The 56,628-nt window shown below is 61.4% G+C and carries 54 protein-coding genes and 1 pseudogene (2 of these 55 running past the window's edge); 20 read left to right on the top strand and 35 right to left on the bottom strand.

Annotation, left to right across the window (positions count from 1 at the left end; all coding sequences use genetic code 11):
* The 14 genes from lpxB to rpsB all read right to left on the bottom strand — a co-directional run.
* Positions 1–413, bottom strand: partial view of a lipid-A-disaccharide synthase gene (lpxB, locus tag JMN22_RS13725; protein ID WP_198796347.1) — the beginning only. Its footprint begins 718 nt before the window's first position; 413 of the gene's 1,131 nt are visible here — the first part of the coding sequence; its start codon is at positions 411–413; its stop codon lies beyond the left edge, outside the window.
* Positions 414–415: 2 nt separating this feature from the next.
* A complete protein-coding gene (lpxA, locus tag JMN22_RS13720) occupies positions 416–1,192 on the bottom strand; it encodes an acyl-ACP--UDP-N-acetylglucosamine O-acyltransferase (RefSeq protein WP_030139482.1) in 777 nt (258 codons plus the stop codon).
* A complete protein-coding gene (gene fabZ, locus JMN22_RS13715; RefSeq protein ID WP_003184897.1) occupies positions 1,189–1,629 on the bottom strand; it encodes a 3-hydroxyacyl-ACP dehydratase FabZ in 441 nt (146 codons plus the stop codon). The genes lpxA and fabZ overlap by 4 nt, the downstream gene beginning before the upstream one ends.
* Before the next feature lie 105 nt (positions 1,630–1,734).
* A complete protein-coding gene (lpxD, locus tag JMN22_RS13710; RefSeq protein WP_030139483.1) occupies positions 1,735–2,790 on the bottom strand; it encodes a UDP-3-O-(3-hydroxymyristoyl)glucosamine N-acyltransferase in 1,056 nt (351 codons plus the stop codon).
* 3 nt (positions 2,791–2,793) lie between these two features.
* Positions 2,794–3,297, bottom strand: coding sequence for an OmpH family outer membrane protein (locus JMN22_RS13705; RefSeq protein ID WP_003184901.1), 504 nt, complete (start codon positions 3,295–3,297; stop codon positions 2,794–2,796).
* A 45-nt stretch (positions 3,298–3,342) separates the two neighbouring features.
* On the bottom strand, positions 3,343–5,730 hold the full coding sequence (gene bamA, locus JMN22_RS13700) for an outer membrane protein assembly factor BamA (RefSeq protein ID WP_030139484.1): 2,388 nt from the start codon (positions 5,728–5,730) through the stop codon (positions 3,343–3,345).
* A 74-nt stretch (positions 5,731–5,804) separates the two neighbouring features.
* On the bottom strand, positions 5,805–7,157 hold the full coding sequence (gene rseP, locus JMN22_RS13695; protein ID WP_198796346.1) for an RIP metalloprotease RseP: 1,353 nt from the start codon (positions 7,155–7,157) through the stop codon (positions 5,805–5,807).
* Between the two features lie 52 nt (positions 7,158–7,209).
* Entirely contained in the window at positions 7,210–8,400 is a 1,191-nt protein-coding gene (ispC, locus tag JMN22_RS13690; RefSeq protein WP_198796345.1) for a 1-deoxy-D-xylulose-5-phosphate reductoisomerase, read from the bottom strand.
* Complete coding sequence (locus JMN22_RS13685) at positions 8,397–9,203, bottom strand: phosphatidate cytidylyltransferase (protein WP_030139487.1); 807 nt, start codon at positions 9,201–9,203, stop codon at positions 8,397–8,399. The genes ispC and JMN22_RS13685 overlap by 4 nt, the downstream gene beginning before the upstream one ends.
* Positions 9,203–9,958 carry a polyprenyl diphosphate synthase gene (uppS, locus tag JMN22_RS13680; protein ID WP_030139488.1) on the bottom strand — a complete coding sequence of 252 codons (756 nt, stop codon included), beginning with the start codon at positions 9,956–9,958 and terminating at the stop codon, positions 9,203–9,205. The genes JMN22_RS13685 and uppS overlap by 1 nt, the downstream gene beginning before the upstream one ends.
* Positions 9,959–9,971: 13 nt before the next feature.
* The gene (gene frr / locus JMN22_RS13675) at positions 9,972–10,529 is read right to left on the bottom strand and encodes a ribosome recycling factor (protein WP_030139489.1); all 558 of its coding nucleotides are present in this window, start codon (positions 10,527–10,529) and stop codon (positions 9,972–9,974) included.
* Positions 10,526–11,269, bottom strand: a complete 744-nt coding sequence (pyrH, locus tag JMN22_RS13670) for a UMP kinase (protein ID WP_003198235.1) — start codon at positions 11,267–11,269, stop codon at positions 10,526–10,528. Before pyrH ends, frr begins: the two co-directional genes overlap by 4 nt.
* A 214-nt stretch (positions 11,270–11,483) precedes the next feature.
* Positions 11,484–12,350: a translation elongation factor Ts gene (gene tsf, locus JMN22_RS13665; protein WP_198796344.1), complete on the bottom strand. Its 867-nt coding sequence runs from the start codon at positions 12,348–12,350 to the stop codon at positions 11,484–11,486.
* A 195-nt stretch (positions 12,351–12,545) separates the two neighbouring features.
* Positions 12,546–13,283 (bottom strand): 30S ribosomal protein S2, encoded by a 738-nt coding sequence (gene rpsB / locus JMN22_RS13660; RefSeq protein ID WP_003198231.1) that lies wholly within the window; start codon positions 13,281–13,283, stop codon positions 12,546–12,548.
* Between the two features lie 375 nt (positions 13,284–13,658).
* Here rpsB and map point away from each other — a divergent pair, with 375 nt between their 5' ends.
* From map to dapC, 3 genes are all read left to right on the top strand, one after another.
* Positions 13,659–14,441, top strand: a complete 783-nt coding sequence (map, locus tag JMN22_RS13655; RefSeq protein WP_030139491.1) for a type I methionyl aminopeptidase — start codon at positions 13,659–13,661, stop codon at positions 14,439–14,441.
* Between the two features lie 44 nt (positions 14,442–14,485).
* A complete protein-coding gene (locus tag JMN22_RS13650; RefSeq protein ID WP_030139492.1) occupies positions 14,486–17,188 on the top strand; it encodes a [protein-PII] uridylyltransferase in 2,703 nt (900 codons plus the stop codon).
* Between the two features lie 137 nt (positions 17,189–17,325).
* The gene (gene dapC, locus JMN22_RS13645; RefSeq protein ID WP_198796343.1) at positions 17,326–18,525 is read left to right on the top strand and encodes a succinyldiaminopimelate transaminase; all 1,200 of its coding nucleotides are present in this window, start codon (positions 17,326–17,328) and stop codon (positions 18,523–18,525) included.
* A gap of 250 nt (positions 18,526–18,775) precedes the next feature.
* Here dapC and JMN22_RS13640 read toward each other — a convergent pair whose 3' ends face one another.
* Positions 18,776–19,138, bottom strand: a complete 363-nt coding sequence (locus JMN22_RS13640; RefSeq protein WP_030139494.1) for a DUF6124 family protein — start codon at positions 19,136–19,138, stop codon at positions 18,776–18,778.
* Between the two features lie 457 nt (positions 19,139–19,595).
* On the opposite strand from JMN22_RS13640, the pseudogene JMN22_RS13635 reads away from it, so the two are divergent.
* A pseudogene (locus tag JMN22_RS13635) lies at positions 19,596–19,886 on the top strand (helix-turn-helix domain-containing protein); the annotation flags it as partial.
* Between the two features lie 21 nt (positions 19,887–19,907).
* Here JMN22_RS13635 and JMN22_RS13630 read toward each other — a convergent pair.
* A complete protein-coding gene (locus JMN22_RS13630; RefSeq protein ID WP_198796342.1) occupies positions 19,908–21,545 on the bottom strand; it encodes a Na+/H+ antiporter in 1,638 nt (545 codons plus the stop codon).
* 183 nt (positions 21,546–21,728) lie between these two features.
* The gene (locus tag JMN22_RS13625) at positions 21,729–23,081 is read right to left on the bottom strand and encodes a type III effector protein RopAA (RefSeq protein WP_198796341.1); all 1,353 of its coding nucleotides are present in this window, start codon (positions 23,079–23,081) and stop codon (positions 21,729–21,731) included.
* A 177-nt stretch (positions 23,082–23,258) separates the two neighbouring features.
* On the opposite strand from JMN22_RS13625, the gene JMN22_RS13620 reads away from it, so the two are divergent.
* The 4 genes from JMN22_RS13620 to JMN22_RS13605 all read left to right on the top strand — a co-directional run bounded on the left by JMN22_RS13620 (position 23,259) and on the right by JMN22_RS13605 (position 26,469).
* The gene (locus JMN22_RS13620) at positions 23,259–23,621 is read left to right on the top strand and encodes an ArsC family reductase (protein WP_198796340.1); all 363 of its coding nucleotides are present in this window, start codon (positions 23,259–23,261) and stop codon (positions 23,619–23,621) included.
* A gap of 32 nt (positions 23,622–23,653) precedes the next feature.
* Positions 23,654–24,688, top strand: a complete 1,035-nt coding sequence (dapD, locus tag JMN22_RS13615; protein ID WP_030139499.1) for a 2,3,4,5-tetrahydropyridine-2,6-dicarboxylate N-succinyltransferase — start codon at positions 23,654–23,656, stop codon at positions 24,686–24,688.
* 174 nt (positions 24,689–24,862) lie between these two features.
* Positions 24,863–26,068 (top strand): aminotransferase class V-fold PLP-dependent enzyme, encoded by a 1,206-nt coding sequence (locus JMN22_RS13610; protein ID WP_198796339.1) that lies wholly within the window; start codon positions 24,863–24,865, stop codon positions 26,066–26,068.
* Positions 26,065–26,469 carry a SufE family protein gene (locus JMN22_RS13605; RefSeq protein ID WP_198796338.1) on the top strand — a complete coding sequence of 135 codons (405 nt, stop codon included), beginning with the start codon at positions 26,065–26,067 and terminating at the stop codon, positions 26,467–26,469. Before JMN22_RS13610 ends, JMN22_RS13605 begins: the two co-directional genes overlap by 4 nt.
* 135 nt (positions 26,470–26,604) lie before the next feature.
* Here JMN22_RS13605 and tcdA read toward each other — a convergent pair whose 3' ends face one another.
* Positions 26,605–27,423 (bottom strand): tRNA cyclic N6-threonylcarbamoyladenosine(37) synthase TcdA, encoded by an 819-nt coding sequence (tcdA, locus tag JMN22_RS13600; protein ID WP_198796337.1) that lies wholly within the window; start codon positions 27,421–27,423, stop codon positions 26,605–26,607.
* 301 nt (positions 27,424–27,724) lie between these two features.
* On the opposite strand from tcdA, the gene dapE reads away from it, so the two are divergent.
* The 3 genes from dapE to JMN22_RS13585 all read left to right on the top strand — a co-directional run bounded on the left by dapE (position 27,725) and on the right by JMN22_RS13585 (position 30,141).
* Positions 27,725–28,876, top strand: a complete 1,152-nt coding sequence (dapE, locus tag JMN22_RS13595) for a succinyl-diaminopimelate desuccinylase (protein WP_198796336.1) — start codon at positions 27,725–27,727, stop codon at positions 28,874–28,876.
* Positions 28,876–29,685 (top strand): putative RNA methyltransferase, encoded by an 810-nt coding sequence (locus JMN22_RS13590; protein WP_198796335.1) that lies wholly within the window; start codon positions 28,876–28,878, stop codon positions 29,683–29,685. Before dapE ends, JMN22_RS13590 begins: the two co-directional genes overlap by 1 nt.
* Positions 29,686–29,763: 78 nt before the next feature.
* Entirely contained in the window at positions 29,764–30,141 is a 378-nt protein-coding gene (locus tag JMN22_RS13585; RefSeq protein WP_030139505.1) for a hypothetical protein, read from the top strand.
* 217 nt (positions 30,142–30,358) lie between these two features.
* Here the strand turns inward: JMN22_RS13585 and JMN22_RS13580 are convergent, their stop codons facing one another.
* Positions 30,359–30,568 (bottom strand): cold-shock protein, encoded by a 210-nt coding sequence (locus JMN22_RS13580; protein WP_003184959.1) that lies wholly within the window; start codon positions 30,566–30,568, stop codon positions 30,359–30,361.
* A gap of 223 nt (positions 30,569–30,791) precedes the next feature.
* Here JMN22_RS13580 and plsB point away from each other — a divergent pair, with 223 nt between their 5' ends.
* From plsB to JMN22_RS13560, 4 genes are all read left to right on the top strand, one after another.
* Positions 30,792–33,284 carry a glycerol-3-phosphate 1-O-acyltransferase PlsB gene (plsB, locus tag JMN22_RS13575; RefSeq protein ID WP_030139506.1) on the top strand — a complete coding sequence of 831 codons (2,493 nt, stop codon included), beginning with the start codon at positions 30,792–30,794 and terminating at the stop codon, positions 33,282–33,284.
* Positions 33,285–33,456: 172 nt separating this feature from the next.
* On the top strand, positions 33,457–33,801 hold the full coding sequence (locus JMN22_RS13570) for a hypothetical protein (RefSeq protein ID WP_030139507.1): 345 nt from the start codon (positions 33,457–33,459) through the stop codon (positions 33,799–33,801).
* 93 nt (positions 33,802–33,894) lie between these two features.
* The gene (locus tag JMN22_RS13565; RefSeq protein ID WP_030139508.1) at positions 33,895–34,299 is read left to right on the top strand and encodes a YbaY family lipoprotein; all 405 of its coding nucleotides are present in this window, start codon (positions 33,895–33,897) and stop codon (positions 34,297–34,299) included.
* Between the two features lie 29 nt (positions 34,300–34,328).
* A complete protein-coding gene (locus JMN22_RS13560) occupies positions 34,329–35,018 on the top strand; it encodes a DUF4197 domain-containing protein (protein WP_030139509.1) in 690 nt (229 codons plus the stop codon).
* Between the two features lie 136 nt (positions 35,019–35,154).
* Here JMN22_RS13560 and JMN22_RS13555 read toward each other — a convergent pair whose 3' ends face one another.
* Both JMN22_RS13555 and JMN22_RS13550 read right to left on the bottom strand, forming a co-directional pair.
* Entirely contained in the window at positions 35,155–38,220 is a 3,066-nt protein-coding gene (locus JMN22_RS13555; protein ID WP_198796334.1) for an efflux RND transporter permease subunit, read from the bottom strand.
* A 6-nt stretch (positions 38,221–38,226) separates the two neighbouring features.
* A complete protein-coding gene (locus JMN22_RS13550) occupies positions 38,227–39,327 on the bottom strand; it encodes an efflux RND transporter periplasmic adaptor subunit (protein ID WP_198796333.1) in 1,101 nt (366 codons plus the stop codon).
* Positions 39,328–39,421: 94 nt separating this feature from the next.
* Between JMN22_RS13550 and JMN22_RS13545 the strand changes: the two genes are divergently transcribed.
* Entirely contained in the window at positions 39,422–40,057 is a 636-nt protein-coding gene (locus JMN22_RS13545; protein ID WP_030139512.1) for a TetR/AcrR family transcriptional regulator, read from the top strand.
* A gap of 139 nt (positions 40,058–40,196) precedes the next feature.
* Here the strand turns inward: JMN22_RS13545 and JMN22_RS13540 are convergent, their stop codons facing one another.
* Positions 40,197–40,979 carry a class I SAM-dependent methyltransferase gene (locus JMN22_RS13540; protein ID WP_206768479.1) on the bottom strand — a complete coding sequence of 261 codons (783 nt, stop codon included), beginning with the start codon at positions 40,977–40,979 and terminating at the stop codon, positions 40,197–40,199.
* Positions 40,980–41,070: 91 nt separating this feature from the next.
* On the opposite strand from JMN22_RS13540, the gene JMN22_RS13535 reads away from it, so the two are divergent.
* On the top strand, positions 41,071–41,691 hold the full coding sequence (locus tag JMN22_RS13535) for a hypothetical protein (RefSeq protein WP_030139514.1): 621 nt from the start codon (positions 41,071–41,073) through the stop codon (positions 41,689–41,691).
* Positions 41,692–41,694: 3 nt separating this feature from the next.
* Here JMN22_RS13535 and JMN22_RS13530 read toward each other — a convergent pair whose 3' ends face one another.
* The 7 genes from JMN22_RS13530 to ppc form a co-directional block, all read right to left on the bottom strand.
* The gene (locus JMN22_RS13530; protein WP_030139515.1) at positions 41,695–42,393 is read right to left on the bottom strand and encodes an extensin-like domain-containing protein; all 699 of its coding nucleotides are present in this window, start codon (positions 42,391–42,393) and stop codon (positions 41,695–41,697) included.
* A gap of 16 nt (positions 42,394–42,409) precedes the next feature.
* Entirely contained in the window at positions 42,410–43,231 is an 822-nt protein-coding gene (locus JMN22_RS13525; protein ID WP_198796332.1) for an isocitrate lyase/PEP mutase family protein, read from the bottom strand.
* Positions 43,232–43,264: 33 nt separating this feature from the next.
* Complete coding sequence (locus JMN22_RS13520; RefSeq protein ID WP_198796331.1) at positions 43,265–44,125, bottom strand: DUF72 domain-containing protein; 861 nt, start codon at positions 44,123–44,125, stop codon at positions 43,265–43,267.
* Positions 44,125–44,433: a hypothetical protein gene (locus JMN22_RS13515; protein WP_030139518.1), complete on the bottom strand. Its 309-nt coding sequence runs from the start codon at positions 44,431–44,433 to the stop codon at positions 44,125–44,127. Before JMN22_RS13515 ends, JMN22_RS13520 begins: the two co-directional genes overlap by 1 nt.
* 341 nt (positions 44,434–44,774) lie before the next feature.
* A complete protein-coding gene (tsaB, locus tag JMN22_RS13510) occupies positions 44,775–45,452 on the bottom strand; it encodes a tRNA (adenosine(37)-N6)-threonylcarbamoyltransferase complex dimerization subunit type 1 TsaB (protein ID WP_198796330.1) in 678 nt (225 codons plus the stop codon).
* A 94-nt stretch (positions 45,453–45,546) separates the two neighbouring features.
* Positions 45,547–46,194, bottom strand: coding sequence for an adenylate kinase (gene adk, locus JMN22_RS13505; RefSeq protein WP_030139520.1), 648 nt, complete (start codon positions 46,192–46,194; stop codon positions 45,547–45,549).
* 291 nt (positions 46,195–46,485) lie between these two features.
* Complete coding sequence (ppc, locus tag JMN22_RS13500; protein ID WP_198796329.1) at positions 46,486–49,116, bottom strand: phosphoenolpyruvate carboxylase; 2,631 nt, start codon at positions 49,114–49,116, stop codon at positions 46,486–46,488.
* Between the two features lie 178 nt (positions 49,117–49,294).
* Here ppc and JMN22_RS13495 point away from each other — a divergent pair, with 178 nt between their 5' ends.
* The 3 genes from JMN22_RS13495 to JMN22_RS13485 all read left to right on the top strand — a co-directional run bounded on the left by JMN22_RS13495 (position 49,295) and on the right by JMN22_RS13485 (position 51,283).
* Positions 49,295–49,639 carry a hypothetical protein gene (locus tag JMN22_RS13495; RefSeq protein ID WP_030139522.1) on the top strand — a complete coding sequence of 115 codons (345 nt, stop codon included), beginning with the start codon at positions 49,295–49,297 and terminating at the stop codon, positions 49,637–49,639.
* Between the two features lie 390 nt (positions 49,640–50,029).
* Entirely contained in the window at positions 50,030–50,443 is a 414-nt protein-coding gene (locus tag JMN22_RS13490) for a DUF4398 domain-containing protein (protein ID WP_198796328.1), read from the top strand.
* Positions 50,444–50,491: 48 nt separating this feature from the next.
* On the top strand, positions 50,492–51,283 hold the full coding sequence (locus JMN22_RS13485) for an OmpA family protein (protein WP_198796327.1): 792 nt from the start codon (positions 50,492–50,494) through the stop codon (positions 51,281–51,283).
* A gap of 202 nt (positions 51,284–51,485) precedes the next feature.
* Here the strand turns inward: JMN22_RS13485 and JMN22_RS13480 are convergent, their stop codons facing one another.
* From JMN22_RS13480 to lysS, 6 genes are all read right to left on the bottom strand, one after another.
* On the bottom strand, positions 51,486–51,815 hold the full coding sequence (locus tag JMN22_RS13480; protein WP_030139524.1) for a hypothetical protein: 330 nt from the start codon (positions 51,813–51,815) through the stop codon (positions 51,486–51,488).
* On the bottom strand, positions 51,812–52,717 hold the full coding sequence (locus JMN22_RS13475; protein ID WP_030139525.1) for an alpha/beta hydrolase: 906 nt from the start codon (positions 52,715–52,717) through the stop codon (positions 51,812–51,814). The genes JMN22_RS13480 and JMN22_RS13475 overlap by 4 nt, the downstream gene beginning before the upstream one ends.
* Before the next feature lie 80 nt (positions 52,718–52,797).
* On the bottom strand, positions 52,798–54,075 hold the full coding sequence (locus JMN22_RS13470; protein WP_198796326.1) for a flavohemoglobin expression-modulating QEGLA motif protein: 1,278 nt from the start codon (positions 54,073–54,075) through the stop codon (positions 52,798–52,800).
* 36 nt (positions 54,076–54,111) lie between these two features.
* Positions 54,112–54,666, bottom strand: a complete 555-nt coding sequence (locus tag JMN22_RS13465) for a hypothetical protein (RefSeq protein ID WP_030139527.1) — start codon at positions 54,664–54,666, stop codon at positions 54,112–54,114.
* Between the two features lie 175 nt (positions 54,667–54,841).
* Positions 54,842–55,558 carry a TetR/AcrR family transcriptional regulator gene (locus JMN22_RS13460; RefSeq protein WP_030139528.1) on the bottom strand — a complete coding sequence of 239 codons (717 nt, stop codon included), beginning with the start codon at positions 55,556–55,558 and terminating at the stop codon, positions 54,842–54,844.
* Between the two features lie 101 nt (positions 55,559–55,659).
* A protein-coding gene (gene lysS, locus JMN22_RS13455; RefSeq protein WP_198796325.1) for a lysine--tRNA ligase crosses the window boundary here: on the bottom strand, positions 55,660–56,628 show its 3' portion. Its footprint extends 534 nt past the window's final position; the window shows 969 of its 1,503 coding nt (coding positions 535–1,503); the start codon falls outside the window, past its right edge; the stop codon is at positions 55,660–55,662.

Here is a 56,628-nt window from a genome sequence, read left to right as displayed (position 1 = left end):
TCGCAACCTTCGCGGATCTTCAACACGCGTTTCTGCCGCCAGGCCCAGACCGACGGGCTGACGTAATGCACGGTCTTGATACCCGCCTGGCGCAATTTGAGTTCGATATTGAGGGTGAAATCCGGCGCATCGATACCGATGAAGACGTCCGGTTTTTCTTCGATCAGCGTCTGGATCAGCTTCTTGCGCCGGGCCAGCAGCTCCCGCAAGCGACCGAGCACTTCCACCAGGCCCATGACTGACAGGCGCTCCATGGGGAAGTAGGACTCCAGCCCTTCGGCCTGCATCAATGGCCCACCAACCCCGATGAATTCGACTGCGGGATGCTGCGCCTTGAGCGCACGCATCAGACCGGCACCCAGAATGTCACCGGAAGCCTCCCCCGCCACCAGCGCGATACGCAGATTGGCCATGGTCAGCGCGTGATGCCGCGAGTCGATGACTGGATGGAATCACGGAATATCGCGACTTCCGGGAACTGCGTCGACGCTTCGGCCAGTTCGGCCAGCGCCTGCTCGACCGTCAGGCCCTGGCGATAGACAACCTTGTAGGCGCGGCGCAGCGCCGTAATCGCCTCTTCGCTGAAACCACGACGACGCATGCCCTCGAAGTTCATGCTGCGGGCTTCGGCCGGGTTACCGAACACGGTGACGTATGCGGGAACGTCCTTGCCGATGGCCGTGCCCATGCCGGAGAAGCTATGGGCGCCGATATGGCAATACTGGTGGACCAGGGTGAAGCCGGACAGGATCGCCCAGTCATCCACGTGCACATGGCCGGCCAACGCAGTGTTGTTGACCAGGATGCAATGGTTGCCGATGACGCTGTCGTGGCCGATGTGGGCATAGGCCATGATCAGGTTATGGTCGCCCAGTGTCGTTTCGGAACGGTCCTGGACGGTGCCACGGTGAATCGTCACGCCTTCGCGGATCACGTTGTGATCGCCAATGACCAGGCGGGTTTCTTCACCTTTGTATTTCAGATCGGGCGTGTCCTCGCCTACCGATGAAAACTGGTAGATACGATTGTGCCGGCCGATTCGGGTCGGCCCCTTGAGAATTACGTGGGGGCCGATCACCGTGCCCTCGCCGATTTCCACACCTGCGCCGATGATCGACCAAGGGCCAACCTCGACATCGGCGGCCAGCACGGCCGACGGATCGATGATTGCGCGAGGGTCAATCAAACTCATAGTTTGCGTTCCGCGCAGATGATTTCAGCGGAGCAGACCGGCTTGCCATCGACCGAGGCCTGGCATTCGAACTTCCAGATCTGGCGCTTGCAACTGATGAACTTGGCCTCGAGGATCAATTGATCGCCCGGGGTCACTGGCTGGCGAAAGCGCAGCTTGTCGGAGCCGACGAAGTAGTAGAGCGTGCCATCGGCAGGCTTCACGTCGAGCATTTTGAAACCAAGGATCCCGGCAGCCTGAGCCATCGCTTCGATGATCAACACGCCCGGCATGATTGGATGCGCGGGGAAGTGGCCATTGAAGAACGGTTCGTTGATGCTGACATTCTTGTAGGCGCGAATGCGCTTGCCTTCAACATCCAGGTCCACGACCCGATCCACCAGCAGGAACGGGTAACGGTGAGGCAGGTATTCGCGAATCTCGTTGATGTCCATCATTTCGGGGGGAAGCCTATGTAAAGATTGGGAGCGCACGAGTGACGCGCACTCCGCTAGCAAATCAAGATGCCCTAACGGCTGTGCACACTTGATATGGAAATGGTATCAGCCATCTGATGAAGCATTACCGCCAGGGGTCACGTCCCCTACACGCTTTTCCACCTGCTTGAGGCGCCGCGCGATGTCGTCGAGCTGGCGGATACGCGCCGCGCTCTTGCGCCATTCGGCTGCCGGCTGCATGGCCGTACCGGATGAATAGGCGCCCGGCTCGGTAATCGAGTGGGTGACCATGGTCATGCCGGTCAGGAAAACGTTGTCACAGATTTCGATGTGACCTACCAGCCCTACGCCACCGGCCAGCATGCAATGCCTGCCGATCTTGGTACTGCCGGAAATGCCCACGCAAGCGGCCATGGCGGTATGGTCACCGACCTGGACGTTGTGGGCGATCTGGATCTGGTTGTCGAGCTTGACGCCGTTACCGATGACGGTGTCGGCCAGCGCACCACGGTCGATCGCGGTATTGACGCCAATCTCCACATCATCGCCAACGGTCACGCCACCGATCTGGGCGATCTTCTGCCAGACGCCTTTCTCGTTGGCAAAACCAAACCCTTCACCGCCCAGCACCGCGCCAGACTGAATCACCACCCGCTTGCCGATGCGCACATCGTGATACAGGGTGACGCGCGGAGCCAGCCAGCCACCCTCGCCGATCTCGCTACGCGCGCCGACAAAGCAGTGGGCGCCCAGCGTCACGCCAGCGCCAATCCGGGCCGCGCTTTCGATGACGACAAAAGGCCCGATGCTGGCCGTGGGGTCGACGATCGCATCCGCCGCGATTACCGCGCTCGGATGAACGCCAGCAGGCGATTTGGGCTTGGGGTCGAACAGATGGGAAATCCGCGCATACGCCAGGTAAGGATCGGCCACGATCAGCGCATCGCCAGCAAACCCTTCGGCATCACCGGCCTTCAGCAACAGCGCTGCGGCCCGGCTGTCCGCCAGGTATTTGCGGTATTGGGGATTTGCCAGAAAGCTCAACTGAGCTGGGCCAGCCTCTTGCAAAGTGGCTAGCCCAGTAATTGCCTTCTCCGGGTCGCCACGCAGGGTGGCGCCGAGGAACTCAGCCAGTTGGCCGAGCTTGATAGTCGCTGTCATGGATTACTTCAGCTGATTCATGCGCTCGATGACCTGGCGCGTGATGTCGTATTGAGGTTTGACATCGATCACTGCGCCGCGCTCGAACACCAGGTCGAAACCACCTTTCTTGATGACTTCTTCCACGGCGCTGTCGAGTTTCGGCTTGAGCTGCTTGAGCATTTCGCGGTCCGCCACGGCTTTCGCTTCGTTCAGTTCCTTGGATTGGAACTGGAAGTCGCGGGCCTTCTGCTTGAATTCCAGCTCAAGACGCTCGCGCTCGCCCTGGGCCATCTTGTCGCCACCGGCGACCAGACGGTCCTGGATACCCTTGGCGCTGCTTTCCAGGCCCTTGAGCTTGGTCAGTTGCGGGCCGAATTTCTTCTCCGCGTCCACGGCATACTTCTTCGCCGCATCGGACTCCAGCAGGGCCATCTGATAATTCAGCACGGCGATCTTCATGTCGGCAAAAGCCGGACCTGCGACCAGTACGGTCGCCAGGAGAACCAATTGAGTCAACTTACGCACGATGTACTCCTACAAAATCCATTGTCGTTATCTTGGGCCGGACACTTAGAACGTCTGGCCGAGGGAAAATTGGAACACTTGGGTTTCAGCGTCATCCGGTTTCTTGATCGGCATCGCCAGCGCGAAACTCAACGGGCCCAGCGCGGTGACCCAGGTCACGCCCACGCCGACGGAACTGGCAAGGTTGCTGAGGCTGATGTCGTTGCATTCTGCATTGGATGACGTGCCATTGTTGTTGGTGGCGTTATCGCAACTGGAGTCGAATACGTTACCCACGTCCCAGAATACAGAGGTACGCAGGGAGCGCTGGTCCTTGACGAACGGCATCGGGAACAGCACTTCAACCCCGCCCTGAATCAGGACGTTACCACCGAATGGAAGCGGATCCTGGTCCGGATCCCGGATGGTCCCTTGGTTGCCAGTGACGGCTGCGCCACGGCTCGGCGTACTGCGAGGCCCCAGGGTGCTGTCCTTGAAGCCGCGTACCGAGTTGAAACCACCCGCGTAGTAGTTCTCGTAGAACGGCAGGCCGTCAGTCGAACCGTAGCCATCGCCATAACCCAGCTCGGTGTGCAGGCGCATGGTGTAGTTATCGGTCAGCGGCTGGAACAGTTGGCCGCGATAATCGAGCTTGAAGAACGACAGGTCGCTGCCCGGTACGGTCGATTCAAGCACCAGGCTCTGGGAGTGACCACGTGTCGCCAATACGCCCTTGTTCAGGGTCGACTCGGACCAACCAACAGACGCCTTGAAGTTCAGGTACTTGTCGCCTTCCTTCTCGACGAAATCGAAGATCTCGTCAACGGTATAGCGGCCGGTGCTGATCTCGTCCTGCTGGGCGGTGAGCCCGAACGTAAGACGCGAAGTCTCGCTGATTGGATAACCTACGTTGACGCCGGCACCCAGGCTGTCAACTGCATAGCTGGAGACATCGGAATCGAGTTCGTCGTAGTCAGTGGTGCGATAGAAGGCGTTGTAGCCCAGGCTCACGCCGTCGGCGGTCCAGTAGGGGTCCACGTAGCCGAAGTTGTAGCGGGTCTGGTATTCGCTACGGGTCAGGCCGATGCTGACCTTGTTACCGGTACCGAGGAAGTTGTTCTGGGTGATCGAACCGCCCAGGATCAAGCCTGCGCTCTGGGCGAAACCGACGCTCGCGGTGATCGAACCGGAAGCCTGTTCCTCGACACTGTAGTTCACGTCAACCTGGTCATCGACGCCCGGTACGGCCGGGGTCTCGACGTTGACTTCCTTGAAGAAGCCGAGGCGCTCCAGGCGGGTCTTGGATTGGTCGATCAGGTAGGTCGAAGCCCAGCCACCTTCCATCTGGCGCATTTCACGGCGCAGCACTTCGTCCTCGGACTTGGTGTTGCCACGGAAGTTGATGCGATTGACGTAGGCGCGCTTGCCCGGGTCCACGGCAAAGGTGATGTCGACGGTATGGTCTTCATCGTGTGGCTGTGGCACGCCGTTGACGTTGGCGAAGGTGTAGCCCTCGTTACCGAGGCGACGGGTGATCAGCTCGGACGTGGTGGTCATCAGCTTGCGCGAGAATACCTGGCCCTTCTGCACCAGCAGAAGCGACTTGACCTGGTCTTCAGGGACCTTCAGGTCGCCGCTGAGCTTGACGTCACGAACGGTGTATTTCTCGCCTTCGTTGACGTTGACGGTGATGTAGACGTGCTTCTTGTCCGGGGTAATGGACACCTGGGTCGAAGCAATGTCCATGTTGATGTAGCCACGGTCCAGGTAGTAGGAACGCAGGCGCTCCAGGTCACCGGAGAGTTTTTCACGGGCGTACTTGTCGTCGTTCTTGAAGAACGACAACCAGTTGGTGGTCTTGAGTTCGAACAGGTCGATCAGGTCTTCGTCTGGGAAAACCGTATTGCCTACCACGTTGATGTGCTGGATGGCGGCGACGGTGCCTTCGTTGATGTTCACCTTCAGGCCAACGCGGTTGCGCGGTTGCGGGACGACTTCGGTATCAACGGTGGCCGAGTAGCGGCCCTGGGCAACGTACTGGCGTTGCAACTCGTTACGAACGCCTTCGAGTGTCGCGCGCTGGAAGATCTCGCCTTCCGCCAGGCCCGATTGCTTCAGGCCTTTCATCAGGTCTTCGGTGGAGATCGCCTTGTTGCCCTCGATCTCGATACTGGCGACCGATGGGCGCTCGACTACCGTGATGACCAGGACATTGCCGTCGCGGCCCAGCTGGATATCTTGAAAGAACCCGGTCTTGAACAACGCACGAGTGGATTCCACCAGGCGCCGATCATCCGCCTGCTCGCCGACGTTCAGCGGCAAGGCACCAAAGACGCTACCCGCGGAAACCCGCTGGAGGCCGTTGACGCGAATATCAGAGATAGTGAAGGACTCGGCGTGAACTTCGGCGATCATCAATACGGTGAGAACCGCAGTTAGCAGCAGACGTTTCATGAAGTCCTTTCTTATTCCAACTGGCAATAAACAAACTGCCGCAAAATGCGGCAGATTCGCAATTCAGCGAAGCGTTACAGACGACCCAGATCGTTGACCAAGGCAAGCAACATCACCCCGACCACCAAGCTGATACCGATCTGTATCCCCCAACCTTGCACCCGATCCGACAAGGGACGACCACGCGCCCACTCGATCAGATAAAACAGCAGATGCCCCCCATCCAGTACCGGGATGGGCAGCAAATTCAGAACCCCCAGGCTAATGCTCAGATAAGCAAGGAAATTCAGGAAATCAGCAACGCCCGACTGGGCAGAAGCGCCCGCCACTTTAGCAATGGTTATCGGTCCACTCAAGTTTTTTACCGAGAGCTCGCCGAACAACATTTTCTTCAGCGAGTCGAGGGTCAGGACACTCATGGTCCAAGTACGCCGCACACCCTCACCGATTGCCGCGACAGGACCGAAGCTGACCTCCCGGATCATTTCCGGTGGCCAGTCGACCGCCTTGACGCCAGCCCCCAGGTAACCGGTCGGCGCCTTGCTCTCACCGCGGGCAGCCAAGGCGACAGGGACGTCGATTGAAGCACCATCGCGCTCGACACGCAGCATGATTTTGGTATCAGGGCGAACACGAACCGAGTCGACGACCTGCTGCCAGTCACTGACAGGCTGGCCGTCGAATGCCAGCAAACGGTCGCCCGTTTTCAGGCCAGCAGCGCTAGCCGGGCCTTTCGGATCGAGTTCGGCAAGCACGGGCGGCAGAGCGGGACGCCATGGGCGAATCCCCAGGGAACGGATCGGGTCGGGTTCATCGGCGCCCTTGAGCCAGTTGTCGAGGACCAGCTCCCGAGGCGAGTCCGCCGTCGAGCCCTGTTCACGCACCATCAATTGCAGCGAGCCGCTTTCACCCAGGCGACGTACCAACTGCAAGTTGACCGCAGCCCAACCCGATGTCGGCTCGCCGTCGATGGCAACGATTTCCTGGCCCGCGCCCAACCCGGCCCGCGCCGCAACGCTACCCGCCTCGACCGCGCCGATGACAGGCCGTACCTGCTCACTGCCCAGCATGGCCAGCGCCCAGAAAAACACCATGGCCAGCAGGAAGTTGGCAATCGGGCCCGCCGCGACGATAGCGATGCGCTGACGGACGGTCTTTCGATTGAAAGACTGATCAAGCTGATCGGCCGGGACTTCGCCTTCGCGCTCATCGAGCATCTTGACGTAGCCGCCCAATGGGATGGCTGCCACGACGAACTCGGTGCCTTTCTTGTCATGCCAGCGCAACAACGGCATGCCGAAACCGACGGAAAAGCGCAGAACCTTGACGCCACAGCGACGCGCGACCCAGAAATGGCCGAATTCGTGAAAAGTGACCAGCACCCCCAGTGCAACCAGGGTGCCGACAATCATATAGAGCGCGCTCATCTGTTTTCTCCACAATCCTGCCTGGGACAACCCTGGCTAACGTACCGCAGCCTTAGCGCCCGTGGCGCTGCAACCATCGGCCCGCCAGCTCGCGAGCCCTGGCATCCGCCGTGAATACCGCATCGAGGTCATCGAGCGAAACCACGGCTTCGAGATTCAAGACCTCCTCGATGATACTCGCGATCTCGAGGTAGCGGACACGCCCATCGAGAAACGCTGCAACTGCCACCTCGTTGGCGGCGTTAAGCATGGCCGGCGCGCTGTTGCCCGCCTCGGCCGCCTGTCGCGCCAGGCGCAGGCAGGGAAAACGTTGCTCATCGGGCGCCTGGAAGTCCAGCCGAGCAATGGCAAACAGGTCCAAGGGTGCGACACCTGAATCAATCCGCTCCGGCCAGGCCAAAGCATTGGCAATAGGTGTGCGCATGTCCGGATTACCCAACTGGGCCAGCACCGAGCCATCTACATAGTCCACAAGGGAGTGGATAACGCTTTGTGGATGGATGACCACCTCGACCTGGGCCGGCTTTGCATCGAACAGCCAGCAGGCCTCGATCAGTTCCAGCCCCTTGTTCATCATGCTGGCCGAATCCACGGAGATCTTGCGCCCCATGGACCAGTTCGGATGAGCGCAAGCCTGGTCGGGTGAAACATGCACCAATTCTTCCAGCGGTGTCTGCCGGAAGGGACCACCAGAGGCTGTCAGAAGAATCCTCCTGACACCGACCGCACCCAGGCCACGGGAAAAATCCCGGGGCATGCATTGAAAAATCGCGTTGTGTTCGCTGTCGATAGGCAGCAGCACCGAGCCACTCTTGCGCACCGCCTGCATGAACAGCGCACCCGACATCACCAGCGCTTCCTTGTTGGCCAGCAGGATTTTCTTGCCAGCCTCCACCGCCGCCAGCGTTGGACGCAAGCCCGCCGCGCCAACAATCGCTGCCATCACGGCATCGACTTCAGGATCGGAGGCCACCTGACACAAGCCCTCCTCCCCCACCAGTACGCGCGTCTGCAAGCCGGCCGCATTCAGGTCATCCTGCAATGCCCGAGCCACGCCGGCCTCGGGCACCACGGCAAACCGCGGCGCATGGCGAATGCACAGCGCCAGCAGCTCGTTGAGGCGAGTAAAGCCGCTGAGGGCGAATACCTGATAGCGCTCCGGGTGCCGGCCAATCACATCCAGCGTACTGAGACCTATCGAACCGGTGGCCCCCAGGACGGTAATCTGCTGGGGACGACTCACGATGCCGCCATCCACAACAGCACCGCGAAGATCGGGATCGCGGCGGTCAGGCTGTCGATGCGATCCAGCACGCCACCATGGCCAGGCAGCAGGTTACTGCTGTCCTTGATTCCGGATTGGCGCTTGAACATGCTTTCGGTCAGGTCACCGACCACGGACACGAACACGATCAGGGCGGCGCCAAACAGCCCCATCAGCAATTGCGCGACCGTCCAGTCCCGCACGAAGCCGACCACGGTGGTGATCACCAGGCTCAAGGCCAGGCCGCCATAGACGCCTTCCCAGCTTTTGCCTGGACTGACCTTTGGCGCGAGCTTGCGCTTGCCAAAAGCCCGACCGGAGAAGTAAGCCCCGACATCGGCGCCCCAGACCAACACCATCACCGCCATGATCTGCCAGTTGCCCAGCGCCCCCTGCTTGATCCAGATCAGCCCTTGCCAGGCCGGCAGCAGGATCAGCAGGCCGATCACCAGCTTGGTCGCCGCATTGGCCCAATGGTGCGTCGTCCGCGGGTAGGTCAGGACCAGGAAAGTCGCCATCGCCCACCACAGCACCGCAGCGCCCAGCACCCAAGGCGCAAGGCCAGGCACCACGTACATGATGAACAACATGGCCGCCACAGCCGCCGCGTAGGCCACGCGCGCCGACTGTGCAGGGAAACCCGCCAGCCGAGCCCATTCCCAAGCCCCCAAGGTCACGACCAGGCCGATGAACAGTGCAAAACTGCCACCCTCGAGCAGGAAAAAGCCGCCCAAGGCAATGGGCAGCAGGATCAGGGCAGTGATGATTCGTTGTTTGAGCATTAAACCCGGGCTCCAGCTTCGATCTGCTCGCTCGTTTTACCGAAACGACGCTGACGGGAAGCGAAATCGGCCAGTGCGGTGCGCATGGCTTCGTGTTTGAAGTCCGGCCAGAACAGGTCGGAGAAATACAGCTCGGCGTAAGCCAGCTGCCAGAGCAGGAAATTACTGATGCGGTGCTCGCCACCGGTGCGGATGCACAAGTCAGGCAACGGCAAGTCGCCGGTCGCCAGACAGGTTTGCAGCAGGTCGGGTGTAATGTCCTCGGGGCGCAGATGGCCCGCCTGGACTTCCCGCGCCAGTCGCTGGGCCGCCTGGGCGATGTCCCACTGCCCGCCATAGTTGGCGGCAATTTGCAGGACAAACCGATCAGCGCCCGCCGTGGCGGACTCGGCTTCACGCATGGCAGCTTGCAGCTCCGGATGAAAACGCGAACGATCACCAATGATCCGCAGGCTGATCTTGTTCTCATCCAGACGCTTGGCCTCACGCCGCAACGCCTTGAGGAACAGATCCATCAAGGCGCTGACCTCATCGGCCGGACGTTGCCAATTTTCACTGGAAAAGGCGAACAGGGTGAGCACCTCGACCCCTGCCTCCGCGCACACCTCGATGACAGCACGAACCGCATCAACCCCAGCCTTGTGCCCGGCGACACCGGGCATGAAGCGTTTCTTGGCCCAGCGGTTATTGCCGTCCATGATGATCGCCACGTGGCGCGGCACCGCGAACGGCACGGCCTGCTTGGTCTTATCCATTAAAGCGAGACCCTTATACGGCCATCAGGTCTTTTTCTTTCTCGTCCGTGGCCTTGGTGATCTGGGCCTCGGATTCCTTGGTCAACTTATCGATATCAGCGATGGCACGACGCTCTTCGTCTTCACTGATTGCCTTGTCCTTGATCAGCTTCTTCAGCTCACCCAACGCGTCGCGACGGATATTGCGCACGGCAACACGCGCGTCTTCCGCCGCGCTACGGGCCTGTTTGGTGAAGCCTTTGCGCGTTTCCTCGGTGAGGGCCGGCATCGGGATCAGCAGCAACTCACCCAGGTTGGTTGGGTTGAGGTTCAGACCGGCGCTCTGGATGGCCTTGTCTACAGCAGCGAGCATGTTGCGCTCGAAAGCCACGACCTGCAGGGTGCGCGAATCTTTCACGGTGACGTTGGCGACGCTGCTCAGCGGTGTGTCAGCGCCGTAGTAAGGCACCATGACGCTGCCGAGGATGCTCGGGTGAGCCTTGCCGGTACGAATCTGGCCGAATGCGTGGGCCAGAGACTCCAAGGACTTCTGCATGCGCTCTTGAGCGTCTTTCTTGATTTCGTTGATCATTGTTGAACTTCCTCGATCAGTGTTCCTTCGGCGCCGCCATGGACGATGTTCAGCAGGGCGCCAGGCTTGTTCATATTGAAAACGCGCAACGGCATCTTATGGTCGCGGCACAGGCAGATAGCCGTCAGGTCCATGACACCCAGCTTGCGATCCAGCACTTCATCGTAGGTCAGATGATCGAACTTCTCGGCATGCGGGTCTTTGAACGGGTCGGCGGTATACACACCATCCACCTTGGTTGCCTTGAGCACGACATCGGCATCGATCTCGATCGCTCGCAGGCAGGCTGCGGAATCCGTGGTGAAGAACGGATTACCGGTACCGGCGGCAAAAATCACCACTTCCTTGGAGTTGAGGTGGCGCATGGCTTTGCGGCGATCGTAGTGATCGGTCACGCCAACCATGGAAATGGCCGACATCACGATGGCCGAAATATTGGCACGCTCCAGTGCGTCGCGCATAGCCAGGGCGTTCATCACAGTGGCCAGCATGCCCATGTGGTCGCCCGTGACCCGATCCATGCCGGCCGCGCTCAGCGCTGCGCCACGGAACAGGTTGCCGCCGCCGATGACCAGCCCGACCTGAACGCCGATCCCGACCAACTGGCCTACTTCCAGGGCCATGCGATCCAGCACTTTCGGGTCGATCCCGAACTCCTCCGAGCCCATCAGGGCCTCGCCGCTAAGCTTGAGTAGAATGCGTTTATAGCGAGCCTGATAACCACTGCCCTGCTGAGCCATTGCGAATCTCTCCTGCGGCGTATTTTTTCAAAAAATTCTTAACGGACTGTTTGCAGCCTCGTTCACTCTAGCTTGACGCTGACACAGCGCCATCGGAACACGGCTTTGTAAGCCAGTTCCGACAGGAAACCAATAAAAATCGGCATCCCCATCCGAAAAGAGGCTGCGCGCGTTAAGCGGGCAGCCTCTTCTGGGCGACGTTATGGAAACCGTCTTATTGCTTGCTGGCAGCAGCTACCTGGGCAGCAACTTCTTCAGCGAAGTTGTCGACCGGCTTCTCGATGCCTTCGCCCACTTTGAAGTAGGTGAAGGAAACGATTTCAGCACCGGCTTTCTTCGCCAGGTCGCCGACCTTGATTTCCGGGTTCTTGACGAAAGCCTGCTCAACCAGGCTGGCTTCGGCCAGGAACTTGGAGATACGGCCGCTGACCATTTTCTCGGCGATTTCGGCAGGCTTGCCTTTCAGCTTCTCTTCGTTCAGCTGCAGGAAAACGCCCTTCTCGCGCTCGATCGCTTCAGCCGAAACGTCGGACGGCAGCAGGAACTCAGGGTTGGTTGCAGCTACGTGCATGGCGATGTCTTTCGCCAGCTCGGTATCGCCGCCCTTCAGGACAACTGCAACACCGATCTTGTTACCGTGCAGGTAGGTACCGACCACGTCACCTTCAACGCGAACCAGGCGACGGATGTTGACGTTCTCGCCGGTCTTGCCAACCAGGACCAGGCGCGCTTCTTCCTGAGTTTCGATCAGCGGAGCTGCGTCGGTCAGTTTGTCAGCGAAGGCTTTGTCGACGCTGGCAGCGACGAATGCCTTGAAGTCGTCCTGCAGAGCCAGGAAGTCGGTCTGGGAGTTGACTTCCAGCAGAACGGCGGCTTTACCGTCGTCCTTGATGGCGATGGCGCCTTCAGCGGCAACGTTGCCAGCTTTCTTGGCAGCCTTGATGGCGCCCGAAGCACGCATGTCATCAATGGCTTTCTCGATGTCGCCGCCAGCCTTGGTCAAGGCTTTCTTGCAGTCCATCATGCCTTCGCCGGTACGCTCGCGCAGTTCTTTGACCAACGCTGCAGTAATCTCTGCCATTTCAAAATCCTCTTGGATAGGTTTTCAACCATTCCACCCGACCGAACGGGCGATCAATTCTTCCTGGAAAACCACTGCTTATAGACCGCGACAAGTTACAAACAGGTAGCTGCGCTGGCGACAAGTGGTTTTCGAGGTGGCAAAAAGGGGGCCAAGCCCCCTTTTTGCTTACTGAGTCAACGCCAGGGGCGTCGATTACTCAGCGGCTGCTGCCGGAGCTTCTTCAGCGAAGACTTCGGTGCCGCCATTAACATTGTTGCGACCACGGATCACAGCGTCAGCCATCGAACCCATGTACAGCTGGATGGCGCGAATGGCGTCATCGTTGCCTGGGATGATGTAGTCAACGCCTTCCGGGCTGCTGTTGGTATCGACAACGCCGATGACCGGGATACCCAGCTTGTTGGCTTCGGTGATCGCGATGCGCTCGTGGTCAACATCGATCACGAACAGTGCGTCAGGCAGACCGCCCATGTCCTTGATACCGCCCAGGGAGCGGTCCAGCTTCTCAAGATCGCGAGTGCGCATCAGCGCTTCTTTCTTGGTCAGCTTGGCGAAAGTACCGTCTTCGGACTGGACTTCAAGATCACGCAGACGCTTGATGGAAGCGCGGATGGTCTTGAAGTTGGTCAGCATGCCGCCCAACCAGCGGTGATCGACGTACGGCGAACCGCAACGTGCTGCTTCTTCAGCAACGATCTTGCCAGCGGAACGCTTGGTGCCGACGAACAGAATCTTGTTTTTGCCCTGGGCCAGGCGCTCTACGAAGGTCAGTGCTTCGTTGAACATTGGCAGGGTTTTTTCAAGGTTGATGATGTGGATCTTGTTACGCGCGCCGAAAATGTACTTGCCCATTTTCGGGTTCCAGTAACGGGTCTGGTGACCGAAGTGCACACCGGCCTTCAGCATATCGCGCATGTTGACTTGGGACATGATAGTTCCTTGATAAGTCGGGTTTGGCCTCCACGTATCCCAATGACCAACCAGCGGCGGTATAAGCCGAAGGCACCCAGGTCATCGTGTCGACACGTGTGTGGATTTAAGCTTACGGGGTCATCCCCGGAAAGCGGCGCATTTTATACCACAGCAAGGGCGAAAACGGAACACGGATTCTGAAATCCCGGCAAAGCCCCTTTCCCACAGCCCTTTCATGGTTCATGGATGTACACCCATATAGAGAGAAGCGATGCATGTGGACGCGGATTTGCGCTGATCGTCTGTTAGAATCGCCTCTTTCAGGGCCACGCGAGTCATCATCCGCCGCCCATTTCGTTTTGAACAGCGCCGTCGGGCGCAGAGAGAGCCTGTATGACCGTCACCCTCAAGACTCCCGAAGACATCGCCAAAATGCGCGTCGCCGGCAAACTCGCCGCCGAAGTGCTGGAAATGATCGCCGACTACGTCAAGCCGGGCGTGACCACCGAAGAGCTGGACCGCATCTGCCACGACTACATCGTCAACGAGCAGAAGGCCATCCCCGCCCCGCTCAACTATAAAGGCTTCCCGAAGTCGATCTGCACCTCGATCAACCATGTGGTCTGCCATGGCATCCCCAACGAAAAACCGTTGAAGGACGGCGACACCTTGAACATCGACGTCACCGTCATCAAGGATGGCTACCACGGCGATACCAGCCGCATGTTTCACGTCGGCAATGTCCCGGAGTGGGCCGAGCGCCTGTCCAAGGTCACCCAGGAATGCATGTACATGGCCATCGAACTGGTGAAGCCGGGCTGCCGCCTGGGTGACATCGGCGAAGTGATCCAGAAGCACGCGCAGAAGAACGGCTTCTCGGTGGTGCGTGAATTCTGTGGCCACGGCATCGGCAAGGTGTTCCACGAAGAACCGCAGATCCTGCACTATGGCCGCGCCGGCACTGGCATGGAGCTGCAGGCGGGCATGACCTTCACCATCGAGCCGATGATCAACCAGGGCCGCGCCGACACCAAGGTGCTGGGTGACGGCTGGACCGCCATCACCAAGGATCGCAAGCTGTCGGCCCAATGGGAACACACCCTGCTGGTGACCGAGACGGGCTACGAGATCTTTACCCTGCGCAGCGATGACACCATCCCACGCGTTTCCGCCTGACCCGTAACCAGCCTATAGATATAGATAGAAAGGAAAGCCATTCGATGCCGCAGGTGGATCCCGAACTCTTCGACCGCGGCCAGTTCCAGGCTGAACTGGCCCTGAAGGCAAGCCCCATCTCGGCGTTCAAGAAAGCGATCCGCCAGGCCCACGAAGTGCTCGACCAGCGCTTTCGCAGCGGCCGCGATATCCGCCGGCTGATCGAGGACCGCGCCTGGTTCGTCGACAACATCCTGCAAAAGGCCTGGGAGCAGTTCAACTGGAGCGAGGACGCCGACATCGCCCTGGTGGCGGTGGGCGGCTACGGGCGCGGCGAACTGCACCCTTATTCCGACATCGACCTGCTGATCCTGCTGGACAGCGCCGATCATGAGATTTTCCGCGACTCCATCGAGCGCTTCCTGACGCTGTTGTGGGATATCGGCCTGGAAGTCGGCCAGAGCGTACGTTCGGTGCAGGAATGCGCCGACGAAGCCCGCGCCGACCTGACAGTGATCACCAACCTGATGGAAAGCCGCACCGTTGCCGGCCCCGAGCGACTGCGCCAGCGCATGCTCGACGTCACCAGCACGGCGCACATGTGGCCGAGCAAGGATTTTTTCCTGGCCAAGCGCGCCGAACAGAAGGCTCGCCACCACAAGTACAACGACACCGAGTACAACCTGGAACCCAACGTCAAGGGCTCGCCCGGCGGGCTGCGGGATATCCAGACGATCCTGTGGGTTGCCCGTCGGCAGTACGGCACGCTCAATCTGCGGGCCCTGGCCGGAGAAGGTTTCCTGGTGGAGAGCGAGAACGCCCTGCTCGCCTCGTCCCAGGAATTCCTGTGGAAGGTCCGCTACGCCCTGCACATGCTCGCCGGGCGAGCCGAGGATCGACTGCTGTTCGACCACCAGCGCTCAATCGCCGGCCTGCTGGGTTTCGAAGGCCAGGACGCCAAGCAGTCCATTGAAAACTTCATGCAGCAGTATTACCGCGTGGTGATGAGCATTGCCCAGCTCAGCGAGCTGATCATCCAGCACTTCGAAGAGGTCATTCTCGCCTCCGAGGATGAGGCGCCGCCGCAGCCGATCAATTCACGATTCCAACTGCACGACGGCTACATCGAGGCGCGCAACGCCAACGTGTTCCGCCGCACGCCGTTCGCCATGCTCGAGATTTTCGTGCTCATGGCCCAACAGCCGGAAATCAAGGGCGTGCGCGCCGACACCATTCGCCTGTTGCGGGAAAACCGGCACCTGATCGACGACGACTTCCGCAACGACATTCGCAACACCAGCCTGTTCATCGAGCTGTTCAAGTGCAAGATCGGCGTGCACCGCAACCTGCGCCGGATGAACCGCTACGGGATCCTCGGGCGCTACCTGCCGGAGTTCGGCCATATCGTCGGGCAGATGCAGCACGACCTGTTCCACATCTATACGGTCGACGCCCACACGCTGAACCTGATCAAGCACCTGCGCAAGCTGCAATACACCCAGGTTTCGGAGAAATTTCCGTTGGCCAGCAAACTCATGGCCAAGCTGCCCAAGCCCGAGCTGATCTACATGGCAGGGCTCTATCACGACATCGGCAAGGGTCGCCAGGGCGACCATTCCGAGATCGGCGCGGTCGATGCCGAGGCGTTCTGCCAGCGGCACCAACTGCCGGTATGGGACAGCCGGCTGATCGTCTGGCTGGTGCAAAACCACTTGATGATGTCGACCACCGCCCAGCGCAAGGACTTGTCCGATCCGCAGGTGATCCACGATTTCGCCCAGACCGTCGGCGATGAGACGCGCCTGGATTACCTCTACGTGCTGACCGTGGCCGACATCAACGCCACCAATCCGTCCCTGTGGAACTCCTGGCGCGCGAGCCTGCTGCGCCAGCTGTACACCGAGACCAAGCGAGCCTTGCGCCGCGGCCTGGAAAACCCGGTGGACCGCGAAGAACAGATCCGCCGCACCCAGAGCGCGGCTCTGGACATCCTGGTCCGCGGCGGCACCGATCCGGACGATGTCGAGCAGCTCTGGTCGCAATTGGGCGATGACTATTTCCTGCGCCACACCGCTGGCGACGTGGCCTGGCACAGCGACGCAATCCTGCAGCAGCCGGCCGACGGCGGACCGCTGGTGTTGATCAAGGAAACCACCCAACGCGAGTTCGAGGGCGGCACGCAGATATTCATCTACGCCCCGGACCAGCACGATTTCTTCGCCGTGACCGTGGCGGCGATGGACCAGCTCAACCTCAACATCCATGACGCCCGGGTCATTACGTCTACCAGCCAGTTCACCCTCGACACCTACATCGTGCTCGACACCGACGGCGATTCGATCGGTGACAACCCGGCGCGAATCAAGCAGATTCGCGATGGCCTCACCGAGGCCCTGCGCAACCCGGCGGACTACCCGACCATCATCCAGCGTCGGGTGCCGCGCCAGCTCAAGCATTTCGCCTTTGCGCCACAGGTGACGATCCACAACGACGCCCATCGCCAGGTCACCGTGCTGGAACTCAGCGCGCCGGACCGCCCGGGCCTGCTGGCGCGCGTCGGCCATATCTTCCTGGAATTCGACCTGTCGCTGCAGAACGCCAAGATCGCCACGCTCGGCGAACGGGTGGAAGACGTGTTCTTCATTACCGACGCCCATAATCATCCGCTTTCTGATCCGCAACTGTGCAGCCGCTTGCAGGAAGCGATCGTCCAGCATTTGAGCGTCAACCAGGAACCCGATGCTCATCTGACACGCATCAGCATCTGAATCAATAAATCCCCCTCTGTGGGAGCGAGCTTGCTCGCGATAGCGACGGAGCATCCAGCATTGATGCTGCCTGACTCACCGCCATCGCGAGCAAGCTCGCCCCCACAAGGACCGCGCCCACATTGAGGAGGCCTCCGATGAACAACGCTCTGAACCAGCTCCAACCCTACCCGTTCGAAAAACTCCGCGCCCTGCTCGGCAGCGTCACGCCCAACCCGGACAAGCGCCCGATCGCGCTGTCCATCGGCGAGCCCAAGCACCGTTCGCCGAGCTTCGTGGCTGAGGCCCTGGCCAGCAACCTGGAAAAAATGGCGGTGTACCCGACCACCCTCGGTATTCCGGAACTGCGTGAAGCCATCACTGGCTGGTGCGAGCGTCGCTTCAATGTGCCAAGCGGCTGGCTCGACCCGGCGCGCCACGTGCTGCCGGTCAATGGCACCCGTGAAGCGCTGTTCGCCTTCACCCAGACCGTGGTCAACCGGGGCGACGACGCCTTGGTGGTGAGCCCGAACCCGTTCTACCAGATCTACGAAGGCGCGGCGTTCCTGGCCGGGGCCAAGCCGCACTACCTGCCTTGCCTCGATGCCAACGGCTTCAATCCGGATTTCGATGCCGTCTCGCCGGATATCTGGAAACGCTGCCAGATCCTGTTCCTGTGCTCCCCCGGCAACCCGACCGGCGCCTTGATCCCGGTGGATGTGCTGAAGAAACTCATCGCCCTGGCTGACGAATATGACTTCGTGATCGCCTCGGACGAGTGCTACAGCGAACTCTACTTCGACGAACAAACTCCGCCTCCGGGCCTGCTCACCGCTTGCGTCGAACTGGGCCGCAAGGACTTCAAGCGCTGCGTGGTGTTCCACAGCCTCTCCAAGCGCTCCAACCTGCCGGGCCTGCGCTCCGGTTTCGTGGCCGGCGACGCCGACATCCTCAAGGGCTTCCTGCTGTACCGCACCTACCACGGCTGCGCGATGCCGGTTCAGACCCAACTGGCAAGCATCGCCGCGTGGAACGACGAAGTGCACGTGCGGGCCAACCGTGCGCTGTACCGGGAGAAGTTCGACGCGGTGCTGGAAATCCTCAGTCCGGTGCTGGACGTGCAACGCCCCGACGGCAGCTTCTACCTGTGGCCGAACGTGGCGGGCGATGACGCAGCCTTCTGCCGTGACCTGTTCGAACAGGAACACGTGACCGTCGTGCCGGGCTCGTACCTGTCCCGCGACGTGGACGGCGTCAACCCAGGCGCCGGCCGCGTGCGCATGGCCCTGGTTGCGCCATTGGCGGAGTGCGTGGAAGCGGCGGAGCGGATTCGCGCGTTTATCCAACGTCGGGGTTGATGGCTATATCGCGCTGAAGCGGACCGCTGTCGTGGCGAGGGAGCTTGCTCCCGCTGGGCTGCGCAGCAGCCCCCGAAGCAGTCGACTCAATCTGCCTGACATACCGCGTTGTCCGGTTTCAGGGCCGCTTCGCAGCCCAGCGGGAGCAAGCTCCCTCGCCACAGGGGGCTGGTGTCGCCCCCATATCTGCGAACACCACAAATACCCTGTGGGAGCGAGCTTGCTCGCGATGAGGCCGGTACTTATTACATCAAGTCCGAAGCTCTACCCGATCCAGGCACTTGTTCGCCAACAACATCCCCAACTCAATCATCTGGGCCACTCCCAATGCTACATGCCGTCGCGAGCCGTCCTGATCGAAAGCAAGGTCATTGAGTATTGCATTGGCCGAAGCCAGGGTTTCGCTGAGGTTGGCCAGCAACACTTCGGTGTCGATACCATCAGCCACAGTGAATAGCTGTACCGAGGGCTTGGGTTCTGATTTGCTGTCGTCAGGTTTAAGGTAATGATCCAGCGCACGATCAGCGGCTTCTTGCAGCTTTTCGGGTGCGTAATCGCCGTAAGGGAAAGTGGATGCGGGCTTTGGGGCGTTTTGAGTCTCTTTCTTGTCCATCAAAATTGCTACCTAGAGCTGAAGTATGTAAAGCCCCGCGTCTGGATAGCGCAGAAGCCCGTGCTCCTAGAGGTGTTGTTCGGATTCTCACGTCCGGTCGCTGAATTGGCAGCGACACCTAGAGGCTAGAGCCCCCGCTTCCGACGGGCAACCTTAAAAACTTGTCGGAAACTTCGGTGCGTCTGACAGACCACGATCGCTTGCTCAGACAAAAAAAGAAATAAAACGAGCCTCCATAGAACAACCCATTGATTTTATTGGTTTAGAAGCTCAACAGATCTCATGCAGCCCTGTTTCAAGAATCAAGCTGGCTTGAATTCGTTATTACCGACAGCCATGATCGCCCCGTCACCAGCGAACGCTGGCAGAAGTCTGGGTCCCTCTCCGGGTTGACCCAGCCACGCAGACGGGGCAAAGCAACCTCAGCTGCGTGTCGATTGGAAATGGAGTAATCACCATGAACATTCGCCCAATCCGCACCGACGAAGAATACCGGGTAGCTCTCAAAGAGATCTCTCCCCTGTTTGAGAATGAACCTGAACTTGGCACCCCGGAAGGCGTTGCTTTTGAAGTCATGGTCACTCTGATCGAGGCCTACGAAACCAAGAACTTCCCGGTTGATCTGCCTGACCCAATTGAAGCCATCAAGTTTCGCATGGAGCAATCCGGACTCACCGCAGCCGATCTGGCTCCCGCTATCGGAAAAACGAACCGCGTATACGAGGTGCTCAACCGTAAACGCTCGCTATTCGGGCGATGAGACGGATATTTATTTCCCCAACCCCAAATTCGCCTCCGCCAAATCCAGCTCCCCCAGCACCTCCCGCAACACATCGTCGCCAATCTGGTGATGCCGGCTAAGCCGATACAGCTCCAGTCGCTGCGCCCGATAGGCCTTCAAGCGCAGCCGACGCTCCAGCAAATCCATCTCGAACGCCAGCGCCTGGGCTTCGGCTGAGTCGTTGAACACCTCGAGCTGATGGCGATACTCGGACATCAACCGCGCCTTGACCTCCGTCGCCAGCGCAGCCTGGGCCGCGTCCGGTACAACGCTTGGTTCTTCGACTTCCAGCGCATGAATCGCCGCCTCAGCGGTTTTACGCCACGCCTCGCGGACTTCGTTTCGGCGCTTGTCGTCGGGACTTTTCTCGATGCCACGCAGCAGCATCGGCAGGGAGATGCAGGCCGCGATCAGCGACAACAGGATCACCCCAGCGGCAATGAAGATCAGCAAGTCGCGCTCCGGGAATTCAACACCGGCGCTCAACAACAACGGCACCGACAGCACGCCCGCCAGCGTCACCGCCCCGCGTACACCGCCAAACGTCAACAACCAGCAGGAACGCGCGGTCGGCACCAGGGTCAGCTCGCCCTTGCCGCGCCAGCGGCGCACCAGCCCGGATACGCGCCAGATGCTTTGCACCCAGACAAACCGCAGCACCAGCAACACCAGGAAAATCGCCACCACGTCCAGGCAGCGATAAAACAGTGTTGGCCACAACGTCGTCTCGTGGCTGGTCACCGCCTTGATAATGTCCGGCAATTGCAAGCCCAGCAGCAGGAAGATCAGGCCGTTGAAAGCGAATTCCAGCAACGCCCAGACGCTGCGATTGAGCAGCCGCGTGCCCGTCTGGCGCGGCAGCAGGTCGAGCCAACTCTGCATCATCCCCGCCGCCACCGCCGAGAGAATCCCCGAGGCACCCAAGCGTTCAGCCAGCACATAGGCGGCAAACGGCAGTAACAACATGAACACCACGTGGGTCGCCGGATCGTCCCAGCCACGGGCAATCATCCAGGCCCGCAAGCGGCCCATCAGCCAACTCAGCGCCACGCCCACCAACAGGCCGCCGACCGCCACCAGGACGAAGGCCAGGCTCGCCCCCGCCAGGGAAAACACGCCGGTGATCGCCGCTGCCAGGGCGAACTTGAAGGTCACCAGGCCCGACGCATCGTTCATCAACGCTTCGCCCTGGAGCATGTGCATCAACGGTGCGGGCAAGCGATCCCGGGCAATTGCCGAGACCGCCACGGCGTCGGTCGGCGACAGGACAGCCGCCAAGGCGAAGGCCACCGGCAACGGGATATCGGGCAGCAACCAATGAATGAAATAACCCGCCAACACCACCGTGAACAGAACCAGCCCCACCGCCAGCGTCAGGACCGGCCCACGCAGGCGCCAGAGCTCGCGCTTGGGCATTCGCCAACCGTCGGAGAACAGCAGCGGCGGCAAGAACAAAAACAGGAACAACTCGGGATCAAGCGCCACATGCAGTCCCAGCGAGGGCCAGGCCAGCACGGCACCGGCAGCGATCTGCACCAGGGGCAACGGCAGCGGGATCAACCGTCCGATCAGGCGCGACACGCCGACCAGCATCAACAGGATCAGGACGGTATAGGCGCTTTGCATAACGGACTTCCAATGACAGCCATACACATCTCCGGCAACAGCTGGCCGGTGAAGTGCCATATTAACTGCCGAGGCGGACCGCTGCCGTTGCACATTGGTCGCACCTCAGCGGCGTTAATGCGCCATCGTCCGTCGGCCAGCCCTAACCTCCACGCGGCAGGGGCGACCGGCAATCAACCAATGCTAAACCGCTCGCTCGGCGGCACTGAGGGTCGAGCGGGCCGAGACAAAATCGACGCTGTCACCCTCATTGTCGCTCTCTTCCTCAACATGTTCGGCCACCGGCGTTTCAACCAAAGGCAACATTCCCTGCAGCTCATCCGGATGAGCGGGACCGGCGGATAGCCTGTCCAACGCAGCGGAAGCCTTGTCCGCCAACGGCTGCGTCATCACGGCCGTGGTCACCCAGGCGGCGAGCACCGGGGCCATGGTGGCGGTGACGGTCGCCTTGCCAGCTGCCGCAACACCCGCAGGCGAAATCCCGGCGTTCCTGGCTGCATTGACAGCGGCGGTCTGGGCCATGCCGATCGCGGTAATACCGCCGGCCAACGCGCCGAGACCACTGACCAAGCCCGTCGGCGTCACCAAGGCTTGCAGCGATTTGCTGCCATCGCGCATCGCGTCCAGCGGCAGGCTGCCGACTCGCTTGGCAATGCCCATCGCCGCATTTCCTACGCCATAATTCTTGAGATCCTTGTAGCGCTGATGCCAGTCCTGGCGCCCCAACAGGTATTCCGGGCCAATCCGGTGTTTCGATTTATCGATGGAATGTTGCAGATCATAGGCCGCCATGCCGGAAAGCGGAGAACCGACAGCCGCCATCACCGAGTCCACCTTGCTGCCCGTCTGCGCATCGACCGTTTTTGTCACCACGGGTTGGACCACTGTGCGCAAGACGTTTCGCGCGGTGAAGGTCTGGAAGGTCAGGCTGCCTTCGACAGCCTGGGTCGTCAGGCTCGGCTTCACCGCCTGGGCGGCTTCCTGCATGACCGGCTCCAGCTCGGCATTGTCGGCCACCAGCCATTGGGTATCGCTGGTGGCTCGCTTCATCAGGCCATTGCCGACCGTGTCGGCGGCGCTGCTGACCAGGCCGGCAATGGCCGACAGCGCCAATGGCGCGGTAATCGAGCCATTGCCGGTCACCGCCGGGGCGAAGTCCAGCGCGATGGACGCCGCGCCAAAGGGAACCGAACGGAGGAATCCGACGGTGTCGTGGGCCGCGCGATCCAGGCGCGAGCCCTTGGTGAGCACCGCGTCGACGCTTTCTGCGGTTTCGCCGTCATTGGCCAAGGTCCGTGAACGATCGTCGATCAGTGCTTCGAAGGCCTCGCGATTGGCACCGTTCATATGGGGTTCGAATACCCGGGTGAGCTGGGCCTTGATGGCGCCCGTCCGATTGGCCAGGTCCTGTTCAGCGGTGACAGGGCCGATCGCGACGGCTGCAGTGGTCCCGGTCGTCGAGGTCGTTGAAGGGGGCGGGAGTGTTTCAGTTTGATCCGTCAGTGGATGGAACGGGGTCAGGGAGATGGAATCCATGGGCGGGGTCTCTTGTGTGGAAAAGTGCTGGGTCTACCTGTGCTGTGTGGCCACCTCTTTCCGATCGGTTCCGCCTCGTCCGATCCGTCGCGACAGTCAAGGCACTGAAAGGAACGACGTGGCATAATCGTCGGCTGATTTTCAGGACGATACCGGGAACGTTTTGGGGGAGCACTCATGCCCAATGAAAACAAGCACTTACAGCTTTTCGGCATCAAAGCCTGCGATACGATGAAAAAAGCCCGTACCTGGCTCGATGAGCACGCGGTGCGCTATGACTTTCACGATTACAAAACTGCCGGCATCGACCGTGAGCACCTGACCCAGTGGTGCAACGAGCATGGCTGGCAAGTGGTGTTGAACCGTGCCGGTACGACCTTTCGCAAACTCGACGACGAACGCAAAGCCGATCTCGACCAGACGAAAGCCATCGAACTGATGCTCGCCCAACCCTCGATGATCAAGCGCCCGGTGCTCGATCTCGGCAACCGAACCCTGATTGGCTTCAAGCCAGATATTTATGCGGCAGAAATCAAGTAAGCCTGCCCAGTCCATTTTGTAGAGGTAATTTCATGTCCACTACCCTGTTCAGCCTGGCCTTCGGCGTCGGCACCCAAAACCGTGAAGGCGCCTGGCTGGAAGTCTTCTACGCACAGCCACTGCTCAAGCCGTCGGCAGAGATCGTCGCGGCCATCGCGCCGATCCTGGGCTACAGCGAAGGCAACCAGGCCATCACCTTCACCACCGCCCAGGCTTCCCAACTGGCTGAAGCACTGCGCAACGTCGACGCCGCCCAAGCCGCGCTGTTGACCCGCCTGGCCGAAAGCCACAAGCCACTGGTCGCCACCCTGCTGGCCGAAGATGCCCAACTGAGTTCCACCCCTGAGGCGTACCTCAAGCTGCACCTGCTGTCCCATCGTCTGGTCAAGCCCCATGGCCTGAACCTGGCCGGCATCTTCCCTCTGCTGCCGAACGTGGCCTGGACCAGCCAAGGCGCGATCGACCTGGCCGAACTGGCCGAGCACCAGCTCGAAGCCCGCCTGCGTGGCGAGTTGCTGGAAGTATTCTCGGTGGACAAGTTCCCGAAAATGACCGACTACGTGGTCCCGGCCGGTGTGCGCATCGCCGATGCCGCGCGTCTGCGCCTAGGCGCCTATGTGGGCGAAGGCACCACGGTCATGCACGAAGGTTTCGTCAACTTCAACGCTGGCACCGAAGGCCCGGGCATGATCGAAGGCCGTGTCTCGGCGGGCGTGTTCGTCGGCAAGGGCTCGGACCTGGGCGGCGGCTGCTCGACCATGGGCACCCTGTCGGGCGGTGGCAACATCGTGATCAAGGTCGGCGAAGGCTGCCTGATCGGCGCGAACGCCGGCATCGGTATCCCGCTGGGCGACCGCAACACCGTGGAGTCGGGCCTGTACGTGACCGCTGGTACCAAGGTGAAACTGCTGGACGAAAACAACCAACTGGTCAAAGTGGTCAAGGCCCGCGACCTGGCCGGCCAGCCTGACCTTTTGTTCCGCCGCAATTCCGAAACCGGCGCGGTGGAATGCAAGACCCACAAGTCGGCCATCGAGCTGAACGAAGCACTGCACGCGCATAACTAAGCGGCTTCACACAGTCACCTGTGGGAGCGAGCCTCTGTGGGAGCCGAGCTTGCTCGCGATGAACGATGACGCGGTCTTGCAGTAAAACCGTGTCGCTGCCATCGCGAGCAAGCTCGGCTCCCACAAAAGCCCGCTCCCACAGGGTCCGGCGTAACTCCAGCAGGGCCCGAAAGCATGTTGATTCAATCCCCCTGGCGTGCCGATTTCCCGGCCATCGCCGCCCTGCAACGGCAAGGCCAGACCTACCTGGACAACGCCGCCACCACGCAAAAACCCCAAGCTTTGCTCGACGCGCTGGCGCATTACTATGCCAACGGTGCGGCCAACGTACACCGGGCGCAACATTTGCCCGGGGCGCTGGCTACCCAGGCATTCGAAGACAGTCGCCTCAAGGTCTCGCAATGGCTCAATGCCGGAAACTGCGGGCAAGTGGTCTTCACCCATGGCGCCACGTCGGCGCTGAACCTGCTGGCCTATGGGCTGGAACATCTGTTCAACCCGGGCGATGAAATTGTCGTCAGCGCCTTGGAACACCACGCCAACCTGTTGCCCTGGCAGCAACTGGCGGAGCGTCGCGCATTGACCCTGGTGGTGCTGCCGCTGGATGCCGATGGGGTGATCGATACGAGCGCCGCCGCCGAGCTGATCGGCCCGCGCACGCGCCTGTTGGCGGTGAGCCAGTTGTCCAACGTCCTCGGCACCTGGCAGCCGTTGCCGGCGCTGTTGGCGATGGCCAAGGCGCAGGGCGCGCTGACGGTCATCGATGGCGCCCAGGGCGTGGTCCACGGCCGCCATGATGTGGAGGCACTGGGCTGCGACTTCTACGTGTTTTCCAGCCACAAGCTCTACGGCCCCGAAGGCCTGGGGGCGCTGTTCGGTCGCAGCGAAGCGCTTGGTCAACTGCATCATTGGCAGTTTGGCGGTGAAATGGTCCAGCAGGCCGATTACCACAGCGCCACCTTCCGCCCGGCGCCACTGGGTTTCGAGGCTGGCACACCGCCTATCGCCAGCGTGATCGGCCTGGGGGCGACGCTGGATTACCTGTCCGGGCTCGACGGGCAGGCGGTCATCGATCATGAAACCGCCCTGCATGATTATTTGCTCCACGGTCTGCAGGCGCGTAACGGCGTGCGCCTGGTGGGCAGCCCCCAACTCGCACTGTCCAGCTTCGTGGTCGATGGCATCCACAACGCCGACCTTGCGCACCTGCTGACCGAGCAAGGCATCGCCGTGCGTGCCGGGCATCATTGCGCGATGCCGTTGTTCAAGCATCTGAAGCTGTCCGGGGCAATCCGGGTGTCGCTGGCGCTGTACAACGATTCCGCCGACATCGAGCGTTTCTTCGAGGCGCTGGACCAGGCCCTGGAGATGCTGCGATGAATCTGCCTGCCGACGCCATCGCCGCGCTACAGATTTTCCAGGACGCCTCCGGGTGGGAACAACGCGCCCGGCTGTTGATGCAATGGGGCGAGCGCCTGGCGCCATTGAGCGATGCAGACAAGTGCGACGCCAACCTTGTCGGCGGCTGTGAAAGCCAAGTCTGGCTGGTGGGTCAGTTGCACGACGGCCACTGGCAGTTTTCAGCCAGCAGCGATGCGCGGTTGATCCGTGGTCTGGTGGCGTTGTTGCTGGCGCGGGTCAATGGTTTGTCCGCTGAAGAATTGCAGCAGGTGGATTTGCCGGGTTGGTTCAATCAGTTGGGATTGTCGCGGCAGTTGTCGCCGTCGCGTAGCAATGGGTTGAATGCAGTGCTACAGCGGATGCGCGAACTGGCGCAATGATTGTGGCGAGGGGATTTATCCCCGCTGGGCTGCGAAGCGGCCCCAAACCAGGCAACTCGGTGTGCCGAGAGGATTGAGTTCACAGTTTTAGGGGGCTGCTTCGCAGCCCAACGGGGATAAATCCCCTCGCCACAATTACTGTCCGGGCTTGGTCCTGTCCGCCGGCCGCCGCACGCCCGCGACAATCTTATCCACAGCCTTCGTCGCCGCGACCATGCCGAACGTCGCCGTGACCATCATCACCGCGCCAAACCCGCCGGCGCAGTCGAGCTTGACGCCGTCGCCGACGAAACTCTTCTGCAAGCAAATGCTGCCGTCCGGTTTCGGGTAGCGCAGTTGTTCGGTGGAGAACACGCAAGGCACGCTGTAGTGGCGGGTCACGGTGCGGGAGAAGCCGTAGTCGCGGCGCAAGGTGGAGCGCACCTTGGAGGCCAGCGGATCGTTGAACGTACGGTTCAAATCGCAGACCTGGATCAGCGTCGGGTCGATCTGCCCGCCCGCGCCGCCGGTGGTGATGATCTGGATCTTGCGGCGCTTGCACCAGGCGATCAGCGCGGCCTTGGCGTTGACGCTGTCGATGCAGTCGATCACGCAATCGATGTTCGGCGTGATGTACTCGGCCATGGTGTCGCGGGTCACGAAGTCCGCCACCGCGTGCACGGTGCAGTCGGGGTTGATGCCCCGCAGCCGCTCGGCCATCACCTCGACCTTGGGCTTGCCGACTGTACTGTCCAAGGCGTGCAATTGACGGTTGGCGTTACTGACGCAGACATCGTCCAGGTCGAACAGCGAAATCTCGCCCACGCCGCAACGGGCGATGGCCTCCGCCGCCCAGGAGCCGACACCGCCAACGCCGACAATCGCCACATGGGCCGCCCGCAGGCGCTCCAGGCCTTCGATGCCATACAAACGGGCGATACCGGCAAACCGTGGATCTTCTGTACTCATGACCATTACCCCAAAAACCGGCGCGCATTATAGGGCTTTGCCGTGGCAATTCGAGCCGTTCGCGAATTGAACCCCACCAATTTCCCCTTGTGGGAGCGAGCTTGCTCGCGATGGCGTCAGTCCAGTCAATAGGTATCGACTGATCCACCGCCATCGCGAGCAAGCTCGCTTCCACAGGTTTTGTGTTCCACCTGTCCCCCGCCAGGGGCCCATGGTGGTCGTTTTGCTATAAGATAACCGCCATTTTGCGCGAGCCAGCCCGCGCCTGCACAAGCCTTGCGTTCACACTATATTCCCGGAGTTTTCCATGACGGCCCACGCCGACCTCTCGCCGACCCTGCAACTCGCCTGCGACCTGATCCGCCGCCCGTCCGTGACGCCGGCCGACGCCGATTGCCAGAAACTGATGATGCAGCGCCTGGGCGACGCCGGTTTCAAACTGGAGCCGATGCGCATCGAGGATGTGGATAACTTCTGGGCCAGCCATGGCAAGCAGGACGGCCCGGTGTTGTGCTTCGCCGGTCACACTGACGTGGTGCCGACCGGCCCGGTGCAGGCTTGGCAACTCGACCCGTTCGATGCGGTCATCGACGAACACGGCATGCTTTGCGGCCGTGGCGCGGCTGACATGAAAGGCAGCCTCGCGGCAATGGTTGTCGCGGCCGAACGGTTCGTCGCCGACTACCCGGACCACAAGGGCTCGCTGACCTTCCTGATCACCAGCGATGAAGAAGGCCCGGCCCACCATGGCACCAAGGCCGTGGTCGAACGCCTCAAGGCCCGCCAGGAGCGCTTGGACTGGTGCATCGTCGGCGAGCCGTCGAGCACCACGCTGGTGGGCGATGTGGTCAAGAATGGTCGCCGTGGTTCACTCGGCGCGAAGCTGACCGTGCGCGGCAAGCAAGGCCACGTGGCTTATCCACACCTGGCGAAGAACCCGATCCATCTGGCCGCGCCGGCCCTGGCCGAACTGGCCGCCGAGCACTGGGACCACGGCAACGATTTCTTCCCGCCGACCAGCTTCCAGATCTCCAACCTCAATTCCGGCACCGGCGCGACCAACGTGATCCCCGGTGACCTGGTGGCGGTGTTCAACTTCCGCTTCTCCACCGAATCCACCGTCGAAGGCTTGCAACAGCGCGTCGCCGTCATCCTCGACAAGCATCAACTGGACTGGCACATCGACTGGGCCTTGTCCGGCCTGCCGTTCCTCACTGAGCCGGGTGCCTTGCTGGACGCCGTGTCATCGAGCATCAAGGACGTGACGGGCCGCGAGACCAAAGCCTCCACCAGCGGCGGCACTTCAGATGGTCGTTTCATCGCCACCATGGGCACGCAGGTCGTGGAGCTGGGGCCGGTCAACGCGACCATCCACCAGGTCAACGAGCGCGTGCTGGCCGCCGATCTCGACGTGCTGACCGAGATCTACTACAAGACGCTGACCAAGTTGCTCGCCTGATGCTTGCCTGTCCGATCTGCAGTGAACCGCTGAACGCGGTGGACAACGGCGTGGTGTGCCCCGCCGGACATCGCTTCGACCGCGCGCGGCAGGGTTACCTGAACCTGCTGCCGGTGCAGCACAAGAACAGCCGCGACCCCGGCGACAACCAGGCGATGGTCGAAGCTCGCCGCGACTTTCTCAATGCCGGCCACTACGCCCCGGTCGCCCGGCGCCTGGCCGAACTGGCCGCCGAACGCGCGCCTGGGCGCTGGCTGGACATCGGTTGTGGCGAGGGTTATTACACCGCGCAAATCGCCGAAGCGTTGCCCAATGCCGATGGCTACGCCCTCGACATTTCCCGTGAAGCTATCAAACGGGCCTGCAAGCGCAACCCGCAGCTGACCTGGTTGATCGCCAGCATGGCCCGGGTGCCGTTGGCGGACGGCTGCTGCCAGTTCCTCGCCAGCGTGTTCAGCCCATTGGATTGGCAGGAGGCCAAGCGCCTGCTCAGCCCCGGCGGCGGCCTGATGAAAGTCGGCCCTACCGCCGGCCACCTGATGGAGTTGCGCGAGCGCCTGTACGACGAAGTCCGCGAATACACCGACGACAAGCACCTGGCCCTGGTACCGCCGGGCATGGTGCTGGATCACAGCGAAACCCTCGAATTCAGACTGACGCTCGATAACGGGCAGGACCGCGCCAACCTGCTGGCGATGACGCCGCACGGCTGGCGCGCCAGTGCCGTACGCCGCGCCGGCGTGATCGAGCAGGCCGAGCCGTTCGAAGTCACGGTGTCGATGCGCTACGATTATTTCATTCTTCAATAATTACCTTGGGCCCCGGGCAACTGTCTGGGGCCAGTTAAATCCGCGAATGGATTTTTCAAGACCGCAGCGAGGACATCCATGCGCCAACCCGATATCGAGATTTACCTGAAGGACGCCGACGTCGACCACAAAGCCATCGCCCACTGGCTCGGCGAAGCCCTGGGGCCGTGCAGCGACTGGGTGCAGAAAGGCCAGACTTACAAGTGCAAGGCTGGCGACATCCCAGTGACCTGGTTGCCCAAGGCCGTAGGCAAATGGAACAGCCTGTATCTGGAAAGTGATCAGACGCCGTGGGAAGACGACATCGCCTGCGCCCGCGCCGCTTTCGCCGCACTGAACGTCGAAGTGCGCTGCGCACCCGGCTCGTGGGTGGAGGAAGAAGGTGAAGAGTCGGCGGATCGCTGGATTCGCATCAGCGCCGATGGGGAAGAAGAGATTACCTGGAAGACGGCGTGACGCTGACCTCCAGTCCACCGAAGAGCCAATGTGGGAGCGAGCTTGCTCGCGATAGCGGTCTGCCTGAGACGGTGATGTTGAATGTAACGCCGTCTTCGCGAGCAAGCTCGCTCCCACAGGGGATATGGGGTGGGCACGAACCAGGTGGCACCCCATCCAAAACTGTGGGAGCAGGCTCGCTCCCACACTGGGTTTTTGTGTTGCCAGTGAATGCGGGTTACAACCCCACCACATCCTCAGCCTGCAAGCCCTTCTGCCCTTCCACGACCGCGTACTCGACCTGCTGGCCTTCGGTCAGTGAACGGTGGCCTTCGCCACGGATCGCGCGGTAATGCACGAACACATCCGCGCCGCCTTCACGCTGGATGAAGCCGTAGCCCTTGGCGTCGTTGAACCACTTCACATTGCCGGTTTCGCGTGCTGCCATGATGCTCACTCCCATTTTTATTTTGAGTCGGCTTTTCGCAGGAAAGCCGTACGAACTTAGCCACCGTCCGGTCGTCGATGTGGAAGGCCGGGGCAGTAACTGGCCGAGTATATGACACCCGAGAAAACTCTCAACTGACTTTACTTCGGCGCTTTTTTGCCGATTTTCGACGAATCCGGCACACTGACGGCCGCTCCATCCCATTCACTCATGCAGAAGCCGTATGACCCGCTCCCCGTTCCGCCGTCTTGTGTTTGGCACCTTGCGCCGACTGCTGTATCTCTGGGTTCGCTCCGAGACGATCAACCAGTCGTCCTTTACCCTCAACCTCGACCGCAGTCGTCCCGTGTTCTACGTCCTGCAAGATCCTTCGCTCACCGATCTCGCGGTGCTCGACACCGAGTGCACCAAGGCCGGCCTGCCGCGCCCGGTGCTGCCGGTCTCGGTGGGCAACCTGCTGGAGCCGGCGGCATTCTTCTACCTGACGCCGGCACCGGACTGGCTCGGGCGCCAGGACAAGCGAGGAGCGCCGCCCACCCTGACGCGGCTGGTCGACGTGCTGACCCACAATGTCGCCGAAGATGCGCAGATCATTCCGGTCAGTGTGTTCTGGGGCCAGTCGCCCGACAGCGAATCCAGCCCCTGGAAGCTGTTGTTCGCCGACAGTTGGGCGGTCACCGGGCGCTTGCGTCGATTGCTGAGCATCATGATTCTCGGGCGCAAGACCCGCGTGCAGTTTTCCGCGCCGATCCACCTGCGCGAGCTGATCGAGCACGACAAGGGCCACGAACGCACCGTGCGCATGGCCCAGCGGATCCTGCGGGTGCACTTCCGCAACCTTAAAGCGGCGGTCATCGGCCCTGACATTTCCCACCGACGCAACCTGGTCAAGGGGCTGTTGAACCAGCCGCTGGTCAAGCAGGCCATTGCCGAAGAAGCCGAGCGGGAGAAAATTTCCCCGGAAAAAGCCAAGGCCCAGGCCCTGCGCTACGGCAACGAGATCGCCTCGGACTACACCTACACGGCCATCCGCTTCCTGGAAGTGGTGCTGAGCTGGTTCTGGAACAAGATCTACGACGGCATCAAGGTCAACCACATCGAAGGCGTGCAGAACGTCGCCCAGGGCCACGAAGTCATCTACGTGCCGTGCCACCGCAGTCACATCGACTACTTGCTGTTGTCGTACCTGCTGTTTCGCAACGGCCTGACGCCACCGCACATCGCTGCGGGCATCAACCTGAACATGCCGGTGATCGGCAGCCTGCTGCGCCGTGGCGGGGCGTTCTTCATGCGCCGTACGTTCAAGGGCAACCCGCTCTACACCGCCGTGTTCAACGAATACCTGCACACGCTGTTCACCAAGGGCTTCCCGGTGGAGTATTTCGTCGAAGGCGGCCGTTCGCGCACCGGGCGCATGCTGCAACCCAAGACTGGCATGCTCGCCATCACCCTGCGCAGCTTCCTGCGCTCGTCGCGCATGCCCATCGTGTTCGTGCCGGTGTACATCGGTTATGAGCGCGTGCTGGAAGGCCGCACCTACCTGGGCGAACTGCGCGGCGCGAGCAAGAAGAAAGAGTCGATCTTCGATATCTTCAAGGTCATCGGCGCCCTCAAGCAGCGCTTCGGCCAAGTGGCGGTGAACTTCGGCGAACCGATCAAGCTGGCGGAATTCCTCGACGGCGAACAGCCCGATTGGCGCCAGCAGGAACTGGGTCCGCAATTCAAACCAGCCTGGCTCAACGCGACCACCAACCGCCTCGGCGAACGCGTGGCGCGGCACCTGAACGAAGCCGCGGCCATCAACCCGGTCAACCTTGTCGCCCTGGCATTGCTGTCCACCAGCCGCCTGGCCCTGGACGACCAGGCCATGGCCCGCGTGCTGGACTTGTACCTCGCGTTGCTGCGCAAAGTGCCGTATTCACCGCATACCACGCTGCCTGAGGGCGACGGCCAGGCGTTGATCGAGCATGTCAAAGGCATGGACCTGCTGTCGGAACAGAGCGATGCCTTGGGCAAGATCCTGTACCTGGACGAGCAGAATGCGGTGCTGATGACCTACTACCGCAACAACGTGCTGCACATCTTCGCCCTGCCGGCGCTGCTGGCGAGCTTCTTCCAGAGCAGCTCGCGCATGAGCCGCGAGCAGATCCTGCGCTATACCCGCGCGTTGTACCCGTACCTGCAATCGGAGCTGTTCATTCGCTGGTCGCTGGAGGAACTGGACGCCGTGGTCGACCAATGGCTCGAAGCGTTCGTCGAGCAGGGCCTGCTGCGTTTCGAGAAAGACCTGTACCTGCGTCCTGCGCCCAGTTCAAGGCATTTCGTGCTGCTGACGCTGCTATCGAAGAGCATTGCCCAGACCCTGCAACGCTTCTACATGACCGTTTCGCTGCTGCTCAACAGCGGCCAGAACAGCATCAGCGCCGAAGAGCTGGAAGACCTCTGCACCGTCATGGCCCAGCGCCTGTCGATCCTGCACGGGCTGAACGCGCCGGAGTTCTTCGACAAGAGCCTGTTCCGCCACTTCATCCAGACGATGCTCGACCTCGACGTACTGCGCCGCGATGAAGCGGGCAAGCTAAGCTATCACGAGCTGCTCGGTGAACTGGCCGAAGGTGCGGCCAAGCGCGTGCTGCCGGCGGAGATTCGTTTGTCGATCCGCCAGGTGGCGTTGCATCGCGACGAAGAGGTGACTGAGACTCGCAACCAGCCCTGAAACTTGATCTGGGGCAGCGTGGGGTTGCCCCGATCAGCCAGTCGATATATGCGATCCCACATCTTCAAGCGGCACAGGCGACGTCAAACGAAGAAAAGCCCTACAGATATCGTTAGACCAAGACTCTAGGATGGGCTCACGTCAATATCGACGGATTGAAAAGGAATTCAACATGAGCCTGCATACCATCCAAGCGTCCATTCATTTGCCTGAAGATGTTCAACTCCCTGAAAGCGGAGGCACTCACATCACTTTCGCAACGCCGCATACCTCCGGCGGCCATGGCGGCAACCAGATACCCAAAATGCCATGGATCGTCAGCTTCACCATCAACAGCGACGTCGCGACCGAAGGCGAAGAGTTTTCGGTGACCGCGCAAATCAACGCCCCTCGTCCTCTTTTCCTGAACACCCCGCATACGTTCATCTGGAACGGCGGTGATCAGAACGTTGATATCAACCTGACCCTCGCGCCACCGGAAACCGAAGAGACTCTGCCATTCACGTTCGGCTCCTGAGTCGCAACGTTCAGGTGGATTTATAAACCAGAATCCTCCAGATTCTCTTTGACGCTGGCGTGTTGTTGGCGTCAAAGGGAAAGGTAATGACCCATGAAAAGATTTGCTCTGCTTGCCTCCATGGCCGTACTGGCCGCTTGCCAATCGGCAACGCCACCCTCCGCAACCGTCCAAACCCTTGACGGTGAAGTATTCTATTTGCAGCGCATCGCCTTGCCGCCCACTGCAACCTTGACCGTAAGCCTGCAAGACGTTTCCCTGGCCGACGCTGCGGCGGTAGTGATCGACGAGCAACGTGGCCCGGTCGAAGGGCAGGTCCCATTACCGTTCAAGCTCAGTTATGATCCGGCACAGGTCAAGCCCGGTCATCGTTATGCCGTGAGCGCCCGCATCGAAGTGGACGGCCAGCTGATGTTCATCACCACAGAACAACATGCCGTGCAGCTCGATGGCAAAGATCCGCAGCCGTTGAAGATTCGCGTCAACGCCGCACGCTGATTCCTGTTCCACTCCTCAAGGAAGCTGCCATGCTCCGCTCTACCCTTCGCTTCACCGGCCTGTGTGCCGGCCTGTTGATCTGCGCCAACGCCATGGCCTTGTCCCTGGGCGATCTGTCCCAGAAAGACGCCACGGGTGGCCTCAAGGATGCACTGACCCAAGGCGCCCAGATTGCCGTCAAGCAACTGGGCAAGCCGGGCGGTTTCAGCAACAACCCGGACGTGAAGATCGAGTTGCCAGGCAAGCTCGGCAAAGTCGCCGGCAAGATGAAAGCCTTCGGCATGGGTGACCAGGTGGATCAATTGGAAACCAGCATGAACCAGGCGGCCGAAGCCGCCGTAGTGCAGGCCCAGCCGATCCTGGTCGATGCCGTGAAGAACATGAGCGTGAGCGATGCCAAGGGCATCTTGAGCGGTGGCAACGATTCGGCCACGCAATACCTGAACAAGAGCAGCCGCGAACAGATTCGCGCCAAGTTCCTGCCTATCGTCAAGCAAGCCACCGACAAGGTCGGCCTGGCCCAGAAGTACAACGCCTTTGCCGGCCAGGCTGCGACGCTGGGTGTAGTGGACGCCAAGAGCGCCAACGTCGAGAACTACGTGACCGAGCAGGCCCTGGACGGCTTGTTCAAGATGATCGGCGAGCAGGAAGCCACCATTCGCAAGAACCCCGCGGCTGCGGCGACCAGTTTGGCGAAGAAAGTGTTCGGTACGCTCTAAACCCCAACCCAAAACAACTGTGGGAGCGAGCTTGCTCGCGATAGCGGTGTAACAGCCAACGAAGATGTTGAGGCTGATATTGCTATCGCGAGCAAGCTCGCTCCCACATTGGGTTCATGGAGGCCACAGGCCGAGGTCAGGTCTTCTTGACCCTGAACCACGCCGCATACAGCGCCGGCAGGAACAGCAGCGTCAACGCTGTCGCCACAATCAGCCCCCCCATGATCGCCACCGCCATCGGGCCGAAGAACAGGCTGCGCGACAGCGGAATCATCGCCAGCACCGCCGCCAGCGCGGTGAGCACGATCGGGCGGAATCGTCGCACCGTCGCTTCGATGATCGCCTGCCATGGCGCAAGCCCGGCCTTGATGTCCTGTTCGATCTGGTCCACCAGGATCACCGAGTTGCGCATGATCATGCCAGACAGCGCGATGGTGCCGAGCATGGCGACGAAACCGAACGGCTGGCGGAACACCAACAGAAACAGCGTGACACCAATCAACCCCAGCGGCGCGGTGAGGAACACCATCGCCGTGCGGGAGAAGCTGCGCAATTGCAGCATCAACAACGTCAGCACCACCACGATGAACAGCGGCACACCGGCGTTCACTGATTTCTGGCCACGGGCCGAGTCCTCCACGGTGCCACCCACTTCCAGCAAATAGCCGTCCGGCAGTTCCGCTTGAATCGCGTCCAGGGTCGGGAAGATCTGCTGGACCAGGGTCGCCGGCTGTTCCTTGCCGTAGATATCGGCCCGAACGGTCACGCTCGGCAGACGGTTGCGATGCCAGATCACGCCCTCTTCGAAGCCATACTCCAGTGTCGCGATCTGCGACAGCGCAACGCTCGCACCGTTGTCGGTGGGCACCGCCAGGCTTGGCAGCCGCGAAAGCTCGGTGCGCTCATGCACGGTGCCGCGCAGCAGGATCTCGATCAGCTCGTTGTCTTCCCGGTATTGGCTGACACTGGATCCGGTCAGAGAACTTTGCAGGAAGCTGGACAGATTGGCGGTGGTCACCCCCAAGGCCCGGGCGCGGTCCTGGTCGATATTCAGATACACCACCTTGCTCGGCTCTTCCCAGTCCAGATGTACATTGGCAACGTAGGGATTTTCCCGGACCTTCGTCGCCACTTTCCGCGCCAGGGCCCGGACTACCTCGATGTGCTCGCCCGTCACGCGGAACTGCACCGGGTAGCCCACCGGCGGACCGTTCTCCAGGCGTGTCACCCGCGAGCGCAACGTCGGGAACTGCTCGTTCAGGGTGCTGATCAGCCAACTGCGCAACGGCTCGCGGTCTTCGATCGTCTTGGCCAGCACCACGAATTGGGCGAAGCTTGGCGCCGGCAGTTGCTGGTCCAGCGGCAGATAGAAACGCGGTGATCCGGTGCCGACGTAGGCAACATAATTGTCGATGCCGGCGTGATCCTTGAGCAGCGCTTCCAGGCGCTTGACCTGCTCGGCGGTGTTGCTCAGGGAGGCTCCTTCCTGCAGTTTCAAGTCGACCATCAGTTCCAGCCGCCCCGATGCCGGAAAGAACTGCTGCGGCACGAAACGGAACAACGCCACCGAGCCGACAAACAACAGCACGGTCAGCAGGATGACGGTTTTGCGCCGACGCACACACCACTCCACCATCCGCCGGACACGCTGATAGAACGGCGTGCCGTAAGGGTCGGTCTGGCCGTCAGTCGTGCCATGCTTGGCCGCATGAATCTTCGCCAGGTCCGGGAGGAATTTTTCCCCCAGGTACGGCACGAACACCACCGCGGCGACCCAGGACGCCAGCAACGCAAGGGTGACCACCTGGAAAATCGAACGGGTGTATTCCCCCGTGCCCGATTGAGCGGTGGCGATCGGCAGGAACCCCGCCGCCGTGATCAAGGTGCCGGTGAGCATCGGAAACGCCGTGCTGGTCCAGGCGAAGCTGGCTGCCTTGATCCGGTCGAAGCCCTGCTCCATCTTGATCGCCATCATCTCCACCGCAATGATCGCGTCGTCCACCAGCAGACCCAGCGCCAGGACCAGCGCGCCGAGGGATATCTTGTGCAGGCCGATGCCCAGGTAATACATCGCCGCGAAGGTCATCGCCAGCACCAGCGGAATCGCCAGCGCCACCACCATCCCGGTGCGCAGCCCGAGGGAGAAGAAGCTCACCAGCAGCACGATGGTCAGCGCTTCCACCAGCACCTGGACAAACTCACCGACGCCGGTCTTCACCGCCGCCGGTTGGTCCGAGACCTTGCGCAACTGCATGCCGGCCGGCAGGGTGTTCTGGATCCGGGCAAAGTCCACCTCGAGGGCCTTGCCGAGCACGAGGATGTCACCGCCCTCCTTCATCGCCACGGCGAGGCCGATGGCATCTTCCCCCATGAAGCGCATGCGCGGCGCGGGTGGGTCATTGAAGCCGCGACGAACCTCCGCCACGTCGCCGATCCGGAAGGTGCGATCAGCCACGCGGATCGGAAAGTTACGGATCTCTTCCACGGTCTGGAAATTCCCGGAAACCCGCAGCTGCAATCGCTCGCTACCGGTCTCGAAGAATCCGGCGGTGGACACCGCGTTCTGCGCTTCCAAGGCTTGCTGGACCGCCGCCAACGGCAGGCCGAGGGTCGCCAGTTTCACGTTGGACAGTTCGACCCAGATTTTCTCGTCCTGCAGGCCGACCAGCTCGACCTTGCCCACGTCCTTGACCCGCTGCAGCTGGATCTGGATTCGGTCGGCGTAATCCTTGAGCACGGCGTAGTCGAAGCCGTCGCCGGTCAGCGCATAGATATTGCCGAAGGTGGTGCCGAACTCATCGTTGAAGAACGGCCCCTGGATGCCTGGCGGCAAGGTATGCCGGATGTCGCCGATCTTCTTGCGGATCTGGTACCACAGCTCGGGAATCTGCTTGGAGTGCAGGGAGTCGCGCGCCATGAACGTCACCTGGGATTCGCCCGGGCGCGAGAACGAAACGATCCGCTCGTAATCGCCGGTCTCCATCAGCTTCTTTTCGATACGCTCGGTGACCTGGCGCGACACTTCCTCAGCCGTGGCGCCGGGCCAGATCGTGCGGATGACCATGGCCTTGAAGGTGAACGGCGGGTCTTCGCTCTGGCCGAGCTTGGTGTAGGAAAGTGCTCCGACGATTGCCAGCAACAGCATCAGGAACAGTACGATCTGGCGGTTGCGCAACGCCCATTCGGAAAGATTGAAACCCATCGGGGATTACTCCTTGGCCGCCAGGTTGACCACGCGGTTGGAGCGATCCACCGGCCGCACCTGCTGGCCATCGAGGAGCACATGCACGCCTGCGGCCACCACCCAGTCATTCGCACCCAGGCCTTCAAGTACCGGCACGGTTTTTTCGCCAAAGGCACCGACACGGACCGGGACTTTCTTGAGGGTGTTGTTGGCGTTGACCACCCAGACGTAGGTCGCACCGTTTTCGGCGGTGAGGGCCGACAGCGGCACTGACAGCGGGACCTTTTCGGCATTCTGGATAAACACCCGGGCGCTCTGGCCCAGTTCCGCCGGGACGCTGCCGGCGGTGAACGCGACGCGAGCGGCGAAGGTGCGGGATTTCGGGTCGGCGGCGGGCGAGAGTTCGCGGATGTGTCCACTGAAGCGCTGGTCGGGTTGGCTCCACAGCTCCACCGAAACCGGCTGGCCGATCTTGAAGCGGCCGAAGCTCTGCTCAGGCAAGCTGATCAGCACCTCACGCTCACCGTCGGTGGCCAGCGTGAAGACCGTCTGCCCGGCCGACACCACCTGACCGACCTCCACCGAACGCCGGGCCACGACGCCATCCTGGGGCGCGCGCAATACGGAATAGCTCGCCTGGTTGCTGGCGACATCGAACTCAGCCTTGATCTGCTTGAGCCGCGCGGCCCCGGAGCGATAGAGATTCTCGGCGTTGTCGTATTGGGAGCGGCTGACCATCTGCCGTTCCATCAAGGTCTTGTAGCGGTCGCGCTCGGCGCGCACCAGGCTCAAGTTGGCCTCGGCGGCGGCGACCTGGGCCCGGCTCGCTTCCAGTTGCAGGTGTACATCTTCAGGATCGAGTTCAGCCAAGGGTTGATTGGCCTTGACCCGCTGTCCCTCTTCGACCAACCGTCGGCTCACTTTGCCGCCAATGCGAAACGCCAGGTCCGGTTCGAACCGCGCCCGCACTTCGCCAGGATAACTGTCCATCGCCAAGGCCGAAGGCTCTGGCTTGACCACCATGGCGGGGCGGACGACAGCGGCGACCGGCTCATCGTGGCCACACGCAGACAATAAAAAAGCCAGGCTGACTGGCAGGGCGAGGGGCAGGACATAGCGGAACATGGTGGATGACCTTTCGCTAATGGTGCTTGGAATAATTATACTGGCGAGTATGTTATTAATAGCAAACTCACCAGTCCAGTATTAAAAGCGAATAATGTCGAACAATCCTCTCCCTCCCAGCGGCCCCGGTCGCCCAAAGGATCTGGCCAAGCGCCAAGCCATTCTCGACGCCGCGAAACGTCTGTTCCTGAGCCTGGGTTACGCCAGTACCAGCATGGATGCCGTGGCGACCGAGGCCGGCGTGTCGAAGCTGACGGTCTACAGTCACTTCAACGACAAGGAAACCCTGTTTGCCGCCGCGGTGATTGCCAAATGCGAGGAGCAAGTTCCGACGCTTTTTTTCGAATGGCCTGATGGCGTTCCCATTGAGCACGTGTTGCTGAACATCGCCCGTGGTTTCAATCAACTGATCAACAGCGACGAATCGGTCAACCTGCATCGGTTGATGATTGCCTTGGGCAGCCAGGATCCGAAACTTTCGACGATTTTCTACGAGGCCGGCCCGCAACGCATGCTTTCAGGCATGGAGCGGTTACTGAGCAAGGTCAACCAGAGCGGCGCGTTGAGCATCGACAAACCGAGAAATGCCGCCGAACATTTCTTCTGCCTGATCAAGGGCGCGGCGAATTTCCGGTTGCTGTACGGCTGCGATGGGCCGCAGGACGCCGAGGCGGCCGAGGCTCATGTGCAGGAAGTGGTGGGGTTGTTTGTGCGCGCTTATCGGCCCTAGCTCGACCGGCAGCCTTGCGCTGGCCGTCAGGGCCTCATCGTCGGAACGCCGCCCGGAACAAGCTCGCTCCCACATTGGATCTGTGGTGCTCATCAAACCCTGTGGGAGCGAGCTCGCTCGCGATGCAGGCGCCTCGGTCTCAAGGCTTGAGCGCTTTCTTCGGGTAGATGTCGTACCGACTGGACTTGCCCTCAAGCCCATGGCTCGGCTTCGGCCCTTCGATGCAAGGCGCCTTGCGCGGGCGCTTGACCACCACTCGGTGGGTCGCCAGCGCCAGTGCCGCGGCCAACAGCGCCGGGGCGTCATTGTCATCACCCACCAATGGCCGGAACAGGCGCATCTCTTTCTTCACCAGGGCGGTTTTCTCCCGATGAGGGAACATCGGGTCCAGGTAGATTACCTGGGGCGGCTCGCCTTCCCAGGTGCGCATCACCTCGATGGAATTGCCCTTGAGCAAACGCATGCGCGCCACGATCGGCGCCACGTCGAAATCCTCCGCGCCCCGGGCCAGGCCATCTTCCAGCAAGGCGCCGATCAGCGGCTGGCGCTCGATCAGGCTCATTTCGCAGCCCAGGCTCGCCAGCACGAACGCGTCCTTGCCCAGCCCAGCCGTGGCGTCGAGTACCCGAGGACGCACACCTTGGGCGACACCGACGGCCTTGGCGATCATCTGGCCGCTGCCGCCGCCGTACAACCGACGATGGGCCGCGCCACCCTCGACGAAGTCCACCCGCACCGGTCCCGGCGCGTCCGGACCCAGTTGCTGCAATTGCAAACCCTGCTCGCCAACCTGCAAGGCAAACTCGCCATCGTCCACTTGCAACGGCAGGCCAAGCCGCTCGGCCCATTGCTCGGCTTGCGCCTGGAAGGCCGGGGCCAGGGCCTCGATGCGGATGCGGCAGGCCGCGGGTTGCTCAATCATGAAAACACGCTCAAAAAATTAAGGATCGGCAAAAACGGCCGATAACAACGGTGAACGGCATTTTGCCAGAGCTGAGCGTCGACCGAGAAAAATGTCAGACATTCAATCCACATCGATAGGCGTTATCTCCCCTTACGGCGATTACAGCCTGCGTAACACCCAAGCGCTGAGCGGCGTCAGTCACCTGTGGCAGGATTTTTTCGCCCGGGCCCTGGCCGATCAGTTGGGTGAAAACGCACCGGCGCCAGGCAGCTACCAGCCCGTCGCCCTCGATGAAGCGGTTGAACCGACCCTCGGCGCCGAACTGCTGGAACACATCGTCAGCCAACGCACCTGCGACGTGACTGAGACCCAGGTCAAGCCACCCGAGCCGCTGTTCCTGCCGATCGCCGAGTTCGAACTTGACTTGCTGGACAAGCCGTTCCCACCCTTCCCGCCGGAAGAAATCGTCGCCCAGCAAAAGCAGCAGACCTTCGAAAGCAATTGGGTCCGCCCGATCGTTCTCACCGCCGGCCAACCCCTGCCAGAACCGGGCCCGGCACCACAACCGCGTCCGTTGCACCTGCCGATTGCCGAGTTCGAACTCGAGCTGCTGGACAAACCCTTCCCGCCGTTCCCGGAAGAGGAATTGGTGGCACAACAGAAACAACTCGATTTCGACACTCGCTGGGCACGGCCGATCGTGCTGCAAAACCTGCGCATCGCCGCCTGATTCTTACCGACAGATCCACCACGGCCCGACATCCAGATGAAAATGGTTGCGGTGCGCCGCGTTGTAGTCTGGACTCAACACCACACTGAACATGTCGCACGCGCCGTCGCGCACCTGCCGCAGGAACTGCGCATCGGTGTTGTCCTTCGGCCAATCCTTGAGCACGCTGACCGCGCGCCCATCGGCCAGGCGAAACCCGGCGATGTCGAGCGCGCTGGCGGTGGCATGCTGGCTGCGCGCGCCGCTTTCACGACCGTACATATTGCGACAGGCAAAGCTGCCCAAGTGATCGACCCGCGTGACCTTCTGCCCATAGACCGCCGTTGCCGCCGGCTGCAGCGCATGGCGCTCGAACAACGCGAAGGCCACGGCCAGCGGGCAACTGGCCAGGAAACTGCTGCTCAGCGCCACCTCGCCGCCCTGCACCCGCAACACATTGGTCAACGGACACGTCGTGTTGGCGCCGCTGTCCGCCTGGCGAGCGGTGCGAAGCCCTGACGTCGCAAGCGCCTGGTCGCACAGTTGCGGGTCGTTGCGCAGGGCCATCAGCTTGTAGCGGGTCAGCAGGTTCGGCGGGACGTTGACGTCCAACGGCGCCCAGGGATTCCATTGCGGCGGCACCGACAGCCAGCCGCGCCAAACCCCAAATACCGCAGCGCCAGCAACCAGCGCCAATACCATCAACACTTTGAAAAACCGCACGACAACGCCTCGGGCATCAACCCTTGAATAATTGATTGGCCTGACTGTACGGCATCGAGCGACGGGTGAAGGTGAACGTGCCCTGCTGCTGGATCTCCTCGGCAGCGCGGAAGAACTCGCCGTAGGCCGCCAGTGCCAGGGCCGATCCGACGCTGATGCGCTTGACGCCCAGTTCGCTCAACTGTGCCACGGTGAGGTCCAGCGCGCCGGACATCAGCACATTCACCGGCTTGGGCGCCACGGCCCGGACCACCGCGAGGACTTGTTCGGCGCTGCTCAACCCCGGCGCGTAGAGCACGTCGGCACCTGCGTCGGCGAACGCCTTCAAGCGCCGGATCGTATCGTCCAGGTCAGGCTTGCCGTGCAGGAAATTCTCCGCCCGGGCGGTCAGCAGGAACGGGAACGGCAGGCTGCGTACCGCGTCGGCCGCGGCCTTGACGCGCGCCACTGCGTGGTCGAAGCAATAGATCGGACTGTCCGGACGCCCGGTGGCGTCTTCGATCGAGCCCCCCACTGCCCCGGCTTCTGCCGCACGCAAGAGGCTGCGGACACATTCTTCGGGCGCATCGGCAAAGCCATTCTCCAGATCGACCGCCACTGGCAGATCCGTGGCCGCCACGATCGCTCGCACGTTGGCCAGTGTGTCATCCAGGGCCAGCCCACCATCGGGTCTCGCCAGGGAAAAAGCGTAGCCGGCACTGGTGGTGGCCAAGGCTTCGAAGCCAAGGGTGGCGAGCATCTTGGCCGAACCGGCATCCCACGGATTGGGAATGACAAACGCCCCTTCACGCTCGTGCAAGGCCTTGAACGCCTGGGCTCGCCGGGTTTGTGCATCCATGAAAGTCGCTCCTGAACTAGGGAAGAGATCGCCTCAGAGCAAACCCAGTTGCTCGGCGGCGGGTTCTCTATATAGCTCAGGCAGGGCCGGCAAGCCAGGCAAACGGCTCATCAAGCGGCTGTGAAAATGCATCGCGAGTCTTGCCGCCAGGAGGTTGTCGGCGGTGTGCAGGAACATGTACGGCGTGCGCCCTTCTTCGATCCACTCAGCGATTTTCTCCACCCAAGGCGTCAGGAACGGCTCGTTGGCCTCCACCACGGGATGGCCGACGAAGCGCACCTGTGGGCATTGGGTGAACGCTGCTGGCCGCGTAGGCACCCGTGGCTTTTTATATTGGGCATGGATCACTGAGGGATCGGTCGAGGCACAGCTGAACAAACCCCGTGGATCGAGGCAGATACGTTCCACGCCGCGATCGAGCAACAGGCGATTGAGCTGGCGCTCGGCATCGCCCTTGGCGAAGAACTCATCATGACGGACCTCGACGGCCAATGGTCGTGGAAACGCGTCGATGAAGGCAGCCAACTCCTGCAACCGATTGGGCGTGAACGCCTTGGACAGTTGCAGCCAGAACGGCGAAACCCGCTCGCCCAGCGGGCTGAGCAATTGAACGAAGGTTTCGGCGGCGGTCAGGTGTTCGCGCAAGTCACCGCCGTGACTGATGTCGCCCGGAATCTTGGCCGTGAAACGAAAATGTTCGGGCATGATTTCCGCCCAGCGCTGGACGGTGGCCGCAGACGGGCTCGCATAGAAGGTCGTGTTGCCTTCCACGGCGTTGAAGACCTGGCTATAGAGATTCAGGAAGTCGGAGCTCTTGGTGTCCTGGGGATAAAGGTAATCGCGCCAGGCGTTTTCACTCCAGGACGGGCAGCCGAGGTAATAAGGCAGCCGCATCAGATGTAGAGGTCGAGCCCCAGCACTTCCATATCCCAGTCGACAAAACCGGCAGTGCTCAAATAGCTGGCAAGGGCCGTGGCGACACTGCGGCTCATGGCGCGGTGGTACAGCATGTCTTGCTGGCGGGCGGGGAGATTGCTCAGGCGTTGCGCGGAGGCTTTGGCGGCACGGGCGGCCAGTTGCTCTTCGGACGGAAGTTCCAGGTCGCCATCGATGTCATCGAAGGTTTCGGGCTCAGCGGCTTTACCCGCACGAGGCCGACGCTTGATGGGATAGGACTGTGATGAAACGCCGTCTATACGCATGACAAAATGCTCGGTATCAATGATGGCAATTTAGCGGCACATTCGCAGCCGCGCAAATGCGCAAGTGATAACTAGAACACATAAAGTCAAAAAGGTTTAAAAACAGGCTGAAAAAGTGACGACTGGCAAGGTTGGGTGTGACTTTTGGATCGGGCAATGACTTTTTGGCTGGAAGTCCAGGGGCTGAAGAATGCCTCGTGGCGAGGGGATTTATCCCCGCTGGGCGCGCAGCGCCCCCGACATTGTTTTGTCAGCCACACACTTGACGAGTGCTGCGCACTCGGGCGGGGATAAATCCCCTCGCCACAACTGCGCTCGCCTTTGGATGGGGTAATGCTTGTTTAGCGCTCGGACTTGGGCGTGGCGACCCTGTCCCGCAGGTAAACCGGCTGCGCCTCATCGGCCGCAATGGCCTCGCCGCGCTCCCAAGCGAAGCGTGCCAGCGCCAGCAGGTCTTCGGCATGGGGCAGCATCGACGCGTCCTGGCCGCCAACGCTGGCGCCGATCCGCTCGCCATAGCCCCACCCGGTACCGGCGCCGAACCAATCGCCACTCGCCTCTTCCGGCAATGCCGCCGACTCGGGTGGCAATACTGCTTCACGGCCCACCAGGCGCATCTCGCCATCGGTTTCGCGATAACAGCCCCAGTACACCTCGTCCATGCGTGCATCAATGGCAGCCGCCACCTGGCGCGCGCCGTGTTCGCGCAAGGCACGCTGGGCCAGCACCGCCAGGTTCGACACCGGCAATACCGGACGTTCCAGGGCAAAGGCCAGGCCCTGCACGACGCCAATGGCGATCCGCACGCCGGTGAACGCCCCGGGCCCACGGCCAAAGGCAATTGCGTCAACCGCTTGCAAGGTCGTCCCGGCGTCGCTCAACAACTGCTGGATCATTGGCAACAACTTCTGCGCGTGCAGGCGCGGGATCACCTCGTAATGGCTCGTAACCTTGCCGTCGTGCAGCAAGGCAACGGAGCAAGCTTCGGTCGCGGTGTCCAGGGCCAGCAAGGTGCTCATCGATGTGTCCGTAAATCAGGTGGGGAAAAAGTGCGCCAGTATAAACAACTACGGCCCGCAAGCGGGCCGTCGTCGATGCAACTGATCAGACTTTTCAGCTCAGCGCTTCAAGCACCTTGCCGGTGATCGCATCGACCGAGCCAACGCCCGGGATGTGGCTGTACTTCGGCTTGCCCTGGGCAGCGGACAGCTTCTGGTAGAAGTCCACCAGCGGCTTGGTCTGGGAATGGTAGACCGACAGGCGATGACGCACGGTTTCTTCAGTGTCGTCCTTGCGTTGCACCAGCTCGTCGCCAGTCACGTCGTCCTTGCCGGCGACCTTTGGCGGGTTGTAGACGGTGTGATAGACACGACCGGACGCTTCGTGAACGCGACGGCCGGCAATGCGCTGGACGATTTCTTCGTCATCTACCGCGATTTCGACCACGTGATCGAGCTCCACTCCGGCAGTCACCAGGGCTTCAGCCTGGGGAATGGTGCGCGGGAAACCGTCGAACAGGAAGCCATTGGCGCAGTCCGGTTGAGCGATGCGATCCTTGACCAGGGCGATGATCAGGTCATCCGACACCAGGCCGCCGGCATCCATGATGCTCTTGGCTTGAACACCCAATGGGGTGCCAGCCTTGACCGCGGCACGCAGCATGTCGCCGGTGGAGATTTGCGGGATACCGAATTTCTCGGTGATGAACTTTGCCTGAGTACCTTTACCGGCCCCGGGAGCTCCCAGCAGAATGACGCGCATCGATGTGCTCCTCAATTTTTTTATGTAAAACGCTCGGATTCGCCTCGTGGGGCCAATCTTCGAAAAACAGGATCGTGACCGCCCAAACGGTCAAAGGCTGCTCAAGATACACAGCAGGCCCGAGCCACACAAGCCGCCGAAAGTCGGAGGAACCCGCGCCCGACGCGACCTTTGTATGAGGTGGCGAGAGTCGCAACCGGGCAACAAACTGTCGCCTGGTCGACCTGCCCTTCCCCGCAAACGGCTACGCCCGGACGAACCGGGCGAGCTGTTTCACGCAACGCCCCGACGTCAACCGGTGTTGCGCAAACCGGCGGCGATCCCTGCCACAGACACCAGCAACGCCTGTTCCACGGGGCTGCCCTGGGCAACGTCCTGCTGCCGCGAACGCGCCAACAGTTCGGCCTGCAACAGGTGCAGCGGGTCGAGGTAAGTGTTGCGCAAGCGAATGAATTCCAGCGTGTCTGGGCTATGTGCCAGTAGCTGCGACTGGCCGGTCAACCCCAGGACCACCGCGCACGCCTGCGACAATAGGTCGCGTAAATGCTCGCCCAACGGCAGCAGTGCCGGCTCCACCAGACGCTCATCGTAGGACTGGGCAATGTCGGCGTCGGCCTTGGCCAGCACCATCTCCAGCATGTCGATGCGGGTACGGAAGAACGGCCATTGCTCGCGCATCTGCCCGAGCAACTCACCCTCGCCGCGCTCCAGCGCCTTGCCCAGGGCGGTTTCCCAACCGAGCCAGGCCGGCAGCATCAGCCGCGTCTGGGTCCAGCCGAAGATCCACGGAATCGCCCGCAGGCTTTCGATACCTCCGGCGCGGCGCTTGGCCGGGCGACTGCCCAGGGGCAGCCGGCCCAACTCCTGTTCCGGCGTGGACTGGCGGAAGTACTCGACGAATTGCGGATTTTCCCGCACCACGGCGCGGTAGGCACGGACGCCGTCGGCGGCCAGTTCGTCCATCAAATGACGCCACTCTGGCGTGGGCGGCGGCGGTGGCAACAAGGTTGCTTCCAGCACCGCAGCGAGATAAAGGTTGAGGTTCTGTTCGGCGATGTCCGGCAGGCCAAATTTGAAACGAATCATTTCGCCCTGCTCAGTGGTGCGGAACCGACCGGCCACCGAACCCGGCGGCTGAGACAGGATCGCCGCATGCGCCGGGCCACCGCCACGGCCCACCGTGCCCCCGCGACCGTGGAACAGCAGCAGTTCGACTTGCTGCTCGCGACAGATATCCACCAAGCGCTCCTGCGCCCGATATTGCGCCCAGGCCGCCGCCGTGGTGCCGGCGTCCTTGGCCGAATCGGAATAGCCGATCATCACTTCCTGAGGCCCTTGCAGGCGTGCACGGTAGCCGGGCAGCGACAAAAGACGCTCCATCACCGGACCGGCGTTATCCAGGTCGGCAAGGGTTTCAAACAGCGGCACCACCCGCATCGGCCGCAGCACGCCGGCTTCCTTGAGCAACAGCTGCACCGCCAGCACATCGGAAGCCGCGCCGGCCATGGAAATCACGTAGGAGCCCAGGGACGCCGCCGGTGCCGCCGCGACTTCCCGGCAAGTAGCCAGGACTTCGGCGGTATCGGCCGACGGTTTGAAATGCGGCGGCAACAATGGACGACGGTTATTCAACTCTTCCAGCAGGAAACTGATGCGCTGCTCTTCATTCCAGTCTTCATAACGCCCAAGCCCGAGGTAATCGGTGATCTCGGTCATGGCCGTCGTATGGCGAGTCGAATCCTGGCGCACATCGAGGCGCACCAGGAACAGCCCGAACGTCACTGCACGGCGCAGGCAATCAAGCAGCGGCCCATCGGCAATCACGCCCATGCCGCATTCGTGCAGGGACTGGTAGCACAGCTCCAACGGATCGAGCAGCTCGCGGTTGTTCTGCAACACCTCGGCGCTGGCGGGCGTCGAGGCCTTCAACGAGGCCTGGGCCCAGTTGCGCGTGGCCCGCAGGCGCTCACGCAATTGCTTGAGCACCGCACGATAGGGTTCGGCGCTGTCGCCGGCCTGGGCGCGCAAAGCCGCGCTGGCGTTCTGCATGGACAGGTCGGCCGCCAGGTGATCGACATCGCGCAGATAAAGGTCCGCCGCCATCCAACGCGCCAGCAACAGCACTTCACGGGTGACCGCGGCGGTGACGTTCGGGTTGCCGTCGCGGTCGCCGCCCATCCACGAGGCAAAGCGGATCGGCGCGGCTTCCAGGGGCAAGCGCAGCCCGGTGGCGGCGTGAAGGGCCTGGTCGGCCTTGCGCAGGTAATTGGGGATGGCGTGCCACAGCGAATGCTCGATCACCGCGAAACCCCACTTGGCCTCGTCCACGGGCGTGGGCCGGGTCCGGCGAATTTCTTCGGTGTGCCAGGCTTCGGCGATCAACCGTTGCAAGCGCTGGTGGATTTGCGCGCGCTCGGCGCTGGTGAGGTCGCGGTGATCCTGGGCGGCCAATTGCGCAGCAATGGCGTCGTATTTCTGGATCAGCGTACGCCGGGCGACTTCGGTGGGGTGGGCGGTGAGAACCAGTTCGATGTCCAGCCGGCCCAATTGCCTGGCCAGCGATTCAGCGCTGTGGCCTTCGGCACGCAGGCGCGCCAGCAGTTCGGGCAGCACTCGCGCTTCGAACGGTGCAGGCTTGGATTCTTCGCGCCGATGAATCAATTGGTATTGCTCGGCGATGTTGGCCAAGTTGAGGAACTGGTTGAACGCCCGCGCCACCGGCAGCAGTTCATCCTCGCTCAACTGGTTGAGGCTGGCGCTCAACTCGGCGTCCATGGAACCACGGCGATCAGCCTTGGCGCCCTTGCGGATCTGCTCGATCTTGTCGAGAAAGGTGTCCCCGTACTGGTCGCGAATGGTGTTGCCCAGCAGCTCGCCGAGCAGGTGGACGTCCTCGCGCAAACGGGCATCGATATCGGTCATCAGCAGTTCTCCAGCAAAAAGGTCCGGACAGCTTTGTAGGAGAGAGTGCCGATGCCAGTCGTTAATGACAAGCGACGAAGGGACTTTAAACCTTGTCAGGCAAAGCTAGTCTCATGGATAAGCCACACGACGGCTTGTCACTATCGCGCCCGCCAAAAGCAGGGCTATTGAGGTCATCATGAAAATCCGTGAGCTTGCCCAGCATTGGGAAGAAAACGCCAAGGGTCGCCTGACCCAGACCGGCTACACGATTCATCTCGACGTCGAGGCCGCGGCACGCCTGGCGGCCATCTGCGACATGTACCCCAAGCGCCACCCCGAAGAACTGCTCGGCGAACTCATCGGCGCGGCACTGGAAGAGCTGGAAGCCAGCTTTCCCTACGTCAGGGGATCGCAGGTAGTGGCCACCGATGAAGAAGGCGATCCGCTGTACGAAGACGTCGGGCCGACCCCGCGGTTCCTCGCATTGTCCCGCCGCCATCTGCACGAACTTTCCTCGCAGAACGACAAATCCAAACACTGACTCCTGCACTGACTTCTGTAGGAGCTGCCGAGCGAAGCGAGGCTGCGATCTTTTGATCTTTCACTCGGAACTCAAGTGTCAGTCGAAAGATCGCAGCCTCGCTTCGCTCGGCAGCTCCTACGCGCGCATCGCCCCAAAAAATGCGCACCTCACGGCGCCCGGAATACCGCTGCACGCCTTGAAAGTTCAGCTTTTTTGCCCCTGACCGATCAGTCAGCAATTCTTTTGGCGAATGGCCATCCTTGCCTGAACTTTTGAAAAACGCCTCGGGTCACACCGAGTAACCATACTGGAACGGCCGTTTAAATAAACGCGCCCTGGCGCCCGCGCCAAAACAGACGTCACGGCTTCGGTCCCAGCATGGATTCGTGTTTTTTCAGGAGTTTTCCAATGGAGTTGAAGCCTATGAATACCTGCACTGCCAAACCCTCATCCACTGGCCTGCGCGGCCTGAAGTTGGCTGCCCTGGCTATCGGTAGCAGCTTCATCCTGGCCGGTTGTGCCAGCAATCCACCGTCGGAGCAATATGCGGTCACGCAATCGGCGGTCAACAGCGCCGTCAGCGCCGGTGGCACCGAGTTCGCCGCGGTGGAAATGAAATCGGCCCAGGACAAACTCAAGCAAGCCGAAATCGCCATGCACGACGAGAACTACGAAGAGGCCAAGCGTCTGGCCGAACAGGCCGAATGGGATGCCCGCGTCGCTGAGCGCAAGGCCCAGGCCGCCAAGGCCGAACAGGCTCTCAAGGACTCTCAGAAAGGGGTTCAGGAACTGCGTCAGGAAGGCATGAACAAGGTTCAGTAAACCGCTCACGCCACGACGTATTTCTCATCGATAAAAGGACGACAGACTATGACGCACAAACATTTCATGATGCCCGCCCTGCTTGCCGCCTGCGTAGCCCTGGCCGCTTGCTCCCACGATCCGAACGCGAACCTGGAACAGGCCCGCACCAACTACAACGGGCTGCAGGCCGATCCGGCGGCGACCAAAGTGGCTGCGCTCGAAACCAAGGACGCCGCCGATTTCCTGGCCAAGGCCGACAAGGCCTACCTGGATAACGAAGACGAAGCCAAGGTCGACCAGTTGGCCTACCTGACCAACCAGCGTGTCGAAGTGGCCAAGCAGACCATCGCCCTGCGCAACGCCGAAGCCGAACTGAAAAACGCCGGTGACGAACGCGCCCGTGCATTGCTGGAAGCCCGTAACGCGCAGATCAAGCAGTTGCAGGACAGCCTCAACGCCAAGCAGACCGAGCGCGGTACCCTGGTGACCTTCGGCGACGTGCTGTTTGCCACCAACAAATCCGACCTGCGCACCAGCGGCATGACCAACGTGAGCAAGCTTGCGCAATTCCTCCAGGAAAATCCGGATCGCAAGGTGATCATCGAAGGCTACACCGACAGCACCGGCTCGGACTCCTACAACCAGTCGCTGTCCGAGCGCCGTGCCAGCTCAGTGCGCACGGCCCTGGTGAAAATGGGCGTCGATCCAGCCCGCATCGTGACCCAGGGTTATGGCAAGGAATTCCCGGTCGCCGACAACACCAGCGTCTCGGGCCGCGCCATGAACCGTCGCGTGGAAGTGACCATCTCCAACGACAACCAGCCCGTCGCCCCGCGTTCGACCATGAGCGCCAACTGATCGGGTGAATGAAACGAAAAGCCCCGCCTGGTTTCGTCAGGCGGGGCTTTTTCATGGCCGCATATATTTGGCTGTACCCCTTCCCTGTGGGAGCGAGCTTGCTCGCGATGGCGGTGGAACAGTCACCATCTCTGTTGACTGTAATGCCGCTATCGCGCGCAAGCTCGCTCCCACAAGGGATAGCGGTGTCCTTGAGATTGGATTACGGCTGCAGTTTTTGCGGGGTTTCCTGCCCCATGCACCGCACTGCACGCTTCTTCTCGTTGATCAGCACGCCGGTCAGGCCTTTCTGCTCGGTGTCGAACAACACCAGCACGCCATCGATGCACTGGGCGACCTGCGGCGCCGGCTCCAGGGAGACCTTGTAGTCCTCGCCCGGCACGGTCTTGAGCATGGTGAACTGGTTGAGCAGCAACGCATCCTCGGGCTTGGCGAAATGCAGGTAGCCGTAGTACCACAGCACCGCGACAGTGCCGAGGATGCTGCAGATACCGGTGATGATCAGGGGGATGGCGTTACGTTCTTCGCTCATTGCGGGTTCTCGGATGGTTCAACAGGGGATTTCGGATAATTAGGGACTTCACCCAGGCGGCGCAGGCCATCGAAATGCTGGGGGTCGTCAAGGTAGCGCAGCATCACCGTTCGCCAGGTCGGGTCGGCGAAGGTCTGCACATGCCCGCCGCGGGTCAGTTGCAACACCCTGGGCGGCGGCGCAGCTTGATACAAGCGGATGCCGTTGGAAAGAGGCACGATCGGGTCGTCGAGGCTGTGGTAGATCAGTTTTGGCACGCCGTTCAATTGCGCGATCGAGCCGATGGCGCTGTCACCGTCCGGCACCAGCCACGACAACGGCACTTGGAACGCCCAGGTCAGCCACGACGTGCCGAGGGCGAAACGCCCTACATCGCGGTAGCTGGCGGGCACCCCGTCCAGTACCAAAGCCTTGAGCTGCTGCTGGCGCTGGGGATGCTCGACCAGGTAATGCACCGCCAATGCGCCACCCAGGCTCTGGCCGAGCAGCACCAACGGCTTGCCCCTGACCTCGGGCGCATCGTCGAGCCATTTGAATGCCGCATCGATGTCCTGGTAAATCGCCGGCAGGCTCGGCTCGCCTTCGGAAACGCCATAGCCACGGTAATCGACCATCAACACCTGATAACCCTGCTCCGGCAACCACCAGCTCCCACCGAGGTGCCAGGCCAGGTTGCCGCCATTGCCGTGCAGGTGCAGCACCGTGCCCTTGACCTCGACACCCGGCTTCACCGGCAGCCACCAGCCACGCAGCTTCAGCCCATCAGCAGTGGTCAGGGTGACGTCGCGGTATTCGAGCTTGGCCCGCTCCGGCGTGAACGGCAGGCCGCGTTCCGGGTAGAACAGCAAGGAGCTGCAACCGCCCAGGGCCAGCAGCAGGCAAATGATGCCGAGGTTTCGCATCCGGTGAAGCCTCGCAAGTTAGGACTAAACGCCGTCTTGTGGGAGCGAGCAGGCTCGCTCCCACAAGGAATGAGGTGTGGTTAAAGGATATTGGAATAATCCGCTTCGATCCGATCCAGGCTCAGGTGGTTCAAGAAGTTGGAGAAGCACATCCAGGCCGACAGTGCATTCATGTCACGGAACTGCTCGGGCAGGTACTTGGGCGGTACGACCAGGCCTTCGTCCACCAACTGGCGCAACGTGCGCATGTCCTCTAGGGTGGTCTTGCCGCAGAACAGCAGCGGCACCTGCTCCAGCTTGCCTTTGCGCACGGCGAGCTGAATGTAGTTGTAAACCATGATGAAGCCCTTGAGGTAGGACAAGTCTTTGGTGAATGGCAGACCGGTCGGCACCGAGCCACGGAACACCCGGCTGGCGTTGCCGTAGCTTTCGGCCATTTCAAAACCCTGCTCGCGGAAGAACTCGAACACCTGCAGGAAATCGGCGCCCTCCTCCACCATATGAATGGCCCGGGTGCGGTTGGTGAGCTTGCGCAGGCGACTCGGGTAGGAGGCGAAGGTGATGATTTCCATGAGGATCGCCAGGCCTTCCTGGGTCACCGTCGACGAGGGCGGGCCCTTGGACAGGAAGGTGCAGATCGGCTGGTTCAAGCCATTGAGGGTGGTGCCGACGTGGACCAGCCCTTCGTGAACTTCCAGCGCCCGGACGTCGCGCTCGTTGAACATCGCGTCGGTGCGGATCTTGATGTAGTCGGCGCCCGCCGCCGCGTCAGCAACGATGCCGTCGGACTCGAACACACGGATGGTTTCCTCGGCCTCGCCGAACACCCGGTTGAGACGGTGTTGCAACAACCCGACGGCTTCCTTGGCGCTGAGCACCTTGGGTTCGTCCTTGAGGTCGCCACGGCCGTCGATGTTGTTCAGGTAATCGGAGAGCATCAGGCCCAGGTCGGCCAGGGTCGGGTCGCCTGCGTGAAAGGCGTCGGAGGCGGCGCCGTACAGTTCCTGGGAGATCAGCCCGAAATCCTCGGTGCCGCGCGCTTCGAGCATGCGCACCACCATGCGGTATTCCTTGCACATGCGGCGCATGATCTGGCCAACCGGGTTGAACTGCCCGAGCTGGCGGGTGATGTCGCGCTCGATGTTCTGGAACTCCAGCTTCACTTTGCTGGAGTCGAACGACAGGGGGCGGTTGAGGTAATAATCGCGGTCCACCGCCGGCAGTTCCTTGCCCTTGGCCTTGAGAAACCCCTTGCGGACGTTCTCGTCCCACTTCACCGCGTCGAGAATGCGAATCGGCGTCTGCGCCAGCACAATGCGATCGGACAAGGTGCGTATCGTCTGCTGGTAATCGTCCACCCGGAACTCCTGTGAAAAAACGTCCGCTTATAACCGTTATTGGGATTTGACCAGTCGCTGGTAGCGCACGGCTTCCGAGAACACGTCGGAATTGGCCGGGTCATCGAGGTAGCTGAAAACCTTGCTCATGTCGCTGTCCACCAGCACGCCATCACCCTCTTCGCTCGGGTTCGGCTGGCCGCTGAGGAGCTTCTGGCCGATGGCCTGGTTGATCTGTTCCATGTCCAGGTTGTAGACCACCAGTTCCTGCTTGTCGGTCAGTTCGAAACCGGCGATGACGAAATGTCCGCCAAACCGGGCCGGCACTTTTGCCGACAGGTACCAGCGGCTGCCGTGGCGAGAGACCGTCAGGGGAATGGCTTCGCGCTCCTGGGGCCTGGCCCTGAAGTAACTGATGGCCTGGTAGTGGTGCTTGCCGACTTCCGTCAGTTCCAGGTTCAACGGTTCGCCCCAGGCGTTGGTGCTGGTCCAGTGGCCGAGCAGGCCCTTGGGCGCGGCTTCGCTGTCGGGCAATGGCGCCTTGAACGACACCAGGCAACCACTGAGCAACAGCAACGAAACGGCCAGTACAACGGCACGCCAGGCTTTCATTGAAACTCCCTATGGTCTGTGGCGAGGGGATTTATCCCCGCTGGGCTGCGAAGCAGCCCCCTTTGCAGTCAGCTCCGTTAGCCAGATGTACCGAGTTGGCTGGTTTTGGGGCCGCTTCGCAGCCCAACGGGGATAAATCCCCTCGCCACAGGGGACTGTGGTAACCCTAAAAGGGCTACACCGACGCCAGTACCAAGTGCATGTAGCGGGTCAGGATGCCGAGCATGTCTTCTTCGGCTACCGGCTCGGCGCCATTGAGCAAGCCCTGATATTCCATCCGTCCGATAATCGCCGTCAACACTTTGGCATCCTGTTGCGGCTCGCGCGAGCCCAGAACCTGGAAAAACTGACACGTGCCGTGCAACAGGATTTGCTGATGAGAGCGTACCAGCACCGCCAGTCGCGGGTTGAGCAAGGCTTCCTGGCGGAACGCTTGTTCGGCCATCAGGTAGTCGCGACGGCTCTGCAGTTGATGCTGCACGTAGTCAGCGGTCATCCGCGCGATGTCGTCGGCCAATTGCGAGCGCGACTCGGCGCTGCCGTCCCCATAGGCAACCATCTCGCGCAGCAAGCCCTCGTTATTGGCCCACAACTTGGCCATGAAGGCCGCGCTGCGCTCCACGTATTGGGCGAAGGTATCGGTGAGCAGGTCATCGATGTCCTTGAAGTAATACGTGGTGGCCGACAGCGGCACGCCCGCTTCGGCGGCCACCGCGCGGTGTCGCACCGCCCGCACGCCATCGCGCACGACAATGCGCATGGCCGCGTCGAGAATCTTCTGTCGGCGCTGTTCACTGCCCTGTCGGCTGGCCTTGCGACCTTGGTACTGAACACTTTCAGCCACAGCAGTGGCGACGCCCGCTGCACCTTCTTGAGCCATTGCACGATTCACGACAGGTCTTTCCTCGCTGTTTCAGAAGTAACCAATTGATACGTTTGTACCAGACAGGCAATAAAAAGCCGCCCATCGAGGCGGCTTTTTATTTGAAGCACTTACGCTTGGGGCCGCATGTGCGGGAAGAGGATGACATCGCGGATCGACGGTGAGTTGGTCAACAACATCACCAGGCGATCGATGCCGATGCCTTCGCCGGCCGTTGGCGGCATGCCGTATTCCAGGGCACGGACGAAGTCGGCGTCGTAGTGCATGGCTTCGTCGTCGCCGGCGTCCTTGTCGGCCACCTGGGCCATGAAGCGCTCGGCCTGGTCTTCCGCGTCATTGAGCTCGGAGTAGGCGTTGGCGATTTCACGACCACCGATGAACAGCTCGAAGCGGTCGGTCACGCTTGGGTTCTCGTCGTTGCGACGGGCCAGAGGCGACACTTCGAACGGGTACTGGGTGATGAAGTGCGGCTGCTCCAGCTTGTGCTCGACCAGCTCTTCGAAAATCATCACTTGCAGCTTGCCCAAGCCTTCGAAGCCGAGCACCTTGGCGCCGGCCTTCTTGGCGATGGCGCGGGCCTTGTCGATGTCCTGCAGGTCGGCGGCGGTGATTTCCGGGTTGTACTTGAGGATCGAGTCGAACACCGACAAACGCACGAACGGCTCGCCGAAGTGGAACACCTTGTCGCCGTACGGCACGTCGGTGCTGCCCAGGACCAACTGCGCCAGCTCGCGGAACAGTTCCTCGGTCAGGTCCATGTTGTCTTCGTAGTCGGCGTAGGCCTGGTAGAACTCGAGCATGGTGAACTCGGGGTTGTGCCGGGTCGAAACGCCTTCGTTACGGAAGTTGCGGTTGATCTCGAAGACTTTTTCGAACCCGCCGACCACCAGGCGCTTGAGGTACAGCTCCGGGGCGATACGCAGGAACATTTCCATGTCCAGGGCGTTGTGGTGGGTTTCGAACGGCTTGGCCGCCGCGCCGCCAGGGATGGTCTGCAACATCGGCGTCTCGACTTCGAGGAAGTCACGCTTCATCAGGAAGCTGCGGATGTGGGCGATGACTTGCGAACGCACGCGGAA

It is taken from the genome of Pseudomonas sp. HB05 (assembly GCF_016756915.1).
Lineage (GTDB): Bacteria > Pseudomonadota > Gammaproteobacteria > Pseudomonadales > Pseudomonadaceae > Aquipseudomonas > Aquipseudomonas alvandae.
This window is presented reverse-complemented; position numbering and strand designations above follow the sequence as displayed.

Excerpts from the sequence above, each read along its gene's own strand:
- JMN22_RS13490 (WP_198796328.1), top strand. The coding sequence starts at position 50,030 with ATGGAGTTGAAGCCTATGAATACCTGCACTGCCAAACCCTCATCCACT.
- bamA (WP_030139484.1), bottom strand. The coding sequence starts at position 5,730 with ATGAAACGTCTGCTGCTAACTGCGGTTCTCACCGTATTGATGATCGCC.
- fabZ (WP_003184897.1), bottom strand. The coding sequence starts at position 1,629 with ATGATGGACATCAACGAGATTCGCGAATACCTGCCTCACCGTTACCCG.
- JMN22_RS13560 (WP_030139509.1), top strand. The coding sequence starts at position 34,329 with ATGCTCCGCTCTACCCTTCGCTTCACCGGCCTGTGTGCCGGCCTGTTG.
- ppc (WP_198796329.1), bottom strand. The coding sequence starts at position 49,116 with ATGACCGATATCGATGCCCGTTTGCGCGAGGACGTCCACCTGCTCGGC.
- JMN22_RS13650 (WP_030139492.1), top strand. The coding sequence starts at position 14,486 with ATGCCGCAGGTGGATCCCGAACTCTTCGACCGCGGCCAGTTCCAGGCT.
- JMN22_RS13550 (WP_198796333.1), bottom strand. The coding sequence starts at position 39,327 with ATGTTCCGCTATGTCCTGCCCCTCGCCCTGCCAGTCAGCCTGGCTTTT.
- JMN22_RS13590 (WP_198796335.1), top strand. The coding sequence starts at position 28,876 with ATGCTTGCCTGTCCGATCTGCAGTGAACCGCTGAACGCGGTGGACAAC.
- uppS (WP_030139488.1), bottom strand. The coding sequence starts at position 9,958 with ATGGATAAGACCAAGCAGGCCGTGCCGTTCGCGGTGCCGCGCCACGTG.
- pyrH (WP_003198235.1), bottom strand. The coding sequence starts at position 11,269 with ATGGCTCAGCAGGGCAGTGGTTATCAGGCTCGCTATAAACGCATTCTA.
- JMN22_RS13485 (WP_198796327.1), top strand. The coding sequence starts at position 50,492 with ATGACGCACAAACATTTCATGATGCCCGCCCTGCTTGCCGCCTGCGTA.
- JMN22_RS13525 (WP_198796332.1), bottom strand. The coding sequence starts at position 43,231 with ATGGATGCACAAACCCGGCGAGCCCAGGCGTTCAAGGCCTTGCACGAG.
- JMN22_RS13465 (WP_030139527.1), bottom strand. The coding sequence starts at position 54,666 with ATGAAAGCCTGGCGTGCCGTTGTACTGGCCGTTTCGTTGCTGTTGCTC.
- JMN22_RS13520 (WP_198796331.1), bottom strand. The coding sequence starts at position 44,125 with ATGCGGCTGCCTTATTACCTCGGCTGCCCGTCCTGGAGTGAAAACGCC.
- lpxA (WP_030139482.1), bottom strand. The coding sequence starts at position 1,192 with ATGAGTTTGATTGACCCTCGCGCAATCATCGATCCGTCGGCCGTGCTG.
- JMN22_RS13515 (WP_030139518.1), bottom strand. The coding sequence starts at position 44,433 with ATGCGTATAGACGGCGTTTCATCACAGTCCTATCCCATCAAGCGTCGG.
- tsf (WP_198796344.1), bottom strand. The coding sequence starts at position 12,350 with ATGGCAGAGATTACTGCAGCGTTGGTCAAAGAACTGCGCGAGCGTACC.
- tsaB (WP_198796330.1), bottom strand. The coding sequence starts at position 45,452 with ATGAGCACCTTGCTGGCCCTGGACACCGCGACCGAAGCTTGCTCCGTT.
- JMN22_RS13620 (WP_198796340.1), top strand. The coding sequence starts at position 23,259 with ATGCCCAATGAAAACAAGCACTTACAGCTTTTCGGCATCAAAGCCTGC.
- JMN22_RS13585 (WP_030139505.1), top strand. The coding sequence starts at position 29,764 with ATGCGCCAACCCGATATCGAGATTTACCTGAAGGACGCCGACGTCGAC.
- JMN22_RS13540 (WP_206768479.1), bottom strand. The coding sequence starts at position 40,979 with ATGATTGAGCAACCCGCGGCCTGCCGCATCCGCATCGAGGCCCTGGCC.
- dapD (WP_030139499.1), top strand. The coding sequence starts at position 23,654 with ATGTCCACTACCCTGTTCAGCCTGGCCTTCGGCGTCGGCACCCAAAAC.
- JMN22_RS13555 (WP_198796334.1), bottom strand. The coding sequence starts at position 38,220 with ATGGGTTTCAATCTTTCCGAATGGGCGTTGCGCAACCGCCAGATCGTA.
- rseP (WP_198796346.1), bottom strand. The coding sequence starts at position 7,157 with ATGAGCGCGCTCTATATGATTGTCGGCACCCTGGTTGCACTGGGGGTG.
- rpsB (WP_003198231.1), bottom strand. The coding sequence starts at position 13,283 with ATGTCCCAAGTCAACATGCGCGATATGCTGAAGGCCGGTGTGCACTTC.
- JMN22_RS13495 (WP_030139522.1), top strand. The coding sequence starts at position 49,295 with ATGAAAATCCGTGAGCTTGCCCAGCATTGGGAAGAAAACGCCAAGGGT.
- plsB (WP_030139506.1), top strand. The coding sequence starts at position 30,792 with ATGACCCGCTCCCCGTTCCGCCGTCTTGTGTTTGGCACCTTGCGCCGA.
- frr (WP_030139489.1), bottom strand. The coding sequence starts at position 10,529 with ATGATCAACGAAATCAAGAAAGACGCTCAAGAGCGCATGCAGAAGTCC.
- JMN22_RS13605 (WP_198796338.1), top strand. The coding sequence starts at position 26,065 with ATGAATCTGCCTGCCGACGCCATCGCCGCGCTACAGATTTTCCAGGAC.
- JMN22_RS13570 (WP_030139507.1), top strand. The coding sequence starts at position 33,457 with ATGAGCCTGCATACCATCCAAGCGTCCATTCATTTGCCTGAAGATGTT.
- adk (WP_030139520.1), bottom strand. The coding sequence starts at position 46,194 with ATGCGCGTCATTCTGCTGGGAGCTCCCGGGGCCGGTAAAGGTACTCAG.
- JMN22_RS13480 (WP_030139524.1), bottom strand. The coding sequence starts at position 51,815 with ATGAGCGAAGAACGTAACGCCATCCCCCTGATCATCACCGGTATCTGC.
- JMN22_RS13625 (WP_198796341.1), bottom strand. The coding sequence starts at position 23,081 with ATGGATTCCATCTCCCTGACCCCGTTCCATCCACTGACGGATCAAACT.
- map (WP_030139491.1), top strand. The coding sequence starts at position 13,659 with ATGACCGTCACCCTCAAGACTCCCGAAGACATCGCCAAAATGCGCGTC.
- JMN22_RS13685 (WP_030139487.1), bottom strand. The coding sequence starts at position 9,203 with ATGCTCAAACAACGAATCATCACTGCCCTGATCCTGCTGCCCATTGCC.
- JMN22_RS13475 (WP_030139525.1), bottom strand. The coding sequence starts at position 52,717 with ATGCGAAACCTCGGCATCATTTGCCTGCTGCTGGCCCTGGGCGGTTGC.
- JMN22_RS13580 (WP_003184959.1), bottom strand. The coding sequence starts at position 30,568 with ATGGCAGCACGCGAAACCGGCAATGTGAAGTGGTTCAACGACGCCAAG.
- JMN22_RS13565 (WP_030139508.1), top strand. The coding sequence starts at position 33,895 with ATGAAAAGATTTGCTCTGCTTGCCTCCATGGCCGTACTGGCCGCTTGC.
- lpxD (WP_030139483.1), bottom strand. The coding sequence starts at position 2,790 with ATGACAGCGACTATCAAGCTCGGCCAACTGGCTGAGTTCCTCGGCGCC.
- JMN22_RS13640 (WP_030139494.1), bottom strand. The coding sequence starts at position 19,138 with ATGGACAAGAAAGAGACTCAAAACGCCCCAAAGCCCGCATCCACTTTC.
- JMN22_RS13630 (WP_198796342.1), bottom strand. The coding sequence starts at position 21,545 with ATGCAAAGCGCCTATACCGTCCTGATCCTGTTGATGCTGGTCGGCGTG.
- tcdA (WP_198796337.1), bottom strand. The coding sequence starts at position 27,423 with ATGGTCATGAGTACAGAAGATCCACGGTTTGCCGGTATCGCCCGTTTG.
- dapC (WP_198796343.1), top strand. The coding sequence starts at position 17,326 with ATGAACAACGCTCTGAACCAGCTCCAACCCTACCCGTTCGAAAAACTC.
- JMN22_RS13535 (WP_030139514.1), top strand. The coding sequence starts at position 41,071 with ATGTCAGACATTCAATCCACATCGATAGGCGTTATCTCCCCTTACGGC.
- JMN22_RS13610 (WP_198796339.1), top strand. The coding sequence starts at position 24,863 with ATGTTGATTCAATCCCCCTGGCGTGCCGATTTCCCGGCCATCGCCGCC.
- dapE (WP_198796336.1), top strand. The coding sequence starts at position 27,725 with ATGACGGCCCACGCCGACCTCTCGCCGACCCTGCAACTCGCCTGCGAC.
- JMN22_RS13545 (WP_030139512.1), top strand. The coding sequence starts at position 39,422 with ATGTCGAACAATCCTCTCCCTCCCAGCGGCCCCGGTCGCCCAAAGGAT.